Source organism: Streptomyces sp. TP-A0356 (genome assembly GCF_001417775.1).
Lineage (GTDB): Bacteria > Actinomycetota > Actinomycetes > Streptomycetales > Streptomycetaceae > Streptomyces.
This window is the reverse complement of the sequence record NZ_BBZJ01000035.1, coordinates 55027-96989: the sequence shown is the minus strand read 5'-3', so window position 1 is coordinate 96989 and position 41963 is coordinate 55027. Positions and strand designations below refer to the sequence as shown.

At 72.1% G+C, this 41963-nt stretch carries 35 protein-coding genes and 2 pseudogenes (1 of these 37 running past the window's edge); 14 read left to right on the top strand and 23 right to left on the bottom strand.

All coding sequences use genetic code 11. From position 1 onward, the window contains the following. Positions 1-884 (top strand): IS630 family transposase (locus ASC56_RS33850; protein WP_055495431.1); only part of this gene is annotated, 884 nt, incomplete at its 5' end. 403 nt (positions 885-1287) lie between these two features. Here ASC56_RS33850 and ribA read toward each other — a convergent pair. After that, positions 1288-1977, bottom strand: a complete 690-nt coding sequence (gene ribA / locus ASC56_RS33845) for a GTP cyclohydrolase II (protein ID WP_055495430.1) — start codon at positions 1975-1977, stop codon at positions 1288-1290. A 54-nt stretch (positions 1978-2031) separates the two neighbouring features. Here ribA and ASC56_RS38885 point away from each other — a divergent pair, with 54 nt between their 5' ends. After that, the gene (locus tag ASC56_RS38885; RefSeq protein ID WP_079102889.1) at positions 2032-2892 is read left to right on the top strand and encodes a creatininase family protein; all 861 of its coding nucleotides are present in this window, start codon (positions 2032-2034) and stop codon (positions 2890-2892) included. A gap of 341 nt (positions 2893-3233) precedes the next feature. Here the strand turns inward: ASC56_RS38885 and ASC56_RS33835 are convergent. The 5 genes and pseudogenes from ASC56_RS33835 to ASC56_RS33815 form a co-directional block, all read right to left on the bottom strand. Further along, positions 3234-4223: pseudogene (locus ASC56_RS33835) on the bottom strand (lysylphosphatidylglycerol synthase transmembrane domain-containing protein); the annotation flags it as partial. Then, positions 4220-5065, bottom strand: a pseudogene (locus tag ASC56_RS33830) (class I SAM-dependent methyltransferase); the annotation flags it as partial. The pseudogenes ASC56_RS33830 and ASC56_RS33835, both read right to left, overlap by 4 nt. A 122-nt stretch (positions 5066-5187) precedes the next feature. Next, positions 5188-6369 carry a glycosyltransferase family 4 protein gene (locus ASC56_RS33825; RefSeq protein ID WP_055495428.1) on the bottom strand — a complete coding sequence of 394 codons (1182 nt, stop codon included), beginning with the start codon at positions 6367-6369 and terminating at the stop codon, positions 5188-5190. Next, positions 6366-6764, bottom strand: a complete 399-nt coding sequence (locus tag ASC56_RS33820; RefSeq protein WP_055495427.1) for a 6-carboxytetrahydropterin synthase — start codon at positions 6762-6764, stop codon at positions 6366-6368. The genes ASC56_RS33825 and ASC56_RS33820 overlap by 4 nt, the downstream gene beginning before the upstream one ends. Before the next feature lie 161 nt (positions 6765-6925). Continuing rightward, positions 6926-7906, bottom strand: a complete 981-nt coding sequence (locus tag ASC56_RS33815) for a zinc-binding alcohol dehydrogenase (RefSeq protein ID WP_055495426.1) — start codon at positions 7904-7906, stop codon at positions 6926-6928. A 107-nt stretch (positions 7907-8013) separates the two neighbouring features. Between ASC56_RS33815 and ASC56_RS33810 the strand changes: the two genes are divergently transcribed. Continuing rightward, positions 8014-8799: a CDP-alcohol phosphatidyltransferase family protein gene (locus ASC56_RS33810; protein WP_055495425.1), complete on the top strand. Its 786-nt coding sequence runs from the start codon at positions 8014-8016 to the stop codon at positions 8797-8799. A 36-nt stretch (positions 8800-8835) separates the two neighbouring features. Here the strand turns inward: ASC56_RS33810 and ASC56_RS33805 are convergent, their stop codons facing one another. Further along, positions 8836-9291 carry an RpiB/LacA/LacB family sugar-phosphate isomerase gene (locus tag ASC56_RS33805; RefSeq protein WP_055495424.1) on the bottom strand — a complete coding sequence of 152 codons (456 nt, stop codon included), beginning with the start codon at positions 9289-9291 and terminating at the stop codon, positions 8836-8838. Positions 9292-9401: 110 nt separating this feature from the next. On the opposite strand from ASC56_RS33805, the gene ASC56_RS33800 reads away from it, so the two are divergent. The 3 genes from ASC56_RS33800 to ASC56_RS33790 all read left to right on the top strand — a co-directional run bounded on the left by ASC56_RS33800 (position 9402) and on the right by ASC56_RS33790 (position 11951). Continuing rightward, positions 9402-10028 carry a DNA polymerase ligase N-terminal domain-containing protein gene (locus ASC56_RS33800; protein WP_055495423.1) on the top strand — a complete coding sequence of 209 codons (627 nt, stop codon included), beginning with the start codon at positions 9402-9404 and terminating at the stop codon, positions 10026-10028. A 6-nt stretch (positions 10029-10034) separates the two neighbouring features. Beyond that, positions 10035-11060, top strand: a complete 1026-nt coding sequence (gene ligD, locus ASC56_RS33795) for a non-homologous end-joining DNA ligase (RefSeq protein WP_055495422.1) — start codon at positions 10035-10037, stop codon at positions 11058-11060. Between the two features lie 114 nt (positions 11061-11174). Next, the gene (locus ASC56_RS33790; RefSeq protein ID WP_055495421.1) at positions 11175-11951 is read left to right on the top strand and encodes an MBL fold metallo-hydrolase; all 777 of its coding nucleotides are present in this window, start codon (positions 11175-11177) and stop codon (positions 11949-11951) included. Between the two features lie 735 nt (positions 11952-12686). Here the strand turns inward: ASC56_RS33790 and ASC56_RS33785 are convergent. Further along, the gene (locus tag ASC56_RS33785; RefSeq protein WP_055495420.1) at positions 12687-14138 is read right to left on the bottom strand and encodes an MFS transporter; all 1452 of its coding nucleotides are present in this window, start codon (positions 14136-14138) and stop codon (positions 12687-12689) included. 302 nt (positions 14139-14440) lie between these two features. On the opposite strand from ASC56_RS33785, the gene ASC56_RS33780 reads away from it, so the two are divergent. Then, positions 14441-15022, top strand: coding sequence for a TetR/AcrR family transcriptional regulator (locus ASC56_RS33780; protein ID WP_055495419.1), 582 nt, complete (start codon positions 14441-14443; stop codon positions 15020-15022). A 10-nt stretch (positions 15023-15032) separates the two neighbouring features. Here the strand turns inward: ASC56_RS33780 and ASC56_RS33775 are convergent, their stop codons facing one another. From ASC56_RS33775 to ASC56_RS33725, 11 genes are all read right to left on the bottom strand, one after another. Continuing rightward, positions 15033-15863, bottom strand: coding sequence for a TIGR03943 family protein (locus tag ASC56_RS33775; protein WP_055495418.1), 831 nt, complete (start codon positions 15861-15863; stop codon positions 15033-15035). Then, a complete protein-coding gene (locus tag ASC56_RS33770) occupies positions 15860-16879 on the bottom strand; it encodes a permease (protein WP_055495417.1) in 1020 nt (339 codons plus the stop codon). Before ASC56_RS33770 ends, ASC56_RS33775 begins: the two co-directional genes overlap by 4 nt. 106 nt (positions 16880-16985) lie before the next feature. Next, positions 16986-18818 (bottom strand): phosphatidylglycerol lysyltransferase domain-containing protein, encoded by a 1833-nt coding sequence (locus tag ASC56_RS33765; protein ID WP_079102887.1) that lies wholly within the window; start codon positions 18816-18818, stop codon positions 16986-16988. Positions 18819-19073: 255 nt separating this feature from the next. Then, positions 19074-19811 carry a hypothetical protein gene (locus ASC56_RS33760; protein ID WP_055495416.1) on the bottom strand — a complete coding sequence of 246 codons (738 nt, stop codon included), beginning with the start codon at positions 19809-19811 and terminating at the stop codon, positions 19074-19076. A 145-nt stretch (positions 19812-19956) separates the two neighbouring features. Continuing rightward, the gene (locus ASC56_RS33755) at positions 19957-20760 is read right to left on the bottom strand and encodes an XRE family transcriptional regulator (RefSeq protein WP_079102886.1); all 804 of its coding nucleotides are present in this window, start codon (positions 20758-20760) and stop codon (positions 19957-19959) included. 227 nt (positions 20761-20987) lie between these two features. Continuing rightward, on the bottom strand, positions 20988-21482 hold the full coding sequence (locus ASC56_RS33750) for an SH3 domain-containing protein (protein WP_107309422.1): 495 nt from the start codon (positions 21480-21482) through the stop codon (positions 20988-20990). Between the two features lie 245 nt (positions 21483-21727). Next, on the bottom strand, positions 21728-23185 hold the full coding sequence (locus ASC56_RS33745) for a hypothetical protein (RefSeq protein WP_371330376.1): 1458 nt from the start codon (positions 23183-23185) through the stop codon (positions 21728-21730). Between the two features lie 505 nt (positions 23186-23690). Further along, positions 23691-24953: a serine hydrolase gene (locus ASC56_RS33740; protein ID WP_055495413.1), complete on the bottom strand. Its 1263-nt coding sequence runs from the start codon at positions 24951-24953 to the stop codon at positions 23691-23693. 122 nt (positions 24954-25075) lie between these two features. Continuing rightward, entirely contained in the window at positions 25076-25459 is a 384-nt protein-coding gene (locus ASC56_RS43310; RefSeq protein ID WP_055495412.1) for a substrate-binding domain-containing protein, read from the bottom strand. A 357-nt stretch (positions 25460-25816) separates the two neighbouring features. Beyond that, the gene (locus tag ASC56_RS33730; RefSeq protein WP_371330372.1) at positions 25817-26956 is read right to left on the bottom strand and encodes an ABC transporter substrate-binding protein; all 1140 of its coding nucleotides are present in this window, start codon (positions 26954-26956) and stop codon (positions 25817-25819) included. A 122-nt stretch (positions 26957-27078) separates the two neighbouring features. Continuing rightward, a complete protein-coding gene (locus ASC56_RS33725) occupies positions 27079-29751 on the bottom strand; it encodes a SpoIIE family protein phosphatase/ATP-binding protein (protein ID WP_055495410.1) in 2673 nt (890 codons plus the stop codon). A 261-nt stretch (positions 29752-30012) separates the two neighbouring features. Between ASC56_RS33725 and ASC56_RS43305 the strand changes: the two genes are divergently transcribed. Together ASC56_RS43305 and ASC56_RS33720 are read left to right on the top strand one after the other, a co-directional pair. After that, complete coding sequence (locus tag ASC56_RS43305) at positions 30013-30186, top strand: hypothetical protein (RefSeq protein ID WP_371330371.1); 174 nt, start codon at positions 30013-30015, stop codon at positions 30184-30186. 234 nt (positions 30187-30420) lie between these two features. Then, positions 30421-31413: a phosphotransferase family protein gene (locus ASC56_RS33720; RefSeq protein WP_055495409.1), complete on the top strand. Its 993-nt coding sequence runs from the start codon at positions 30421-30423 to the stop codon at positions 31411-31413. Positions 31414-31944: 531 nt separating this feature from the next. On the opposite strand, the gene ASC56_RS33710 is transcribed toward ASC56_RS33720, so the two are convergent. From ASC56_RS33710 to ASC56_RS33700, 3 genes are all read right to left on the bottom strand, one after another. Continuing rightward, positions 31945-33303, bottom strand: coding sequence for an MFS transporter (locus tag ASC56_RS33710; protein ID WP_055495407.1), 1359 nt, complete (start codon positions 33301-33303; stop codon positions 31945-31947). Positions 33304-33401: 98 nt separating this feature from the next. After that, a complete protein-coding gene (locus tag ASC56_RS33705; protein WP_055495406.1) occupies positions 33402-34880 on the bottom strand; it encodes an NAD-dependent succinate-semialdehyde dehydrogenase in 1479 nt (492 codons plus the stop codon). Positions 34881-35158: 278 nt separating this feature from the next. Continuing rightward, a complete protein-coding gene (locus ASC56_RS33700; RefSeq protein WP_371330368.1) occupies positions 35159-35947 on the bottom strand; it encodes an IclR family transcriptional regulator in 789 nt (262 codons plus the stop codon). A 243-nt stretch (positions 35948-36190) separates the two neighbouring features. On the opposite strand from ASC56_RS33700, the gene fae reads away from it, so the two are divergent. The 5 genes from fae to ASC56_RS33675 all read left to right on the top strand — a co-directional run bounded on the left by fae (position 36191) and on the right by ASC56_RS33675 (position 41656). Beyond that, positions 36191-36766 (top strand): formaldehyde-activating enzyme, encoded by a 576-nt coding sequence (gene fae / locus ASC56_RS33695; protein WP_055495404.1) that lies wholly within the window; start codon positions 36191-36193, stop codon positions 36764-36766. Continuing rightward, positions 36763-37875, top strand: coding sequence for a mandelate racemase/muconate lactonizing enzyme family protein (locus ASC56_RS33690; protein ID WP_055495403.1), 1113 nt, complete (start codon positions 36763-36765; stop codon positions 37873-37875). Before fae ends, ASC56_RS33690 begins: the two co-directional genes overlap by 4 nt. Then, positions 37872-39392 carry an aldehyde dehydrogenase gene (locus ASC56_RS33685; RefSeq protein ID WP_055495402.1) on the top strand — a complete coding sequence of 507 codons (1521 nt, stop codon included), beginning with the start codon at positions 37872-37874 and terminating at the stop codon, positions 39390-39392. The genes ASC56_RS33690 and ASC56_RS33685 overlap by 4 nt, the downstream gene beginning before the upstream one ends. 95 nt (positions 39393-39487) lie before the next feature. Further along, positions 39488-40423 carry an NAD(P)-dependent oxidoreductase gene (locus tag ASC56_RS33680; RefSeq protein WP_055495401.1) on the top strand — a complete coding sequence of 312 codons (936 nt, stop codon included), beginning with the start codon at positions 39488-39490 and terminating at the stop codon, positions 40421-40423. Positions 40424-40480: 57 nt separating this feature from the next. Then, the gene (locus tag ASC56_RS33675) at positions 40481-41656 is read left to right on the top strand and encodes an iron-containing alcohol dehydrogenase family protein (protein WP_055495400.1); all 1176 of its coding nucleotides are present in this window, start codon (positions 40481-40483) and stop codon (positions 41654-41656) included. Positions 41657-41862: 206 nt separating this feature from the next. On the opposite strand, the gene ASC56_RS33670 is transcribed toward ASC56_RS33675, so the two are convergent. Continuing rightward, on the bottom strand, positions 41863-41963 hold the 3' portion of the coding sequence (locus ASC56_RS33670; protein ID WP_055495399.1) for an NAD(P)-dependent oxidoreductase. The gene runs 598 nt beyond the window's last position; the window shows 101 of its 699 coding nt (coding positions 599-699); the start codon falls outside the window, past its right edge — the gene reads right to left on this strand; it ends in the stop codon at positions 41863-41865.

The following is a 41963-nucleotide window of genomic DNA, read 5'->3' as shown; positions in this document are numbered from 1 at the left end:
GGCCCAAGACCTTCAGCCTCCCCGAACGCCGTGAGATCAAGAAGATCGCCAAGTCCAAGCCGGCCGAGCATGGCCTGCCGTTCTCGACCTGGAGCCTGGCCAAGCTGGCCGACTTCCTGGTCGCCGAGGGGGTGGTCGACGACATCAGCCACGAGGGCCTGCGGGCACTGCTCCGCGAGGAGGGCGTCTCGTTTCAACGCGTGAAGACCTGGAAGAGCTCACGCGACCCCGACTACGCGGCCAAGAAGGCCCGCGTCGAGCACCTCTACGCGATCGCCGACGGGGAGGTCGTCCCTGAGGACGGTGAGCCCGAAGTCGTCTTATGCCTCGACGAGTTCGGGCCACTCAACCTCCAGCCCCACCCCGGTCGGCACTGGGCCGAGCGCGGTGGGAAGCATAAGGATCCCAGCCGCGGGCCCCGGCCCCGACGCCGGGCGACCTACACACGACCACACGGGGTCCGCCACCTGTTCGCCGCCTACGACCTGGGCAGGGACAAGCTCTACGGCCACATCAAGCCGAAGAAGAACCGGACCAGATTCTTGGAGTTCTGCCGCTACCTGCGCAGCCTCTACCCGCCCCAGATCCGCATCGCGATCGTGCTCGACAACTTCTCCCCGCACCTGACCACAAAGAAGGACACCCGGGTCGGCGACTGGGCAGCGGCCAACAACGTCGAGTTCGCCTACACGCCGACCAACAGCTCCTGGCTCAACCGCATCGAAGCCCAGTTCACAGCCCTGCGCTACTTCGCTCTCGACGGCACCGATCATGCCAGCCACAAGGAGCAGGGCAGCATGATCCGGCGCTACATCATCTGGCGGAACAAGCACGCTGCCGACGAACGCCTACGCGAGGTCGTGGACAGGGCGAACGTTGCTTGATGCGGCACTAGGCTCCCGTGTCGATGAATGCGACGACATGTCGCCCCCTCAGCCGGTGTGCTTTCCGACACCGTGCCAGGCGGGGCCTGGGTCACCCCATCACGTGAATCCGCTAGATCCGGGGAGATCTCGCTGACCAGGGACGATGGCCGGCTCGGGCGCCCCGCGCGAGCCGGTGTCGCGCCAGGGCGTGAACGCCCCGCCGGGAGGCCGCTGACGGCTTCCCAGCCGTCTTCTGGCGCCCTTGGCCCGCCGGGGCCGAGGCGTTCACGCCCGACTGAGACGGTCGCCGCCGCTGCCCCGGAGCCGTCCCCGCGATCCGCTGGGCACGCCGGACCGTCCGCTTCGCGTCCTTGCCCGGACCGTCCTTCCGGGGCATGGCGGCCGGCCGCCGCGCACCCGCTCACGAGGAGTGGACCACCGCGTCCAGGTGCGGGAGGTAGTGGTCGAGCCGTTCCCGCTTGGTGCGCAGGTAGGTGATGTTGTTCTCGCAGGGCGGGATCAGCAGCGACACCTGCTCGTCGATCTTGATGCCGTGCCGCAGCAGCGCTTCCCGCTTGCGCGGGTTGTTGGAGAGCAGACGTACGGACCTGACGCCGAGGTCGTGGAGGATCTCGGCGGCGACCCGGTAGTCGCGCGCGTCCACGGGCAGGCCCAGGGCGAGGTTCGCCTCGACCGTGTCCAGGCCCTCCGCCTGCAGCTTCATCGCGCGCAGCTTGCCGAGCAGACCGATGCCGCGGCCCTCGTGGCCCCGGAGGTAGACGAGAATGCCGCGCCCCTCGGCGACGATCTCCCGCAGTGCGGTGGAGAGTTGGGGTCCGCACTCACAGTGCGTGGAACCGAAGGCGTCCCCGGTCAGGCACTCGGAGTGGAGCCGGGTGAGCATCCCCTCTTCCCTGATGTCGCCGTACACCAAGGCGACTTGTTCGTCACCGCGGTCGTGGTCGAGGTAGCCGAAGGCCTGGAAATCACCGTACTTGGTGGGCAGGGGGGCGTTGACGACCCGGGTGACCCCGGCAGGAGGGGTATTCACGACTCGGGTGACTCCCGAGCGGTGGGCATTCCCGCGGAGCACGCCGTCGATTTCTGTCATGATCTGTTCCTATCTGGTAAGCGCAGGCGGTACGAGACGAAAGGCCGTGAAGAGATGAGCGGTTCGGGAACTGCGGACACTGCCGGGACGCGGCCGACAGGTGACGCGGTCGCCTGCGGGGCGCTGCCCGCGCACTCCGCCGGTGTGCTGCCGTCGGACACCTCGCAGGACGTACGGGAGCGCGCGGCCGGTCTCCGCCATCAGGTCGCCGTCCTTCCCGTGGGGAGCTTCGAACAGCACGGCCCGTACCTGCCGCTGGCGACCGACACGCTGATCGCCTGTGCGATCGCCCGCGAGATCGCCGCAGCGTATCCGGTTCACCTCCTTCCTCCCGTGACGATCTCCTGCTCGCACGAGCACGCGGCGTGGCCGGGAACCGTGAGCATCTCCTCCGTCACCCTCCATGCGGTGGTACGGGACATCGCCGAATCGTTGCGGCGCTCGGGCGTCGAGGCCCTGGTGCTGGTCAACGGTCACGGCGGGAATTACGTCCTCGGCAATGTCGTACAGGAATCCGCCGGCAGCGGTGTGCGGATGGCGCTCTTCCCGGCCCCGGAGGACTGGGAGGCGGCCCGGGAGCGGGCCGGTGTGCGCACCTCACTGCTCAGCGACATGCATGCCGGGGAAATCGAGACCTCCATTCTTCTGCACTGTCATCCCGAATTGGTCAGGCCCGGTCACGAGACCACGGATTTCATCGCCGACGACCGAAGGCATCTGCTCACCGTCGGTATGTCGGCCTATACGGAGTCCGGTGTCATCGGGCGTCCTTCGCTCGCTTCCGCGGAGAAGGGGAAGCAACTGCTCGCCACGCTCGCCGACTCCTTCGAGGCGTACTTCTCCCTGGTCGCCTCGGACGTGGCCGCCGGCGGCATGCCGGGAACCGCGGGCCCCGAGGGCCGGCACCGCTCTTGACGCCGCGTCAGGGCCGGTGCGCGCGGCGCCGGGGGTGAGCGCGGGTAGGTGGCGTACGGCACGGGGGCACGGAGCGCGTGGGGGGTGCGCTCCGTGCCCGGCACCCGGAGCCGTGACGGCTTCGGGGCCTCTACCATGCCGACGGCGGGGGCGAGTTCGCAACCTGCGGACCTCTCCACGCGCGTGGTGGGGTCGAGTTCGCCGCCTTCGCTCCCGTCGGCGTCCGGCGTCGTAGGCGGGCGCTGGACCGCCGTGTACCACCGGGCGAGGAGTACGAGGATCCCGGGCAGGCTCGCGACGAAGCTGAGCACGCCGTACACGACCGCGACGCCGAGCCCCGTGTCCGCGCCGAGGCCGGCCGCACCGAAGGCCCAGGCCGTGACGCCCTCGCGGGGGCCCCAGCCGCCGATGTTCAGCGGAAGCCCCATCGCGATGAGGGCTAGCAGCCCCAGGGGCAGGAGCGTGGCCGGGGACGCGTGCGATCCGGCGACCCGCGCGGCCACCAGGAACATCAGCAGATGTCCCGCGAGCACGACGACGGACGAGAAGAGGACGACCGGCCAGCTGCCGCGGGCCAGCAGGGCGGTCCGCGCCTCGGCGACGGCGGCGCCGAGCGCGCGGCGACGGCGCGAGGGGCCCGGCGCCCGGCCCATCCGCACCGCCGCCACGACGGCCAGTGCGCCGAGCGCGGCCAGCGCCAGCAGCCCGGCGAGATGACGGGCCTGGGTCAGTACCGGCGAGGGCAGCGTGAGCAGCACCGGCACGCCGAAGGCCACGAGGGCCACCTGACCGGCGGTCCGCTCCAGGACCACGGCGCGGACACCGCGGCCCATGTCACCCGTGCTCCGCCCATGCCGCACGGCGCGGTGCACGTCGCCGAGCACTCCGCCGGGGAGCGCCGCGTTCAGGAAGAGCGCGCGGTAGTAGTCGGCGACGGCGGCGCCGAGCGGCAGCCGGAGGTCGAGCGCGCGGGCGACGCGGCACCAGCGCCAGGCACTGAACACGGTGGTCAGCGCGCCGATGCCGAGCCCGGCGAGCAGGGTGGGGACATCGATCCGGCGCAGCCCGTCGAGGAAGACGCCGGTGCCCAGCCGCCACAGGAGCACGCCGAGGATGGCGGCCCCGGCGACGGTGCCGAGGTGCGTACGCAGGGCGCGCAGGCCGGAGCGGCGACGGGTGGGGGGAACCTCGTCGACCCAGGCGGGCACATGCCCCGCGGTCGCCGCAACACCGGCCTGCGCCGAGGAAGTCGTACCGTCGGCGGCAGACGGAGCACCGGCGCCCACCCGCAGGGCGACGACGGTCTTGGACGGTGCCGTCCGCGTGGTCATGATGTCTCTCCTGTCGGCCGCGGCAGGGCGAGTACGTCGCTGTGGTGCACCACCACGCGCAACTCCCCCGCCGCGCAGGCGGCCAGACGGACCCGAAGATACGTATCCGCACGGGCCACCAGGTCCGGCCGCTGCTCCACGGCCGCGCCGACCCAGCCGCGCAGCCACTCCTCGGTCAGTGCGGCCTGCCGGGGGCCGAGCTGCCAGGGGCTCGGACGCACCCGCACGCTCGCGCCCAGTCGGCCGAATGCCTCACAGGCCGCATCCACCGCGTCCGGACCGAGGAGTTCGCCGCGGCGCTGGTGGGCGTTGAACGCCTCGCCGATCTCCCGGTCCAGGGGATGCGCGGGCGTGAGTTCCACGCGCCCGACGACGGAGAGCGTCAGCAGCGCGGGCACCCCGGCGCCGACGCAGGCCGCGGCGAGCGTGTCGATCTCATCGGTGGTGAGGACGTCGAGGAGCGCGGACGCGGTCACCAGCGAGGCCCCGGCCAGGGCGTCGGGGGTGAGTCGGCCGATGTCGCCGCGCTGGGTGGTGACGCTCACCCGGCTGCCATCGGCCGCTGCCCGGGGCGCCCCCACGGTGGCGAAGTGCAGCAGATAGGGGTCCCGGTCGTGCAGGACCCACTGCTGGGCGCCGTCGAGGAGCGGGGCGAGCCAGCGGCCCATCGAACCGGTGCCGCAGCCCAGGTCGTGCACGACCAGACCGGTGGGGCGGCCGGGCCGGTTCGCGAGCCGGATCCGCAGCGGGTCGAGCAGGTCGTGCGCCCGCGCCGCCGCGTCCGCGGGCTCGCGCAACTGCAGCCACTGGGGGGCGTATCGGGGCACTTCGGGCTCCCCCGTGACGGGCGCCGCCGGAATCGCGGACAGGGCCGCCGGCACGGGGGTGTCCGAGGGTGCCACAGGTCCCTGGGGCAACTCCGCTGCCGTACCCGCCCGGGGCCCCGTCGGAGTCGTATTCGCGCTCATGCCGCCCTCCGGGGGTCGTGGCGCAGCCGGCCCAGGACGCTCGCCAGGCCGCGGGCCGTGGTGGCCCAGCCGTCCAGCGCGGCCCGGCGGCCCCGCGCGGCGGCCTTCAGCCGGCGCCGCACGTCGGCCTCGCCGAACCAGCCGCGCAGCTCCGCCGCGAGCGCGGCGGGATCCTCCGGTGGTACGAGGATGCCGGGCACCCCGCCGTCGGGCGCCCGCCCGATCGCCTCGGGGAGGCCGCCGACGTCGGTGGCGAGGACCGGGATGCCACGAGCGAGCGCCTCGGTGACGGCCATGCCGTACGTCTCGGCGTAGGAGGTGAGGACCATGAGGTCGGCGGCGGCGTAGCTCGCGTCCAGCTCGGCGCCCGACTGGGGTCCGGCCAGGTGCAGCCGGTCGCCGAGGCCGTGCTCGTCGATGAGGGCGCGCAGGCGTGCGACGTACGCGGGATCCTGGCCGAGCCCGCCGACACAGACGCAGGACCACGGCAGGTCGGCGACGGTGGCGAGGGCCTCGATCAGCCGGTGCTGTCCCTTGCGCGGGGTGACCGCGGCGACGCACAGCAGCCGCGAGACGCCGTCGGTGCCGGGGGCGAGGGGCGCGATGTCGGCACCGGGGGCGGCGACATGGACACGGTCGGGGGCGAGCCCGTGGTGGGAGACGAGCCGGCGCACGGCCCAGTCGCTGGTGGCGACGACGGCGGACACGGCCCGCAGCGTGTCGCGCTCCTTGGCGTCGAGCTCGGCCGCGGTCCGCGGGTCGAGGCCCGTCTCGTCGCCGAGGGGCAGGTGCACCAGGACGGCCAGGAACAGGCGTTCGGCTTCGGGCGCGACGATCTCGGGGACACCGCAGGCGACGAGACCGTCGAGCAGGACGACCGTGCCGTCGGGCAGCTCGCGCAGCGTACGGGCGAGCTCCGCCCGCGCCTGCGCCCCGGGCCGGGGCCAGGAGCCCTCGACGGTGTGCTGGTGGACCTGCCAGCCGAAGCCGGGCAGATCGAGACAGATGCGGCGGTCGTAGGCGTTGCCGCCGCTGGGGGCGGCCGGGTCGTCCACGCCGCCGGGCATGACGAAGTGCAGTGTGCTCAGTGACATGGGGATGATGTCGGCGTTCCCGAGGGCCGTGTGCTGCACCGGCACGTAGCTCAGGGACGCGTGGTCGATGGTCGTGTCGGTCACAGGGCACGCTCGTAACTCGCCCAGGCGATGTGCGACTCGTGCAGCGTGACGGTGATGCCCGCGATGTCACGGGCGCTGTCGCCCAGCGCGCCCTGCTGGATCCGCTCGGCCAGGCGGTCGGCGATCACCTTGGCCAGGAACTCCGTCGAGGTGTTGGTGTTCGCGAAGTCGGGCTCGTTGTCGAGGTTGCGGTAGTTGAGCTCGCTCACCACGGCGCCGAGCTCCTGCGTGGCCAGTCCGATGTCGACGACGATGTTGTCGTCGTCCAGCTCGGCGCGGCGGAAGGTGGCGTCCACGAGGAACGTCGCTCCGTGCAGGCGCTGCGCGGGTCCGAAGACCTCGCCGCGGAAGCTGTGGGCGACCATCAGGTGATCGCGGACGGTGATGCTGAACAACGGACGACCCTCCAGGTGCGGTGCGTCTGATCCCCTGCCGGGGGGGCATGTCGTGTAGTACGGCTGACCCTTGCGCGTTGTTCAGCTGCCCGTTCTCCTTGTTTCGACGTTCCCTGCGAGTTCCTCGGGTGTTTCACCGGAGTCCGGGCAACTCGGGCGCCCTAGTCGGTGGCGTACAGCACTCGGTGGCACAACCCCTTGAGGTCACCACTGGCGAGACGTGGCAGCACGCCGGGGAGGTCCTCGAAGGCGGACTCGCCGGTGATGAGTGCGTCGAACGCGGGGTCGGCGAGCAGGTCGAGGGCGAGGGCGAGCCGGTCGGCGTATGTGCGTCCGGCGCGGGCGCGCGGCGAGACGGTGCCGACCTGACTGCTGCGCAGGGTCAGACGGCGCGAGTGGAAGGCCTCACCGAGCGGCAGGGTGACGCGCCGGTCGCCGTACCAGCTGAGTTCGACGACGGTGCCTTCCGGGGCGAGCAGTTCCAGGGAGCGTACGAGACCCTGTTCGGTCGCGCTGGCGTGGACGACGAGGTCGCGCTCGCGGGCCGCGTCCTCGGGTGGCGCGAAGTCCACGCCGAGCGCGCGGGCCGTCTCGGCACGCGCGGGATCGGCGTCCACGAGCTGGACGCGGACGCCGGGATGTCGGGCCAGGAGGGCGGCGACGGAGCATCCGACCATGCCGCCGCCGACGACGGAGATCCGGTCGCCGACCTGGGGCCCGGCGTCCCACAGGGCGTTGACGGCCGTCTCGACGGTGCCGGCGAGGATGGCGCGTCCGGCGGGCACGGTGTCCGGCACGACGGTCACGGCCGAGGCCGGGACGACGTACCGGCTCTGGTGCGGATACAGGCAGAAGACGGTCCGTCCCACCAGTTCGGCGGGGCCGTGCTCCACTCGTCCCACACTCAGATAGCCGTATTTCACAGGTGCCGGGAAGTCGCCCTCCTGGAAGGGGGCACGCATGGCGGCATGCTGACTCTCCGGCACGCCGCCGCGGAAGACGAGGGTCTCGGTGCCGCGGCTGACGCCCGAACACAGCGCGCGCACCAGCACCTCGCCGTCGCCGGGCTTGGGCAGCTGGACGTCGCGCAGTTCTCCCTGCCCGGGCGAGCGCAGCCAGAAGGCGCGTGCTGTGAGGTCCATGTGCGTCCTCCTGAACGATCGGCCGATTCTTCACGTACGCAGCTACGAGAAGTCGCGCACAAGGTACGCGCGAAGATCGAATCTGTCACTTGGCCGGAGGGTGAGCGGTGGCCCTGAACCACACATACGACGCGAGGCTGTTGCAGCAGGAGACGACCGTGGGAGCGGGCGTGCAGGTGCTGCTGCTGACCTTGCTGGGCACGGCGATCGGCATGGGGCCGGCCGGGTGGCTGACGGGCCTGGCGTTCGCGCTCGCCACCTGGGCGGTGCTCACCCGCGCCGTGCTCCGCTCCCGGCTGCGCTCCTTCGGCATGGCCAACCGGGTGACCCTGGGCCGGGCGACCCTGGTGGGCGGGGTCACGGCGCTGGTCGCGGACTCCTTCGAGAGCTCGCCGCCGGTGACGCTCTTCGTGGGACTGACGGCGGTGGCGCTGATCCTGGACGGCGTGGACGGCAAGGTGGCCCGCCGCACGGGCACCTCGTCCGCACTGGGCGCGCGCTTCGACATGGAGGTGGACGCGTTCCTGATCGTGGTGCTGAGCGTGTACGTGGCGATGTCGCTGGGCCCGTGGGTGCTGCTGATCGGCGCGATGCGGTACGTGTTCGTGGCGGCGGCCAAGGTACTGCCGTGGCTGAACGGCGAGCTGCCGCCGAGCATGGCGCGCAAGACGGTGGCGGCATGGCAGGGCATCGCCCTGCTGGTGGCCGGTTCGGGCCTGCTGCCGTTCGCGGCGACCGCGGGGATCGTCGCGTCGGCGCTGGCGTCCCTGGTGTGGTCGTTCGGACGGGACGTGCTGTGGCTGTGGAGCGTGCGCGAGGACGGCCTGGGCCCGGTGGAGCTGGTCGGCGACACCGTGGTGGAGCCGGTCGCGGAGCTGGTGGCGGGCGGCTGAGCCACGGGCCGGGCTTCCGCCGGCCGAGGATCCGCGCTACGGAGCCGTTCTGCCGAGGTCGAGCCGGCCGACACGGGCCACGTTCTCCCGGTCGTCGGCGTCCTCGCTGGCCTCGGCGGCGAACCAGGCGTCGAGGATCTCCTTCAGCAGCGGCTCGGACGTCAACCGCAGGCTGAGCGCCAGCACATTGGCGTCGTTCCAGCGGCGGGCGCCGTCAGCGGTGTACGCGTCCGTGCACAGCGCCGCCCGTACTCCCGGCACCTTGTTGGCGGCGATCGACGCGCCCGTGCCGGTCCAGCAGCACACGACCGCCTGGTCCGCCGTGCCGTCGGCGACCTCGCGTGCCGCCGCCTCCGAGCATGCCGCCCACTGGGGGTCGGCCCCCGGACGCAGCGCACCGTGCGTGAGCACCTCGTGGCCGCGGCTGCGCAGTTGCTCGACGAGGCCGCGGGCCACGGGTTCGTCCATGTCCGAGGAAACGGAGATCCGCATGTTCCGGAGCGTACTCGCTCACGCCCGGCAGGTGGTCACGGCGGCCGACGGGGTACTCGGGCCGCACGAGACGGGCACCCCGTGCGGAATGGGGCGGGAAGGAGCCGGACGTGAGCGGCAGCGAGCGGCTGCGGGAGTATCGCGGCAAACGCGACTTCGGCCGGACCGGTGAGCCCGAGGGCCGGGAGGCGTCCTCGGGGGACGGGGACGAGGTCTCCCGCGAGGCGCCCCTCTTCGTCGTGCAGATCCATGATGCGAGCACGCTGCACTTCGACTTCCGGCTTCAGGTGGGCGACGTACTGAAGTCCTGGGCCATCCCCAAGGGGCCGTCGACCGTTCCCGGTGAGCGGCGCCTGGCCGTGCCCACCGAGGACCATCCACTGGAGTACGCGGACTTCGAGGGCGTCATTCCGGAGGGCGAGTACGGGGCCGGCACGGTGATCGTCTGGGATCGCGGGTGGTACGAGCCGCTGAGCCACGACCGCCGTGGGCGGCCCGTGCCCTTCGAGGAGTCGTTGGAGCGCGGGCACGCCACGTTCCGGCTCCATGGTTCCAAGCTGCGCGGCGAGTACGCCCTCACCCGGTTCCGCGAGGGAGACGACGAGGCCTGGCTGCTGGTGAAGGCGGGCCACGCCCGTGCCGACGGTCGGCGCCCGACGCCGGACCCCCGCCGTGCCCGCTCGGTGTGCAGCGGACGTACGCTCGCCCAGGTCGCCGCCGGCAGCCACGGAGAGTGAACGCTGATGAGCGGCCTCCTGGACACGCTGCCGGCCGAGCAACGACGGCTGCTCGCCCCGGCCCGTCCGGGCGTCGAACTCGCCGCACGGCCCATGCTCGCCACGCTGAGCGACAGACGGGACTTCCCCGGCGGCGAGTGGATCTTCGAGCGGAAGCTGGACGGCGTCCGCCTGCTCGCGGTGCGCGAGGACGACCGGGTCGTCCTGCTGTCCCGCTCGGGACACCGCCAGAACGAGACCTATCCGGAGATCGTCGACGCGATCGCCGCCCAGGAGTGCCGGGACTTCACCGTCGACGGCGAGGTCGTCGCGTTCTCACACGGCCGTACCGACTTCTCCCGTCTGCAGAAGCGGATGGGGCTGACCCGGCGCCGGGACATCGAGGCGACCGGGGTGTCCGTCACGTACTACGTCTTCGACCTGCTGCGGCTGGATGGCATGGACACCCGGCGGCTGCCGCTGCGCACGCGCAAGTCGCTGCTGCGCCGAGCCCTCACCTTCCGTCCCCCGCTGCGCCTGACCACCCACCGCAACGAGGGCGGCGCCGAGCTGCTGGCCCAGGCGTGCGCGCGTGGCTGGGAGGGGCTGATCGCCAAGCGCGCCGGCAGTACGTACCAGCCGCGCCGTTCCACGGCCTGGCTGAAGCTCAAGTGCTCCCTTGGCCAGGAGTTCGTCATCGGCGGCTTCACCGAGCCGTCCGGCAGCCGGGTCGGTTTCGGCGCCCTGCTGCTCGGCTACTACGAGGACGGCCGGCTCCGTTACGCGGGCAAGGTCGGCACCGGGTTCGACCGCCGTACGCTGCTCGACCTGCGCGCCCGCCTCGACGAACTGGCCACCTCGGCGTCGCCCTTCGCCGACCCGGTGCGCGAGAGGGGCGCCCACTGGGTGCGGCCCGTACTCGTGGCGCAGATCGGGTTCACCGAGTGGACCCGGGACGGGATGCTGCGCCATCCGCGCTTCCTCGGGCTGCGCGACGACAAGATGGCGAGCGAGGTCGTACGCGAACACCCGGCCAGGCATGTCGCGGTGTGAGGGCGGCCCCGTACCCGGCTGCGAGAGGATGCGCTCGGTGACGCCGGGCGAGGCGTCCGTGGCGCGTGTCCGAGACCGGCTGCCCTTCGGGGCCTGAAGAAGATGCGGTGATCCATGCCCGACGGCAACATCGTCGAGGTCGATTCCGGCGTGTACCTCGTCGCGGGGAGCAGCACCAACTGGGTGATCGTCAGGGACGGCGACACGGCCACCCTGGTCGACACGGGGTATCCCAGGGACCGGGAGCGTCTCCTCGCGTCACTGGCTGCCGTCGGGGTCGCCCCCGACGGCGTGGCGGCCGTGCTGATCACGCACGCGCACAATGACCACATGGGTGCGGCGGAGCATCTCCGCCTCACCCATGGGACGCCGGTCCTGATGCACCCCGCGGAGCTGGCGCACGCCCGGCGCGAGTTCCTGCACCAGGTCTCGGTCGGCCGGGTGCTGGCCAACGGCTGGCGTCCCGGAGTGCTGCCCTGGGCCGTGCACGCCCTGCGGGCGGGCGGTACGGCTCACATTCCGGTCGTCGAGCCGCAGCCGTTTCCCGAGGAGGGTGGGCTCGACGTTCCCGGGCGTCCGGTTCCGGTCCTCACACCCGGTCACACCGACGGGCACTGCGCCTACCACCTGCCCGGCACCGGGATTCTGATCACGGGCGACGCGCTGGTCAGCGGGCATCCGACGTCCCGTCGGCGCGGGCCCCAACTGCTGCCCCCGATGTTCCACCGGGACCGGGGCCGCGCGCTCGACTCCCTGAGCGCCCTCGAAGGGCTCGACGCCGGCATCCTTCTGCCCGGCCACGGCCCGGTGATCCACACCGCCGTCGGCACCGCCGTCGCACACGCCCGCGAACTGGCGACCCTGGAGAGCCGCCCATCAGGAGCACCATGACCACGACGGCGGCGACGGGCTACGCCCAGGGCAGCGATCACGCCCCTCCGAGGCGATCCGTCCCGCCCAGGGCAGCGGACAGGCCCTTCCAAGGCCACCCGGCCCAGCGTCATGACCGCCCCAGGCAAGTCGCTCCACCCAAGGCAGCGGTCATGGTCCCGCAAGGCCACCCGGCCCGTCCCCGGCGACGCTCACGGCGAAGGCCAAGGCCCTCCCAAGGCCACCCGGCCCGTCCCCGGCGACGCTCACGGCGAAGGCCAAGGCCCTCCCAAGGCCGTCCGGCCCGCTCGGCGACGCTCATGGCGAAGGCCATCGCCCTGCGAGGCCGTCCGCCCAGAGCGGCGATCAGCCCTCCGAAGCGATCCAGCCGCCCGCGGCGGCCCAACGCCCCGCCCTCGATCGCGTCAGCCACCCGCACCCGGCTCGGCGGCCTCCGACTCCACTCGCACACCCGCCGCCCGACCGCCCGGGAGCACCACCCGGCCCAGCGTCATGACCGCCGCCCAGGCAAGGCGTTCCACCCAAGGCAGCGGTCATGGTCCCGCAAGGCCACCCGGCCCGTCCCCGGCGACGCCCATGGCGAAGGCCAAGGCCCCCCAAGGCCACCCGGCCCGTCCTCGGCGATGCTCATGGCGAAGGCCATCGCCCTGCCAGGCCGTCCGCCCAGGGCGGCGATCAGCCCTCCGAAGCGATCCAGCCGCCCACGGCGGCCCCAACGCCCCGCCCTCGATCGGGTCAGCCGCGCACGCCCGGCTCGGCGGGCTCCGGCCGGGTGCGGATCGGCTCGTCGGATGCGCGTGGCACGCCGGTGACGCGGCCGGTACGCCGGGCCGGGACGAGCAGCGCGGCCAGCGCGGCGGCGAGGCAGAGCAGGGCCAGCAGCCCGAAGCCGTGCGTGTAGCCGGAGGCGTAGGGCAGGCCCGAGGGCTGGAGCCGGCCGGTCACCAGGACGCTGGTGACCGCGGCGCCTATGGAGCCGCCGATCGTCCGGATGTTGGCGTTCATGCCGGTCGCGGCGCCGGTCTGCTCGGCCGGGACGCTGCCGACGATCAGGTTCGCCATCGAGGCGAAGGCCAGTCCGATGCCGAAACCGAACACGCCCGCGACCAGGGCCACCTGCCACTGACGGTCGTGCCAGAGGGTGAGGAAGCCGCAGGCGACCGCGCCCAGCGCCGCACCCGCCGTGAGCAGCGCCTGGGCTCCGACCACCGGTTCCAGTCGACCGCTCAGCACGCCCGAGAAGAACATGGCGATCAGCATCGGCAGCATGAGCAGCCCGGACGCGGTGACGGACGCTCCGAAGCCGTAGCCGGCGGAGCCGGGCGTCTGGACGAAGCCGGGAAGGAAGGACCAGATCGAGTACATGCCCGCGCCGAACAGCAGCGCGGCGGTGTTGGTCGTCCACACGGCGGGCAGCCGCATGACGCGCAGGTCGATCAGCGGGGTGCGGGAGCGTGCCTCGGACAGCAGCCACAGCGCGAAGAGCACCACAGCGGCGGTGAACAGTCCGATCGACCTGGCCGATGCCCAGCCCCACTGGCCGGCCTGGCTGAGCGGCAGCAACAGGGCCACCAGCCATGCCGACAGCAGTACGGCGCCGAGCCAGTTCACGCGTCCCACGGCGCGGCTGGGCGACTCGGGTACGAAACGGAGGGCGATCAGGGTGGTGGCGGCGACGACGGCGACGGGGATCCAGAACAGCCAGCGGTAGTCGAGCGCGGAGACGATGGGACCTGCCGCCACCATGCCGACGCCGCCGCCGGCCGCGATCACGGCGGACAGGTTGCTGATGCTGCCGCTCACCTCGGCCGGGGCGAACTCGTCCCGGATGATGCCGAAGGACAGCGGGAACAGCGCGCCGCCGGCGCCCTGGACCGCACGGGCGACGATGAGCACACCGATGTTCGGCGCGAGTGCGGCGAGCAGACAGCCGGCCAGCACGGTCAGCAGTACGGCGACGAGCGTGCGCTTCCTGCCGACGAGGTCGCCGACCCGGCCGAGGATCGGCGTGAAGACCGAGGCGGACAGCAGATACGCCGTCATCACCCAGGTCGCGGTGGACTGCGAGGTGTGCAGGGCGTGCTGGACGGTCGGCAGCGCCGGTGCGATCAGCGACTGCAGCATGGCGAACACGCCCGCACCGGTCGCGAGGACCGCGAAGGTGAGGCGAGTGGAGTTCCGGGGCATCAAGGGCCTCTCCGAACAGGGTGCGGCCGACGTCATCCGGCCGCGGTCGTACGGACCCGGCGGCGCCGCTGGGCAGCGCGGGGCACGCGACGGCCGCGGGGAGCGGTCGCGGAGCGGATGGGAGGGACGGGCGGTGCGGTCTGCGCAGGGCCCGGTGTCGAATCGAGGGGGCACGAGGTCGACGACGCGTGTGGCCGCACGCGTCCATGACGAACGCACCCCGACTGCTAAAGTGGAGGTACACCTCCACTGTAACGGAGGCGCACCTCCGCTTCAACCTCGGTCCGGCCAGGGAGGCAGCAGTGACGGCACAGCCGTTCCCCGTCAGTGAGATCGTCGCGTCCCAGCGGCCGCACCGAAAGGATGCCGCCCGCAACTACGACGCCCTGCTCACCGCCGCCCGCGAGGCCTTCGCGGAGAACGGCGCGGAGGCGTCCCTGGAGGACATCGCCCGCCGCGCCGGAGTCGGCATCGGCACGCTCTACCGGAACTTCCCCACCCGCCGCCATCTCTTCGAGAGCGTGTACGCGGGCGAGGTGAACGCCCTGTGCCGGGTGGCCACGGAGGTCGCGGACCTGGAGCCGTGGGAGGCGCTCACCTCATGGCTGCGCCGGTTCGTGGACTACACGGTGACCAAGCGGGCGATCCGTGAGGCGATGGACGACGAGTCGGACATCTTCCTGGCCTGCCGGGAGTCCATGTACCAGGCGGGCGGCCCCTTGTTCGAGCGAGCGCAGAAGGCCGGACGGGCCCGAGCCGACATGAGCTTCGACGACCTGCTGCGCATGGTCGCCGGGATCACGGGGACCAACTTCCCGGACGACGCGCAGCGTGACCGGGTGCTGAACGTGGCGCTGGACGGGGTGCGAGCGGCAGGCGCGTGAGCGATCGCCGTCAGCTGTTCCAGCTCTCGTCGTACGGATCGCTCGGGGTGGGAACCGGCCTGGCCCGTACGACGTCGAGGAACGGGACGATCCCGCCGTTGACCGGGTCCTTGGTCCGCTTACCGCTGTAGGTGCCGGTGACGTCGAGCCAGGAGTCGGGCTGCAGCACGGGCGGGAGCTTCCCGGACAGACCGACCTTCACCGGCTGGGCGTCGGCGGCACAGCAGTTGAGGGCCATGCGGACGAGGTAGGGCGTACCACCGCTGTCCAGGGCGACGAACCCCTTGATCTCCACCGTCCGGTTGCCGAGGGAACGTCCCTGCCCGTACGCCGCGCGGCCCGCGTAGTCCACCAGGCCGAGCCGGACCGGATCGCCGGACGGCAGGGCCGGGTAGGCCAGGGGCGGCTGGAGCGCCGTACCGGTACGCATGGCGCTGTAGGAGCCCAGAGCGGGCGGGGCGACCAGGATGAGAGCGAACAGGGGCAGGACGAGGAGCCAGGAGATCCGCGGCTCGCGGTGGGAGTGGCCGTGCCCGTGGTCCTGGCCGTCGGACCGCTCGCCCTCGCCGTGCCGGTCGTCGTGCCCGTCGGACCGCTTGTGCTCCCCCTGGCCGTGCCCGTCGTACGGCCCGTCATCGGCCGGCCGCTGCCGCGCCGCCCGCGACCGGCGCAGTTCGTACCAGACGGTGGCCAAGGCGGCCGCGATCAGGACGGCTCCGGCCGCGAGCAGCAGCGGGCGCAGCCCGGCCTTGACGTAGCGCAGATACAGATCGGTGGTACCGGCGTGCAGCATCGCCCCGCCGAGCAGGAACAGCACGGCGGCTTGCGCCTGACGGTTCACAGCAGCACCGCCCCGACCAGGAGCGACCCCAGCACCGCCAGCGCGAAGGTGGCGGGCGCGAACCGCAGCGCGAAGGAGCGGCCGAAGGTGCCCGCCTGCATCGCGAACAGCTTCAGGTCGATCATCGGTCCGACCACGAGGAAGGCCAGCCGGGCGGTGAGGGAGAACTGGGACAGCGACGCGGCCACGAACGCGTCCGCCTCGGAGCAGATCGACAACAGCACCGCGAGGACCGTGAGCGCGAGGATCGCCACCACCGGGTCGTCGGCCGCCGTACGCAGCCAGCTCGCCGGGGCCACGGCCTTGAGGGTGGCCGCGGCCATGGCGCCGACGACCAGGAAGCCACCGGCGTGCATCACGTCGTGCCGTACGGAGCCCCAGAACGCGGCCCCCTTGCTGTGGCCCTCGTACGACGCGCGGGCCGGCGGCCGCAGCCAGTCGGTGCGGCCCAGGCTCTGCCACAGCCAGCCCATCGCGCAGGCCACGACCAGGCTCGCCACGAACCGGGCGAGCACCATCTCGGGGTTGCGCGGGAACGCGACGGCGGTGGCGGTCAGCACGATCGGGTTGATCGCCGGAGCCGACAGCAGGAAGGCCAGCGCCGCGGCCGGTGTCACCCCCCGGCGCACCAGCGCCCCCGCGACCGGCACCGAGGCGCACTCACAGCCGGGCAGCACCGCCCCGGCCACCCCGGCGACCGGCACCGCGAGGGCGGGCCGTTTCGGCAGGGCGCGGGCGAAGAACGACGGCGGGACGAACACCGCGAGGGCCGCCGACAGCAGCACGCCGAGGACGAGGAAGGGCAGGGCCTGGACGACCACCGCGAGGAAGACGGTCATCCAGCTCTGCATCACCGGCGCGGCCAGCGCCCGGCGGATCGGGCCCTGCCCGACGACCAGCACGAGCAGCAGCAGGGTCAGCCCCAGGGAGGAGTTGAACTGCCAGCCCTGCCCCTCGGGCGCCTCTTCGTCATGGCCCCGGTCGATGGGGGCCGGGGCTGCTTTGACGATCGTCACGGGCGGGGTACCTCCGGGAGGAACGGGCGGCGCGGGGGGCTTCCCCCTCCCCTCCTGTACGTCGCGCCGCGCGCCGTGTCTCACCCCGCAACCGGGACTTTGCCGCTCAATGACTCTTCTCGTACGCCGGCCGCGGCTGCCCCTGCGGGGCCGGGACGTGCCGACGGCCGAACAGGGACGGCAGGCTCGGCACCTCCAGGAAGCCCTCGGCGCGTGCGCTGGCGATGCCGATGCGCGGGATGTCGCTGGTCTTCTCGAACAGCAGGAAGCGGGGCTCCCACACAGGCCGGTACTTGGCGTTCGCGCGGTAGAGCGACTCGATCTGCCACCAGCGGGAGAAGAAGGTCAGCACCGAGCGCCACAGCCGCAGGACGGGTCCGGCTCCCAGCCGGGCGCCACGTTCGAAGACGGCACGGAACATCGCGAAGTTCAGCGACACCCGCTGGATGCCGAGGTCGCGGGCGCGCAGCAGCAGCTCGATGACCATGAACTCCATCAGGCCGTTCTCGCAGTCGCGGTCGCGCCGCATCAGATCGAGGGAGAGGCCCTGCTCGCCCCAGGGGACGAAGCTGAGCAGGGCGCGGGGCTCGCCCTCGCCGTCCCGGCACTCCAGCATCACGCAGTTCTCGTCGGCCGGGTCGCCGAGGCGGCCCAGTGCCATGGAGAAGCCGCGCTCGCTGCCGCCGTCGCGCCAGTGGTCGGCCTTCTCGATCAGGCTGGCCATCTCGGACTCGGGGATCTCCCCGTGGCGGCGGATCTGCACGGTGTACCCGGCGCGGCGCACCCGGTTGTGCGCCTGCCGCACGACGCGCATCGCGCGGCCCTCCAGGCTGAAGTCGGCGACCTCCACGATCGCCTCGTCGCCGAGTTCCAGGGCGTCCAGACCGTGTCGTGCGTAGATCGTCCCGGCCTCTTCACTGGCGCCCATGACAGCGGGCGTCCAGGCGTGCCGACGGGCCTCCTCGAGCCACTCCTCGATGGCGCCGGGCCAGGCCTCGGGGTCGCCGATCGGGTCGCCGGAGGCCAGGGTGACCCCGCCGACCACCCGGTAGGTGACGGCGGCCTTGCCGCTCGGGGACCAGATCACGGCCTTGTCGCGGCGCAGCGCGAAGTAGCCGAGGGAGTCGCGCTCGCCGTGCTTGTCGAGCAGGGCACGGAGCCGCCGCTCGTCCTCCTCGCCGAGGAGTTCCCGGCCGCGGGGCGAGCGGAAGCAGGCGTACAGCACGAGGAGGAAGGAGATCGCCATCAGGACGTTGATGGTGATGTCCACCCAGCGCGGCGCGTGCACGTTGTCGATGTGGTCGGCGAGCGGGCCGACGCTGACGCCGCGCAGCAGCGTGTAGGCGATCTTGTCCGTCAGGGAGGCCCCGGGGAACTTGTTGGTCGCGTTCACCAGAAGAGTGCCGATGCCGCCGCTGACCAGGATGCCGCCGGCGGCCACGACCAGCGCGAGCCGAGGGTTGGAGCGGTCGCCCACGGCCCGGAACTCCTTGCGGCCGACCAGCAGCGCGGCCACGAACAGGCCGGTGAGCAGGGCGGAGATCCAGTTGAAGACGTGCCGGCCGTAGTGGTGCTGGGTCAGGGCGAGCACGTAGAGGGCGAAGAGCGGGCCCGCCAGCAGCATGTTGAAGATCCACGCCGCGCGCTTGCGGCGCCGCATCACCAGCGCCAGGAACAGCGCCAGGGCCGCCGAGACCAGACCGGCGGTGGCCAGGTACGGGGTGAAGAACTGGCCGGCGTTGTGCTCGTGGACCTCTTCGCGGAAGGGCAGTGAGACGACCGCCACAATGTTCAGGAGGGCCTGCAGTCGCAGGTACCAGACCGTGGCGGCGGCCGCCCCCGGGCGCAGGCGCGTGAGCAGGGGAGGCCGCTCCCCCGACGTGCTCTGCGGGCGCTGGACGCGCTGCTGGGGGATCACTGGTTGTTGCTGTGCGGGCACCGCGATGACTCACCTTGACAAGAGGCCGGAGTGACCGGCGTGGACGGAAGCTGACACATGGGCTCGGGGCGATTTGCCCTTGATTCTCCCAGACGCTCCCATGGACCCTACATTTCGTAGGGGTAACAGGGACCTCACCTAGGGTAGGAGTCCGGCGGGGAGGATGCCAGCGCCCCGGGGCGGCGGGTTCCGGCGCGGGCCGGTGGGGGGCGAGAAGCGGTTCACCCGTACGAGCGCCCCCGGGCCCCCGGGCAGCTACTGTGCCCCCTCCTCCGCCCCCACGACCCGCCCTGCGTCCATGCCTTCCTCGTCCCCGCCCTGCTCGCGCGGGCGCCCCGGATGCTCTCGCTCGGTGTCCGCACGCGCGCCACCCACGCGCTCGAGATCCGCCGGCCCCGGATCCGCCCGGTCGAGCAGGAACGGCACCAGCCCCCGCTCCAGCACGGCGAGCTCCCAGGTCTCACGGGCGCGGCGCACCTCCGGGTCGCGGTCCGCGGGATGGTCGCCGGGCCCGCGGCGGCCCCGCCTGCGGGCCACGAGGAGCCAGGCGAGATCCCCGAGGGCCGCTCCCGCCGTCACGGCGGCGGCGATCACCCCCGCCATCACCAGCCCGTCGCCGATGTGAGGACGCACGGCGAAGGCACGCAGACCGAACCCACAGAGCAGGAAGACACCGGTGGCCGCGGCCCCGAGGCTCGGCACCAGGACCGCGAGCACGGGCAGCAGCCCGTCTCTGGCGCTGCCGTCGCCGTCCGACGTCCTCTCCCGCACGGCGGTGGTCGTGCGCAGCGTGAGGTAGTGGTCGTACTCATCGGCAGCGACAGCGGCGAGGTCGTCGCCCGCCTCCAGGGCCTGTGCACGCAGCCACTCGCGCGATGGGCCCGGGTCGGCCGCGGCGATCGCGGCCGCGACCTCCGGGAGATCCAGGGCCCGGTCCACCATCCGCTCGAAGACGGGGCCGATCGGCGGCGACGGCTCGTCGGTGTCCTGCACGGATCCCCCGATCGGCGACAACGCGCCGGCCGATACCGACCGGCGGACGGACGACGCAAACCCTACAACATGTAGGACATCCGCCGGGGCAAGAGCGCCCGCGCCTGTCCTGCCCCGCGCAGCCGCCTCCGCCCCGATCATCCGCTCACCGCTCCCCGGCCGGTTCGTCGTCCAGGCCGGTGCACGCCACCTTGCCGTCCACCTCGGCACAAGCCTGCACACCTTGGGGTGATGTCACGGCCAGCATGGGGCTCACCGAGCCGCCGGAGCCGTCTCCCGGGTACGCCGCGGACAGTGCGTCCCGCCCCGCCCGCACGGAGATGACGCGGGCGTCCGACGCCTTGGCCTTGACCTCGCCCCAGGCGGCACCGCAGGTCGGCGAGTACTCCAGCCGCACGGCATAGGACGCGTCGCGGACCGCGCTCTTGGTCTGCGCGTCCCGGTCGCAGGCGGCGCGGTCGGGCAGCTGCCCCTGACAGGACGCACCCCGGCACCGAGGCGTGGCGGACGCGAGCCGCCCGGTGGGCGCACCGGATCGGTCGGCGGTGACGAGCGTGACGGTGACCGCGGCGACCGTGACCACCAGGGCGAGGGCCGACAGCGACAGCCGCCGGGTCCGGGCGGGCCGCGCCACCGGATCGTCGCCCGGCGGCGCCTCGGCGACCGGCGGGCGGTCGGCCGCCTCCCACAGGGCCACCACGGGGGCGGGATCGGCGCCGGCGAGTCCGGCGAGCGCCTCCACGGCCGAGCGGGGGGGCCGCTGGACCCCCTGGAGATAACGGTGCCAGGCGGACTTGCTGTAGGGGGTGCGCGCGGCCAGGGCCGCGAGACTGAGACCGGTACGCTCCTTGAGATCGCGCAGCTCCGTCACGAACGGCCCGTCCGTCTGCCCGGGAGGGGCGGCCGTGGGCCCGCGGGGCGCAGCCGTCCGCGGTGCGTCGTGCCTCACGGTCTCGATCCTTGGGGCTGTCGCATGACCTGTCCCTCAACGCCGGTTACAGTATGGGCGGTTCGCCCTGCTTGTCGGGATGTGTTCCCGTGGGCGCGGTACCGCCACACATCGATACCGGTATGAAGAAGGGCGAGTCGCCCGGGGCCGGGCGCGCCGACGGCCTGCCCGGGCACGCACGGGTGACCGGACAGGCCGTTCCTCGGAGGCGGGACGCGCGGAGCGCGTCAGCACCAGGGCAGGGCACCCCGCGTACGGACGTAGTGTGCGGAGACGTATCCCTTGCCGTCCGCGAGCTTGTACCAGCGCGGGTTCCCGTGGACGTACGAGCCCTGCTTCTTGCAGACCAGCACCAGCCGGCCGTGGGCATGACGGTGGCCGACCACCCGGTAGCCGGTGCCGGGACCGGAGCGGACGTTCAGCGGGGCCCGGCGCGTGGCGACGCTCCCGGCGACCCGGACGGTGTGACGGTGGTACGCCGAGCGCGCGGCGTGGCGCGCGTGACGGACGTGGTGGTGGCACCGCACGGAGCGGTGCCCGCAGTGACGGACCGGCGTGCGCCGGGTGAGGGCGGAGAGCGGCGCGTGCGGGCGGTGCGGGGCCGTCGTGACGACCGCCGCCGTACCGGCGGGGTCGCCCCCGACGGCGACGGCCGCCGTGGGCACGAGCGCGAACATCGCAACCGCGGCCAGCAGGCCGCCCTGCAGTGTCCGACGAATCATGGAAACCTCCGTGCTGACGTTGCCGATCACGAGACGTGATCTCACGTCACCCAGCGTTTCCGCATCGACGGGCGGGAATTCCGTCCCGTTGTTCCTGGGACGTCCCCTGGGACGGCGGACGGACACCCGACGAGGGCCGCGAGGCAACCGCACCGGCCTGTTCCTCGTCCCCGCCCGCATACCGAGCCGCCCCGCGCGACGGTCGGGGCCGCCCCGCGGGGCTCGTCCGCCCTTGCGCGGCACCCTTACGCCGCACCCTCGGCGAGCTTCCACTCCCGGTGCAGGGTGCCCAGCGGAATGGTGCGCTGGAGGACGGGCGTGCCGAACACGGACAGCTGCAGTTGCAGCGCTCCGCTCAGGTCAACGCCGCCGTAGACACCCCAGGACCCGACCGCGGCGGCCGTGGGGCTCGCGGCCGAGCCCGTGGCCGCCGTGGCGGTCGCGGACGCCTCGCCGCGCAGATACGGCGCCAGGTCGGCGGTGACGCCGACCGCGCCGTACAGACCGACGGTGGCCTGGGCGCCGAGGGCCGCCTTCACGTTCCCCGAGGCGGAGAGAGAGGCGCGCACCGGCGTGCTCGTCATCGTCGACTCGTTCACGGGCGTCCAGCCCTTGGCCGGACCGAAGGTGCCACCGGCCTTGAAGCCACCCTTGAGGTCCTGTTCGATCGAGACGGTCGCGCTGCCGTCCCCGCTGACCTCCAGGTAGCAGGTCAGATCGAGGTTGACCACGACGGGGATGGCACCGACCTGAAGGACGGGGTCGGCATGGAGCTTGGCGAACGGCAGCCGCACGGGCTTGACGGAGGCCGCGGCACGCCCCTTCAGGTACCACCGCGAGGTCCAGTCTCCCGAGACGCCGAGGTACGCCGACGCGGGCCCGGCCTGCCGGGCCGCGGCGCCCGAGCCGCCACCGCCGTAGGAGAAGTCCACCTCGGGCGCGACCTGCACGTACCCGCCCACGGTGGCGTCCGCCGACACCGGTGCGCCCGGGGCCGTGGGCACGCCGGCCCGCACGTCGACGCGCAGACTGCCGAGCGGGACCTTCGTGCCCTTGGGCCCCGAGTGGACGTCACCCCTCCCGGTCCACGAGACCTGCACGTCGGGCAGCAGCCGCTCGACGGCGAAGGACGAGGGGTCCACGGGCACCGCGCCCTTGGCCCTGTCGTCGCCGAGCAGGGTGTCGAGGGTGGTCGGCGCGGTCTGCACCTCGGTGCCGTGACGGGTGTCGCCGATCACCTGGGTGACCTTGGCGAGAAGGCCGTCGGGGGCGCCGGGCGCGGGGGCACTGGCGATGACGTCACCGACGGCGATCCGCCCCGGTTCGGCGGAACCGGCCGGGGCTCCCGACGGAGTCGTGGAGGGGATGCGCGCAGGGGGTGAAGTTCCCTTGTTCGCCTGCGATATGACAGCGCGTCGGGTGTGACGGTCGTACGAACTCACCTTGAGCGTGCTCCGGTGGGCCCGTGCGCCGCGCTCTCCTGGGCGGGCGAGCGCGGTCGAGGTGGCGGCCGGAGCGGCCGCGACGGCGAGGGGGCGGCCGGGATCCTCGGCCGCCGAGGCGGAGGCCTCGGCCGGTCCGGCCGGCGCCGCGGCGGAGGCGGCGGACGAGCCGGGGCCGGACGAGCAGCCAGAGGCGAGCAGGAGGGCGGATGCCGCGAACGCGGGCATGAGGGCACGCAGGTGCCACTTGCGGATGCGCAAGACCTGTCCTGAGGTGGTGGGGGGTGGCAGGGAACGCCCGCCGGGCGCAGGAAACGCCCGCCGGACGAACAATACCGACGGGTAACAAGTCGTGAGCATGCCATGAAGGTGTGAAGCCCAGCTCCACATTCCGGTCCCAGCGGGCTGTGATGTGAGCCACGCACAGAGCGGGGTGAGGGGTCTCGCCAGTGACCGGGCCGGACGGGAACGCCGCCCGAGCCCCGCGTGACAGGACGGGGTGCGAGCCCCGCGTGACAGGACGGGGTGCGAGCGGGCGTCAGGTGTTCGTCGCGGGCATCCGGTTCCGGCCGCGCAGCCGGCACCGGATGTACGAGGACACCGGGATCACCTCGTACGGTGGCCGGGGAACGACGACGGCGATGCGCTCACGCGGAGGATTGGAGCGGCACGCGATGTGTCGTGAGTGCGGGGAACCGGCCGCCACCCCGGCACCGCAATTCGCCGCACGCTCGGAGGCGGCGCGCCCCTTGGGCCGCCGCGATCCTCACCCGGCGGGCGAAGGCGCGGCCAGGCTGAAGACGTGCCCCGGTGTGGCGATCTTCGTGATCGCTTCGCCGAGGAGCGTGCTGGGTTCCCGACCACCATGGCTGATGTCGGTGTTCAGCAGCACGACGAGGGTCGCACGCGCCGACGGAAGGTGGACCGTCAGGGACTCGTAGCCGGGCAGTGAACCGTTGTGCCCGATCCAGCCCTGGACGTTGAAGACACCGAGACCGTACCCGATGCCCGGCACCATGGTCGCGGGCGTGACGAGCCGCTGCTTCTGCAGGGCGGGGCTGATCAGGGTGCCGCCGTCCCGCAGTCTGCCCGTGGCCACCGTACGCGCCCAGGTGTGCAGGTCCTGCAGATCGGAGATCATCGCACCGGCCGCCCCGCTCCAGGAGGGGTTCCAGTCGGTCGCGTCCTCGACCTTCCCGCTCGTGGTCTGGTTGGTGTACCCCTGCGCGTGCGGGGCCGGGAAGGTCGCGTCGGCCGGGAAGAGCGTATGGGTCAGGCCGGCCGGTACGAGGATGTTGCCGTGGATGAAGTCCTCGAGCCGCCGGCCGCTGACCTTCTCGACGACCAGGCCGAGCAGGATCAGATTGGTGTTGCTGTAGTCGAACCTCTGGCCCGGCGGGAACAGCACCGGGTGCCTGAAGGCGTAGTCGAGCAACTGACGTGGAGTGAACGGCCGTTGCGGATCGGACATCAGCGCCCCGGAGAACGCGTCGTCCTGGGAGTAGTTGAACAACCCGCTGCGCATTCCGGCCAGTTGACGCAGAGTGATCCTGTCGCCGTTCGGCACGCCACTCACGTACTGGCCGATCCGGTCGTCCAGCCCCACCTTGCCCTGGTCGACCAGCTGAAGCAGCGCCGTCACCGTGAACGTCTTGGTCTCGCTGCCGATCCGCATGGACAGATCCGGCGACATCCGCCGGCCGTCGCTCTTGTCGGCGACCCCGAACGAGCGTACGTAGCTGCCATTGTCGGCCGTCCACAGCCCCACCGTCGCACCGGGGACGTGGGCCTCGCGCATCGCCCGCTGAACGGCCTTGTCGAGTTGCCGCGTCACGTCGGGGGTGAGAGCGCGTACCTCGCTCAGCGGCGACGGCGTGGAACCGGAAGGATCGGTCGGTACGGCCACGGTGACGGTGGGATTGGACTCCGGAACCCCGAACGCGGCCCCGACCGCGACAGGCAGTGCGAGCGTCACCACCGCGGCGGCGGTGGCAGCCCCTCTGCGCAGCCGTATGCACGAACGGGTCATGGGCAGACTCCAACCGGGCCACAGGTCACGGCCGTACCGCCGTACCGTAGGACATAAGCCGCAAAAGCCTCGGGCTCAGCATAAGAGCGCCCGCCCACCGCCGCTCGTCGGCGCCCCCGCCCCTACCGCGCGCGAGGCGCCGCCGTGGTCCCGCGGACGACCAGACGCGGCGGGACCACGGCCTCCCCTGTCGCACAGCGGTCGTTGAAGGCGAGGACCGCGGTGGGCCGAGGGTCCTGGGCCAGAAGGGTGCGGGCCGCAGCGGCGCCGTCCTCCTCGGTGAGTCCGCCCGGCAGCACGCGCACCCTGGCGGCGAGGCCGTGGCGGTTCATCGCGGTGCGGTAGCCGCGGCGGCAACCGGCGCCCGCCCACCGCCGCTCGTCGGCGCCCCCGCCCCTACCGCGCGCGAGGCGCCGCCGTGGTCCCGCGGACGACCAGACGCGGCGGGACCAGGCCTCCCCGGCCGGTGCCGCCTCTTCCTCCAGTCGGGCGATGGCCCGGCCCACGGCCAGTTCAGCAAGGCCCGCGATGTCCTGTCCGACCGTGGTGAGGTCGATATGGGCGAGGCGGGCCAGGCGGCCATCCGGTCGGTCCGTACGGGCGGTCCCGTCCGCATCGACGCGCTCGAGGACGAGGGCTGACGGGGACCGCTGACGGACGGGGCACGGGGCCCGGGAGAGCAGGCGGGGTGTCGAGACGCCGCACCGACGCGAGCCCGGTCATGGACACCGTGATCGACGAGTTCGACCGAGCGTTCTCAGCCCGGCGAGCGGGTATCTCGCACCGGTGCACGTGGCCACGGCGGAGAACACGGGTGGGGCCACCGCCCCGTAAGTACCTGATACGTCGTGCTCGGTCCAGCGTCAGCCGGAGACGGCCTTCGCCCAGCCCTGGGCGACCGTCTGCCTCGCCCTCTCCAGTTGCGCGTCCGTCGGGAACTGCGGCGTTCCCTCGACCGTCGGCAGACGTGCGGCGGCGGCCTCGTCGAGGGTGCCGTCCTGCCTCATGGTGTCCATGAGCACCGGGCGGGCATAGCCGTGGAGCCGGAGGTTCAGGCCCTTCGGGCTGAAGAGGTACTCCTCCCACAGGCGGGCGGCAGCCGGGTGCGGGGCGTTCTTGTTGATCGCCTGCGCGTAGTACTGGGCGAAGCTGCCGTCGAAGGGGATCGCCACCTGCCAGTTCACGCCCTTGCCGCGGAACTGGTCGGCGTAGCCGAGGTTGACGTAGTCCCAGTTGATGCTGATGGGCGTCCGACCGTCCGCGACCGCTGCGGAGGTGGACTCAAGGGGGTTGAAGTTGCCGGTCTTCTTGAGTTTGCCGAAGAAGTCGAGGCCGGGCTGGATGTCGTCGAACGATCCGTTGTTCGCCAGCGCGGCCGCGTAGACGCTGGCGAGGGCGGTCTGCGACTGGGTCGGGTCGCCCTCGAGCGCGACCTTGCCCCGGTAACCGGGCTTCAGCAGATCGACGAAGGTCCGGGGACAGGGCTTGACGCGGCTCGCGTCGCAGCCGATGGAGATGTAGCCGCCGTAGTTGTTGTACCAGCGGGCCCGGGGGTCCTTCTGACTGCCGGGGATGGAGTCGTACGCGGCCACCTTGTACGGCGCGAGCAGGTTCTGCCGCGCTGCTTCGCGCGCGAACGTATCGCCCACGTCGATCACATCGGGGGCCTCCGGCCGGTTACCGCTCTTCCTCAGGGCGTCGATCTCGGTCTCGCTGTGGCCCTGCGGGTTGTCGACCGTGACCTTGATCCCGTACATCTTCTCGAAGCCGTCGATCAGGGCGCCGTAGCTGGCCCAGTCACGTGGTAGCGCGATCGCTCTGAGCGTGCCCTCGTGTCTGGCTGCGGTGATCAGCGCTCCCATGCCGCCCGCGTTCTCGGCCGAGGTGGCCACCGAGGGCTTCTGGGGTCCGGTGGTCGTTGTGTTCTCGCAGGCACTCAGGCCCAGTGCCACAAGGGCACAGGAGCCGAAGACGGCGGCTGCTCGGGCACGGGGTGCGGTCACGACGGCTCCAGGGGGGTGGGGAACCGCAGTGGTCATCGAGGCCAGAGTACTCGTCCACCTCGATGACGGAATCCCGCCAGGGGAAGCGGGCGACCAGTGACCCTCCACCGAGGAGCCTCGGCTCACAGTGTCGTGTCGTCCCATTGGCCGAACAGGATCTCGCCGAGCCCTTCCGCCGCCGGCACGGCGCCGTCGTGGAGGGAATGTTCGGCCCAGATGACTTTGCCGGTGGACGTGTGGCGGGTGCCCCAGCGTTCGGTGAACTGGGCGACCAGGAAGAGTCCACGGCCGCCCTCGTCGGTGTCGTTCGCCCGACGCAGCCGGGGCGAGGTGCTGCTGCCGTCGGAGACCTCGAAGATCAGGGTGCGGTCGTGGAGCAGCCGTACGGTGATGGGTTCGGTGCCGTAGCGGATGGCGTTCGTGATCAGCTCGCTGAGGACGAGTTCGGCGGTGAAAGCGACGTGCTCCAGGCCCCACTCCGTCAGTGTGCGGGCGCAGGCAGTGCGCACGGGGGCCACCGCCGCCGGGTCACGGGGCACGTGCCACTCGGCGATCTGGCCGGGGGCGAGCCGACGGGTGCGGGCCACCAGCAGCGCGATGTCATCCCTGGGCCGGTCGGGCAACATGGCCTCCATCACCGCCGCGCATGTGGCCTCCGGGGTGCGATCGGGCCCGGTCAGAGCACCGCGCAGAGCATTCAGGCCGGCGTCGAGGTCGCGGTCCTCGAACAGGCCGTCGGTGTAGAGGACCAGCCGGGAACCCTCGGGCACCGTCAGCTCGGTGCTCTCGAAGGGCAGGCCGACGCCCAGTCCCAGCGGCGGGGAGACGGACACCCGGGGGAAGTCCACGGTCCCGTCGGGATGGGCCACCGCCGGTCCCGGATGGCCTGCGCTGGCGATGGTCAACTGCCCGGAGGTGGGATCGTAGACGGCGTACTGACAGGTCGCCCCGGTGATCGTCTGCCCGTCCTCCCCCGCTGCGGCCTCCTCGGCGTCGATCTGGACCACCAGCTCGTCCAGCCGGCCGAGCAGCTCACCCGGAGGGATGTCCAGACCGGAGAAGTTGTGAACGGCGGTGCGCAGTCGGCCCATGGTCGCCGCGGCGTGCAGTCCGTGGCCGACCACGTCGCCGACCACCAACGCCACCCGGGCGCCGGACAGCGGGACGACATCGAACCAGTCCCCGCCCACCCCGGCCTGGGCCGGCAGGTAGCGGTACGCCGCCTCCAGTGCGGTCTGCTCGGGCAGCCCGCGTGGCAGCAGGCTGCGTTGCAGAGTGGCGGCCATGGTGCGTTCGCGGGTGTAGCGGCGGGCGTTGTCGATGCACACCGCTGCCCGGGCGGCCAGTTCCTCGGCGAAGGACGCGTCCTCCTCCTCGAACGGCGGGGAGTCGTTCGCCCGCCAGAACTCCACCCTTCCCAGCAGCACCCCACGGGCCCGCAGCGAGACCACGAGCAAGGAGTGGATACCGTGGTCGAGGAGTCGCCGGGCATGTTCGGTGCCCTGGGCACGGCGGACGTCGGCGGTGTGCAGGTCCCTCACCAGCACCGCTCGGCCGCCGACCGTCCCTGCGGGGGCGGCGTGGGTGGTGACGAACCGGATCAGCTCGTCGGCAAGGCCGGCGAGACGGTCCTCATCCACATCCGCGGCCGCGGTGAGACGCATCTCGGTGGTCGCGGCGGAGGACTCCTCGCCGTGCAGGACCGGGTCCAGCAGTTCGACGGTGACGACATCGGCGAACCGGGGCACCGCCACCTCGGCCAGGTCCTCGGCGGTGTGCTTCACATCCAGCGTGGCGCCCATCCGCAACCCGGCGTCGTAGAGCAGTTTCAACCGTGCGCGCGCCCCCTCAGCCCGGCCGGAGAGAGCCAGCAGCTCGGTGGTGTCCCGTAGCGTCACGACGCTGCCCTCCGGGCCGCGAGGTGCGGTCAGCCGCTTGTTGACCGCCAGCAGCCGGTCGCCCGCCAGGTGCACCTCGTCGGTGACCGGGCGATTGGACATCAGCAGCTCGGCAAGGTCCTCCTCCAATCCCAGATCGGTGATCTGGCGCTGCTCCGCGTCCGCCGGCAGGCCCAGTAGCAGCCGTGCCTCGTCGTTGGCCAGGAGCAACCGCCCGCCGCCGCCGATGATCAGCACTCCTTCCCGCACCGCATGCAGGACCGCGTCGTGGTGCTCGTACATCCGGGCCATCTCGGCCGCGTCCAGGCCATGGGTGTGCCGCCGCAACCGGTGGCTCACCAGGCCCGCTCCGGCCGCGGCGATGGCAAGGGCTCCAGCGGTGCCGCCGAGCAGGACCGTCAGCTGCCGGTCCACCGCGTGCTGCACGTTCTCGACCCGTACGGGAACGGAGACGATGGCGACGACCGAGCCGTCGGCCGCCCTCACGGGGACCGCCGAGATCACCGAAAGCCCCAGGGATCCCCGGAAGGTCCTGGTGAACGCCTTGCCGGCCGCCGCCTCCGCGTACGGGCCGATGATGTGTTTCCCGATCTGGCGCGGGTCGCTGTGGGTGAGGGTGATCCCATCCAGCCTGTACACGATGATGGCGTCGACGCCCGCGGCCTTTCGAGCCGCCTCGGCGTGCGGCTGCAGCACCGCGGTCGGGTCGCGGCTGTTCAGCGCCGCCACGACCCCCGGGGAGTGCGCGAACGTCTGGGCCACAGCAAGCGTCCGGTGCTGGGCGTCCGCCACGCTCTGGCGCCGAGCCTGCACGACGAGAACCAGCAGCGCGGCGGCGACGACCAGCAGCACGAGGACCAGCTGCAGGAGGAAGACCTGGCCGGCGAGGCTGCGCACGCTCAGCAGGGAGCGCAGCGGCCGCGGCGGCGCCGCTCCCCCCTGCTGAGGCCCGCCGCGCTCCCGCGGCCCATGGGGGCCCTGTTCCGGGCGAGGATTCCGATCGGGCCCATCGGCCCTCCTGGGCGCATCAGCCACCCCACGCCCGTAGTGACCAGAACCTGCGCACATATCACATTTGTATCGCTTCTGGGCCACTGACCACGAGGTGCCCCGGGGCCGCGCCGAACAGCGCTGGCGGCGAGCGCCCACGGGTGCCATGTGCACTCGCCGTCGCTGACTCCTGCCTCGCTGCGCGGCGGCCGGGCGCTGGCCGCACTGCTGGCCATGATGATCACGTCCAAGCGGACCCACATGGACTACTTCGTCCGACGTACCCGAACGAAACGGATGCAGCTGCCCGCGGAGATGCCGCGTGCCTTCCTGCCGCCCTGAACCGTCGGCAACGGGCCGTCGCGTCGACTGCGGTGCTGGAGCCCGCGTACGAGATCGGCGGCGACGCATTCGACCACTCGCTGACCGAGACGACGCTGCACGCTCGGTCTTCGACGCCGTGGGGCACGACATGGCGTCGGGCCTGACGCGGCTGTGCAAGTCGGCGACGACTCGGGGGACTGCTGAGGAGGTACCCAGTGGCACGCGCGGCGGCGTCTTCAGTAGGTTCTGCGGATGCGGCAACTCGCGGACATCGAAGACCTGTCGGGGCTCGTGCGTGACGCACTGGGAGCGGAATGCCACGTTGTCGCGGTGGACCGGTTGCGCGGGGGGAGCAAGAAAGGGGTGTACCGGGTCCGCCTTGACGGAGCCCTCACAGCGAGTGTGATCGTCTACAGTTGGGCCGAAGCCGAGAACTTCTGGCCAGACGCGCGAGAGGCCGACCCGGCTGACCCGTTCACGCCCGCCTCCGGGCTGGTCCCGTTCCTGGCCGCGCAGCGGAGCTTGGACAGCCTCGGGGCACGGGTTCCACGAGTACTTTCGGCGGATGACAGCCGACACCGCTATCCGTCGGACGTCGCCGTGGTCGAGGACGTCTCCGGCGGCACGCTCGAAGCACTCTTCGAAACCGATCCCACGCGCGCCTCGGGAGCCCTGGGCGACCTCGCCAAGATGCTTGAGGTGATGCATCGGCAGCAGGCCCAGCATTACGGCAGAGTGGACCTGCTGGAGCGGGGCGGCTCCGCATCCGAGGTCTCGTGCGAGCGACGGGTCCTCGGCCGTGCCCTGCGGGACCTTGAGGAGGCGGCGGGGCGCGAGGGCAGGATCGCGACAGCCGGCGCTGTGTTGCGTGACCGTCTGCAGGAACTGGCCGATCGAGTGAGCCCTCGCACGGAGTACGGACTGATCCACGGAGAACTCGGCCCCGATCACGTCTTGGTCGACGCCGACGGTCACCCCGTCCTGATCGACATCGAGGGCCTGATGTACTTCGACGTCGAGTGGGAGCACGTCTTCCTCCAGCTCCGCTTCGGCGAGCGGTACACCGCACTGGCCCGGCCCGGTCTCGATCCGCAGCGGCTCGACCTCTATATGCTCGCGATGCGTCTGTCGCTGGTAGCCGGCCCACTTCGTCTCCTTGACGGTGACTTCCCCGACCGGGCGTTCATGCAGGGGATCGCCGAGCACAACGTGAGAGAGGCGCTGGCGCTCCTGCCGTTGGTGTAGTCCTCGGACCTCGGATGCGCGGGGCCGCACGGAGCACCTGTCTATTCCTCGGCACGATCAGCTCGAACGAGTGGGCAGGGAAGTTGACGTCGGCGGTGGGGAACTGCCGGAAGGCTGTGATCCCAGCCGTGGCGGCGCACGGCTGGGATGAAGGCGTTCAGCGAGCCGATGTCCCGGCCGCGGGAATGGGGCGCGCGTAGGTCGAGGGCCAGGTCGGCGAGGTAGCGTTCTAGCACCATCCGGTCCAAGCGGGCGAGCTTTCGGCGGCGACACGGGGATCGGGCCAGGGAGCCGGAGAACCGGTTGAGGCCAGGATGTCTATGACGGCCTGGTTGACGCTGCGGTCGATGCTCAGCCGCCGGCGGACGAACCGTTCGGCCAGCTCGCGCGGCCGCGGCCGCAGGCCCAGGTCCTCACCGATCCAGGTCCCGGTGTCCCACGGCAGGGCCCACGACGACTGACCGCCCGGTTGGTCGGCGAGGAGGGCGGCCACGACGTCGCGGGCCCGCGGCCCATGGCTCGGGCAGTGGTTCAGGCCGACGTCTTGTCCCGGGCGACGCGTGCCGCCCGGGCCAGGTCGAGGTCCGTGGTCTCCGGGGCCAGGAACTGCGACACCAGCCCGCCGACGGCGAGAACGCCGGCACCGACGAGGAGGACGAACCGCACGCCGAAGCGGTCCAGGCCCATCGGCAGCAGGAAGGTGCCGACGGCCGCGCCGACCCGGCTCATGGCGGTGGCGAAGCCAACGCCGGTGGCACGCAGGGAGGTCGGGAACACCTCCAGCGGGTAGACCGCGGTCAGCGCGCTGGAGGCGGCGTTGAGGAAGATGAAGAACAGGAAGCCGCCGACGATGACCGGGGTGGAGTACGGCCACACGGCGACCAGCGCCAGGCAGCCGCCGGTGATCCAGAACGGCGGGATCAGCAGCTTGCGGCGGCCGATGCGGTCCACGACCAGGCAGCCGGCCGTCACACCGGCGACGGCGGTGAAGGAGTAGACAAGAAGCGCCCCGACGGCGTTGTCACCCATGTGCAGGGCGTCGAAGACCTGGGTCCAGAAGGTGCCGATGGCGAAGTACGGCAGGACCAGAGCCGCCCAGAACACGCTGGCGAACACCGTGCTGCGGATATGGCGGCGGCTGAACAGGGCCCCGAAGCCGACGCGTTGGGAACCGGTGTTGTCGTCGAGCTCGGCGGTGACGTCGATCTGGATGCCGTACTTCTCGATCAGTTGCTCGGCCTCCTCCCGGCGCCCCTTGCTCAGCAGCCAGCGGGCCGACTCCGGGATGCCGCCGCGCAGGGCCACGCACACCACGGCGATGACGGCGCTGCTGGCCAGGGACCAGCGCCAGCCACCGTCGACGCCGGCGAACAGGGCGCCCACGACCGTGGCCAGCGCGTAGCCGACGTACCAGCTGATCTCCAGGCTGGCCAGCAGCCGGCCGCGGCCCTCCTTGGGGGCGTACTCCGACAGCAGCGGGGCGCCGATGGCGTACTCGCCACCGATCGCCACACCCATCAGCAGCCGGATGAGGAACAGCTGCAGCCCGTCGGTGACGAACAACTGAAGCACCGAGCCGACGAGGAAGATCAGCATGTCCGCGAGGAACACCGGGCGGCGCCCGAAGCGGTCTGCGAGCCGGCCGAAGAGCGGGCCGCCGAGGAAGATGCCGATCAGCGGCGAGGCGCCGACCAGGCCCTCCATCGATGTGGAGAGGTGGAGGTCGGCGGTGAGAGCGGCCATCGCCATGCCGATGCCGCCGATGATGTAGCCGTCGATGCCCTCGCCGATCTGGGTGGCGAGCTTCAGCTTGGTGTGCAGGCGGCGGCGTTCGCGGGTGAAGTCGGGGAGTTGCGGCGGCTGGTGGGCGGTCGCTGGCGTCGTTGCCATGTGCGGTCCTTGTCGTTCGGTGCCCGGCCGGTGGGGACGGCTGTGGAGCAGAGCGGGAAGGTGCTGCGGAACAGTCGGAGCGGTGGAGAGGATCGGGGTCAGCCGGTGGGCCAGTCGAGGGCGACGTACTGCGTCTCCAGGAACGCCTCGATACCCTCGCGGCCGCCTTCCCGGCCGAGGCCGGACTGCTTGACGCCGCCGAACGGGGCCGCCGGGTCGGACAGCAGGCCGCGGTTGAGGCCGACCATGCCGACCTCCAGGCGTTCGGCGAGGCGCAGCGCCCGGGCGACGTCGCGGGAGTAGACGTACGACGCCAATCCGTGGACGGTGGCGTTGGCGCGGGTGAGCACATCGTCCTCGTCGGTGAAGGTGGTCAGCGGTGCGACGGGGCCGAAGACCTCCTCGTGGAGGATGCGGGCCTCGTCGGGGACATCGGTGAGGACCGTCGCCGGGTAGAAGTGGCCGGGGCCGGCCGGGACCGTGCCCCGCACGGCGATCCGGGCCCCACGGGCCACGGCGTCGTCCACCAGGGAGCGGATCTTGTCGACCGCCGCGGCGTTGATCATCGGGCCGAGGGTGACGCCGTCCTCCAGGCCGGGCCCGGTGCGGACGGCGGCCATGGCCGCGCCGAACTTCTCGGTGAACTCGGCGGCGACGTCGGCATGGACGTAGAACCGGTTGGCGGCGATGCAGACCTCGCCGCCGCCGCGCATCTTGGCGTCCATCGCGCCCCGCACGGCGGCGTCGACATCGGCGTCCGCGCAGACGATGAACGGGGCGTTGCCGCCCAGCTCCATGGTCACGTTGACGACGTTGGCCGCGGCCTGCTCCAGGAGGAGCTTTCCGGTGGCGGTGGAACCGGTGAAGGAGAACTTGCGCACGCGCTCATCGCCGAGCCAGGCCGAAACGACCTCCGGGGCGCGGTCCGTGGGCAGGACGTTGACCAGCCCGTCGGGCAACCCGGCCGCGGAGAGGAGCGCGGCCACGGCGAGGGCGGTCAGCGGGGTCTCCGGCGCGGGCTTGAGCAGGACCGGACAGCCGGCCGCCAGCGCGGGGGCGATCTTGCGGGCGGCCATGGCGGCGGGGAAGTTCCATGGCGTGACGAACGCGGTGACGCCGACCGGGTGCCTGCGCACCACGTGCCGGAAACCGCCACCGGGGGCGTCAGCGAAGGAGGAGCCGATGCGGACGGCCTCCTCGGCGAACCAGCGGAAGAACTCCGCCGCGTAGCCCACCTCGGCCGCCGCGTCTCGGAGCGCCTTGCCGTTCTCCTGCACGATGATCCGGGCGAGGAGATCGGTGTGCTCCCGCATCAGTGCGAAGGCGTCGTGCAGGATCTCCGAGCGGCGCCGGGGCGGGGTGGCCCGCCAGTCGGCCGCGACCGCGACGGCCGCCTCCGTCGCCGCCCGAGCATCGTCGGGTCCCGCCGCCGAGACCTCGCGAAGCAGGTCGCCGGTGGCCGGGTCGTACACGGGGTAGGTCCGTCCGTCGGCGGCCGGGACCCAGTGGCCGCCGAGGAGCAGATCGCCGTCGCCGAGCGGGGCCTTGGCCAGAGTGTCGATGCCGACGAGGTTCATGAGCTGCTCTCTTCTCCGTTCCGGACGGCCGTCCGTCCGATGCGCGGTGAATTTACGAGCGCGTCATACGGCGGACAAGGCCACTCCGCCGGATCGCAATGGGGGTTGCTGTCAGGGCAACTCACCGATCAAGCGAGGCCCGCCGCAGGACAGGCGGCATCGGCCGGCTGCCCGTGCCCGGCCTCAGGGCAGGCGGCCTCGGCCGAGGTGCAGGTCAGGGTCAGGTCGGCCAGGTCAGGTCGGCCAGGTCGGGGTCGGGTCAGGTCGGCCAGGTCACGTCAGGTCAGCCTGGCCCTGGCCACCGGCGTGCGGCGCGGCTCCCATCCCAGCATGGTGGACACCCGTGCCGCGGCCCGCGCCGTGATGCGCCCCGCCTCGTCGAGGCGGTCGCCCAGCCGGGACTTGGGCGCGGAGACGTTGAGGGCGGCGACCACCCGCCCCCGGAAGTCGCGCACCGGTGCGGAGACACCGACCAGTCCGGCCTCGAACTCCTCGCTCACGCGTGCGTAGCCCTGGCGCCTGGCATCCTGGATCAGCGACCACAGGTCGGGAACCGGCATCTCGCCGGCGGTGCCGAAGCGGACGTACAGCTCGTCCGGCGTGGCGTCGGCCAGCAGGACCCGGCCCGCCGAGGTCTGCCAGGCGGGCACCCCGCGCCCCTCCCAGCCGTGCACGCGGAAGGAGTGCCCGGAGACCGACAGCAGGGTCAGCACCTTGCGGTCGCTCAGGACACACAGGTGGCTCGTCTCCTCCAGGTCCGCCGACAGTGCGTGCATGACCGGCTCGGCCACCCGCACCAGGCGGCTCTCCGAGGTGCGTGCCACGAGGGAGAACAGCCGCCAGCCCAGGCGGTACTCCAGTGTGTCGGGGTCGCGCTCGACGATCCCCTCGGCGGCCAGGACCTTCAGCGCGCGCGAGATCTGGGTCTTCTCCCGGCCGACCAACTGGGCGAGGCGTACGACGCCGAGGCCGCCGGCCCGCTGCGCCTCGTCGGAGGCGAGGGCCTCCAGCAGGTCGATGTCCCGGCGCAGGCCGTGCCCGCGCGACGCCGAGGGGGTGTCCGTCACGCGCGCCATCCTAGGCGTCCTGGGGGACGAGGGAACTCCAGGTCAGGCCCCGAGTTGCCAGTAGAGCAACCGGCGTTTCGATTCCCTCGCGTGCCTTGCGACGGGCTGGTGGCCCACCTAGATTCGCCGCATCGAGCCGGATGAACTGCACTGATTGCGAGGTTCGCCCCGTCAGTCATTGATGGTGCGGTTCATCCTTTCGCCACCCCGCCCGAACCCGCTTCCGAAGGTCCAGGAGTTCCGATGCCCTCCCCCCTTGCCGCGGCCTTTGCCGCGACCGTGCTGATCGGCGAGTCCTTCGTCGGTGACGGCGCGAACGCCGCGCACACGAACGTCGTGATCGGTCGCAAGGGCGGCCCGGTCGAGACGGCATGGGCCACCGCACTGGCCACGCCGAGCGCCGGGCACGTGCCGTTCCTGACCGTCGTCCGCCCGTCGGTGCCGGTGAAGCCGCTGACCCTGTTCGTGAACAAGGCCGCCGCCGACGGTGAGCGCCACGAGCGCGCCACCTGGGGCAGCGCGCAGGCCGGTCTGGCGCAGGGGGTCCTGGACGCCGTCGCGGAGGGTCTGCTGCCGGCCGAGGAGGCCGACGAGCTGCTCGTCATCGCCGCGGTATGGGTGAACCCGGCGGTCGACGACCTCGACGCCTCCTTCCGCAACCAGCGGGCCGCCGCGCACGGCGCGATCCGAGCCGCCGTGACGGGCTCGCCCTCCGTCTCCGACGCCCTGGCTGCCGCCGAGGAGGGCGCGGCGAACCCGTTCTACGCGCCGTCATCCGAGGTCCTCGCCGCGTCCGCGCCCGAGGCGGCCGCCCGATGAAGATCACCGACATCACCCTGGACCGGCTCCGGCTGGAGCTGGACCCGCCGTTCCGCGCGGCCTGGGACCCCGAGCCGCGCCGCCACTTCGACGCCACGATCGTGCGGGTGCACACGGACGAGGGGATCACCGGTATCGGCTCCGGCGACCTCATGGACGGCTTCGAGAACTACAAGCACCTGTTCGTCGGCGAAGACCCGCTCGACATCACCCGGCACGTCAAGGCGATCGAGACCGCCAACTTCCACGGCTCGTTCTACTGGCCGCTGGAGGCCGCCCTGTGGGATGTCATCGGAAAGGTGCACGGCCGCCCGGTGGCGGAGCTGTTCGGCAACGCGGCGAAGCAGTTGCCCGCGTACGCCTCCTCCGGCGAGCTGAAGTCGCCCGAGGAGCGGGTCGCGACCGCGCTGAAGGTGCGGGAGGCCGGCTTCCGGGCGATGAAGATCCGCATCGACCGGGACCGGGTCGACGAGGGCGTCGCGGTGGTCCGCGCCGTGCGCGAGGAACTCGGCGCCGACTTCGAGATCATGGTCGACCTCAACCAGTCCTGGCGGATGGCCGGCGACACGGCACACGCCTCCGACCTCGTCAAGACCCGCAGGATCGTCGCCCGCCTCGCGGAGCTGGACGTCTTCTGGGTCGAGGAGCCGCTGCCGTACGCCGACCTGGAAGGCTTCAAGCGGCTGCGCGCCGACAACCCCGGGGTGCGCATCGCAGCCGGCGAGATGCACCACTCCCCCACCGAGCTGCTGCGCTATCTCGAAGAGGACGCGCTCGACATCTACCAGATGGACGTGGTCCTCGCGATCGGCATGCACCGCGCCCGCGTCCTGGCCGAACTGGCCCACCTCAAGCACCGCCAGTTCACCCCGCACAGCTGGACCAACGGCATCGGGGTGCTCGCCAACCTGCACGTCGCGGCCGGCGTCGGCGGCGGCCCCTTCTTCGAGTTCCCCTACGACCCGCCCGGCTGGACCCCCGAGCGCCGCGACTTCATGCTCGCCGAACCGGTCCGGGTCACCGCCGAGGGCTTCGTCGAGGTGCCTGACAGGCCTGGTCTCGGTGTCGAGCTGGACGAGGACGCGATCGACCGCTGGAGGATCAAGTGACGTACACCATCGAGGAACTGCTCACGCGGTCCTACGACGAGTGGCTGGCCACGGCCGACAAGCTCGCCTTCGAGCCCCGCCCGTTCATCGACGGGTCCTTCACCGACGCCACCTCGGGCGACAGCTTCCCCAGCACCTCGCCGCGCGACGGCTCGGTCCTGTGCGAGGTGCAGGCGGCCTCCCCCGAGGACGTCGACCGGGCGGTACGGTCGGCCCGCACCGCCTTCGAGGACGGCCGCTGGCGAGACCTTCCGCCCAAGGAGCGCAAGCGGATCCTGCTGCGCTGGGCCGAGCTGATCCGCGCAAACGCCGAGGAGCTGGCCCTGCTCGACACCCTGGAGATGGGCAAGCCCGTCACCGAGTCGCTGCGGGTGGACGTGGCCAAGGCGGCGGAGACCATCGCCTGGTACGCGGAGACCCTCGACAAGACCTACGACGAGGTCGCGCCGACGCCCGGTGACGCGCTCGCGTTCATCACCCGCGAGCCGCTGGGCGTGGTGGGCGTGGTCGTGCCGTGGAACTACGCGCTGCTGATCGCCAGTTGGAAGCTGGGCCCGGCCCTGGCCACCGGCAACAGCGTTGTCGTCAAGCCCGCCGAGCAGACCTCGCTCGCCACACTGCGGCTGGCCGCGCTCGCCACCGAGGCGGGACTGCCGGACGGGGTGCTGAACGTGGTCCCCGGCCGGGGCGAGGTCGCCGGGCAGGCGCTCGGCCGGCACCCGGACGTCGACAAGATCGCCTTCACCGGCTCGGCGGAGGTGGCCCGGCTGTTCCAGGTGTACGCGGGCGAGTCCAACGGCAAGCAGGTCGCCGTCGAGGCCGGCGGCAAGTCACCGCAACTGGTGCTGGCCGACGCCGACATCGAGGCCGCCGCCTCGGCCGTGGCCTGGGGCATCTTCTACAACGCGGGGCAGACCTGCAACGCCGGGGCGCGGGTCGTCGTGCACGCGTCCGTCAAGGACCGGCTGCTGGACGCGGTGCGCCGGATCACCACCGGGACCTTCCGCGTCGGCGACCCGCTCGACCCGGCCACCGTGATGGGCCCGATCGTCGACGAGACCCAACTGGCCGGGATCCTGGGCTACATCGAGCGCGGTACACGGGACGGAGCGACCGTCCTGCTGGGCGGCAACCGCACGCTCACCGAGACGGGCGGTAGCTACCTCGAGCCGACCGTGCTCGACGGGGTCGACAACACCTCGGTGGTCGGGCAGGAGGAGATCTTCGGCCCGGTGCTCGCGGTGGTGTCGTACGAGGGAGACGTGGACGAGGGCGTACGGCTCGCGAACCAGAGCGACTTCGGGCTCGTCGCCTCCGTGTGGACGCGGGACGTCACCGTCGCCCACCGCACCGCGAAGCGGCTGCGGGCCGGCACCGTCTGGATCAACACCTTCGACGCCAGCGATGTCATCACCCCGTTCGGCGGCTTCAAGGCCACCGGCGCGGGCCGCGACAAGTCCCTGCACGCGCTGGACGCCTACACCGCGCTCAAGACGACCTGGATCGACCTCGCCTGACCCGGCACCCCTCTGTTCCCACCCACTTCCCCTCTCTTCCCCTCTCTTCTCTCTTCCCTCTCTTCCCACCTCTTCTCAAAGCAGCGAGGACACTGATGAGGATCGGTTTCATCGGCCTGGGCAACATGGGGCGCCACATGGCCCGCCACCTGATCCACGCGGGCCACCTGGTCACCGTGCACGACGCCCGATCTCAGGCCGCCGCCGAACATCTCGCGCTGGGTGCCCGCTGGGCCGACTCCCCCGCCGACTGCGCCCGGGACGCGGAGTTCCTGATCACCATGCTGCCCAACCCGCGCATCGTGGAGGACGTGCTGCTGCGGGGCAATGCGGCCGCCGCGCTGCCCGAGGGCGCGCTGTGGATCGACATGTCGACCTCGACGCCCGCGGCCGCGGAGCGCGTGTCGGCCGAGGTCCTGGACGCGCGGGGCGTGCGCCGCCTCGACGCGCCGGTCAGCGGCATGGCCCGCGGGGCCGAGGCAGGGACGCTGCAGATCTTCGTCGGCGGCCCGGACGACGACTTCCGCATCGCCCTTCCGGTCTTCGAGGCGATGGGCGACCCCGATCGGATCCTGCACGTCGGCGGGCTCGGCGCGGGCTACACCGTCAAGCTCTTGATCAACCTGCTGTGGTTCAGCCACCTGGTCGCCACCTCCGAGGTGCTGGCCATGGGCGTCAAGGCGGGCGTGGACCTGGGCGTGCTGCGCGGCTCCCTGCTGGCCAGCCCGGCGGCCTCGAACTTCCTGGAGAAGGACATCATGTGCGTACTCGCCGACGGCGACTACGACGACTCGTTCGCCATGGCACTCGCCTGCAAGGACCTGGGGCTGGCCGTCGACCTCGGCCGGGACCTCGGCGTGTCCACCGAGCTGTCGGCCCTGGTGGAGCAGATCTACCGCCGCTCCAAGGCGCAGCACGGCGAACTGGCGGGCGAGATGAGCCCCGTCCGCCTCTACGAGACCCTCGCCGGGCGGGAGTTCCGGCTGCCGGACCCGGCCGCCGCGCCGGCCGGCGCCGCCGTCACCGTCTGACCCCGTACGACGCTCTCCAGGAGCAGCACTCCCCACCGCACACCAGGAGCCGTACCCATGACCTCCTCCCAGCGCGACAGCCTCGCCGACGCATCGCTGAGCATCGACCCCATCTGCCGCGTCGAGTTCGGCCCCGGCCGCATCGACCGGCTCCCCGACCTGATCGCGACCACCGGTCACCAGCGGGCCTTCGTCGTCACCGACCGGGGCCTGCGCGCGGCGGGCGTCGCCGAGCGGGTCCTGAAGATCCTGGACTCCGCGGGCGTGGAACACGCCGTGTATGACGAGGTGGCGCCCAACCCGTCCACCGGGAACGTCGACGCGGGCGCCGCCCGGGCCCGCGCGTTCGGACCGGCCGCGGTCGTCGCGCTCGGCGGCGGCTCGGTGCTGGACGCGGCGAAGGGCATCTCCCTGCTCGTCGGCAACCGGGACGCGGTGGCGGCCGACGCCGACGACCTGTGGGAGGCGTCGGACGGGCTGCCGCTCGTCGCCGTCCCGACCACCTCCGGCACCGGCGCCGAGACGAACGGCTTCGGTGTCATCGAGGACACCGCGGCCTGCCGCAAGGTCTACATCGGGCATCCGTCGGTGAAGCCTCGCGTGGCCCTGCTGGACCCGGAGCTCACACTGGGGCTGCCGGCCCCGGCCACGGCGGCGACCGGCCTCGACGCGCTCGTGCACGGCATCGAGTCGCTCGCCTCCCGGGGAGCGAACCCGTTCTCCGTCGCCTACGCCACCCAGGCGGTGGACATGGTGAGCCGTGCGCTGCCGGCCGCGTACCGGGACGGCTCGGACCTCGACGCGCGCGCCGAGCTGATGATGGGCGCGCACCTCGCGGGCCAGGCTCTGACGCTCTCCGGTCTCGGCCTGGTCCACGGCATCGGCCACGCCCTCACCGCGCACACGGGCACCCCGCACGGCGTCGCCCTGGCCGCAGTGCTGGAGGAGGTCATGGAGTTCAGCGCTCCGGCGGCACGAGACGCCTACGAGGGCGTGGCCCGGGCCATGCGCCTGCCCGCGCCCGCGGACGGCGACTGGGCGCGGGCCGCCGTGGCGGCGGTCCGGGAGATCTCCGCAGCGGTGGAGATCAAGCGGCCGCTGCGCGAGCTGGGCGCCGACCGGGCGCTGCTGCCGGCGATCGCGCGGGGCGCGGCAGCCGACGCGGTGACCAAGAACGCCCCCCGGCAGCCGAGCGAGGCCGAGGTACTCGAGATCCTCACGCGGACCTACTGAGGGCGGCGCGGGCGTACGGACGGCGGGAGACCGCGAGCCTCGACGGCTGCCGTCGGCCCCCTCGGCACGGCGGGAACGAGGTGCCGAGGCGGCCGGGGACGGGAAGGGTGCCGACCAGGCGGAGGACCGTGCCCCGGCAAGATCCAGATGCGTACCGCCTTGAACTCCCGGGCCGAGCACGGAGGCAGGAGTGCCTGGGGCGGCCCTCAAGCGGTCCTGCCGAACGCCTCCTTCCTGATGACGTCGAGAATGCTCGGGGTGCCTTCCGTAGTGCGTACGTCAAGGCAGGAATGAACATGGCCGCCGC

Coding starts and splice junctions, on each gene's coding strand:
- ribA (WP_055495430.1), bottom strand. CDS start 1,977: ATGACAGAAATCGACGGCGTGCTCCGCGGGAATGCCCACCGCTCGGGA.
- ASC56_RS38885 (WP_079102889.1), top strand. CDS start 2,032: ATGAGCGGTTCGGGAACTGCGGACACTGCCGGGACGCGGCCGACAGGT.
- ASC56_RS33815 (WP_055495426.1), bottom strand. CDS start 7,906: ATGGACCTCACAGCACGCGCCTTCTGGCTGCGCTCGCCCGGGCAGGGA.
- ASC56_RS33805 (WP_055495424.1), bottom strand. CDS start 9,291: ATGCGGATCTCCGTTTCCTCGGACATGGACGAACCCGTGGCCCGCGGC.
- ligD (WP_055495422.1), top strand. CDS start 10,035: ATGAGCGGCCTCCTGGACACGCTGCCGGCCGAGCAACGACGGCTGCTC.
- ASC56_RS33790 (WP_055495421.1), top strand. CDS start 11,175: ATGCCCGACGGCAACATCGTCGAGGTCGATTCCGGCGTGTACCTCGTC.
- ASC56_RS33785 (WP_055495420.1), bottom strand. CDS start 14,138: ATGCCCCGGAACTCCACTCGCCTCACCTTCGCGGTCCTCGCGACCGGT.
- ASC56_RS33750 (WP_107309422.1), bottom strand. CDS start 21,482: ATGATTCGTCGGACACTGCAGGGCGGCCTGCTGGCCGCGGTTGCGATG.
- ASC56_RS33740 (WP_055495413.1), bottom strand. CDS start 24,953: ATGACCCGTTCGTGCATACGGCTGCGCAGAGGGGCTGCCACCGCCGCC.
- ASC56_RS33720 (WP_055495409.1), top strand. CDS start 30,421: ATGCGGCAACTCGCGGACATCGAAGACCTGTCGGGGCTCGTGCGTGAC.
- ASC56_RS33710 (WP_055495407.1), bottom strand. CDS start 33,303: ATGGCAACGACGCCAGCGACCGCCCACCAGCCGCCGCAACTCCCCGAC.
- ASC56_RS33705 (WP_055495406.1), bottom strand. CDS start 34,880: ATGAACCTCGTCGGCATCGACACTCTGGCCAAGGCCCCGCTCGGCGAC.
- fae (WP_055495404.1), top strand. CDS start 36,191: ATGCCCTCCCCCCTTGCCGCGGCCTTTGCCGCGACCGTGCTGATCGGC.
- ASC56_RS33690 (WP_055495403.1), top strand. CDS start 36,763: ATGAAGATCACCGACATCACCCTGGACCGGCTCCGGCTGGAGCTGGAC.
- ASC56_RS33680 (WP_055495401.1), top strand. CDS start 39,488: ATGAGGATCGGTTTCATCGGCCTGGGCAACATGGGGCGCCACATGGCC.
- ASC56_RS33675 (WP_055495400.1), top strand. CDS start 40,481: ATGACCTCCTCCCAGCGCGACAGCCTCGCCGACGCATCGCTGAGCATC.